At 61.1% G+C, this 57671-nt stretch carries 43 protein-coding genes and 2 riboswitches (1 of these 45 cut by a window edge); of the genes, 27 read left to right on the top strand and 16 right to left on the bottom strand.

From position 1 onward, the window contains the following. From cobM to QK296_RS16625, 4 genes are all read right to left on the bottom strand, one after another. Positions 1–453, bottom strand: the 5' portion of a protein-coding gene (cobM, locus tag QK296_RS16640) for a precorrin-4 C(11)-methyltransferase (protein ID WP_034135404.1). The gene continues 294 nt to the left of window position 1, outside the view; the window shows 453 of its 747 coding nt (coding positions 1–453); the start codon lies at positions 451–453; its stop codon lies beyond the left edge, outside the window. Positions 454–523: 70 nt separating this feature from the next. Then, entirely contained in the window at positions 524–916 is a 393-nt protein-coding gene (locus QK296_RS16635) for a cobalamin biosynthesis protein (protein ID WP_003190731.1), read from the bottom strand. Beyond that, positions 913–1617 carry a CbtA family protein gene (locus QK296_RS16630; protein WP_034135405.1) on the bottom strand — a complete coding sequence of 235 codons (705 nt, stop codon included), beginning with the start codon at positions 1615–1617 and terminating at the stop codon, positions 913–915. The genes QK296_RS16635 and QK296_RS16630 overlap by 4 nt, the downstream gene beginning before the upstream one ends. A gap of 11 nt (positions 1618–1628) precedes the next feature. Next, positions 1629–1817 carry a CbtB-domain containing protein gene (locus QK296_RS16625; RefSeq protein WP_003190735.1) on the bottom strand — a complete coding sequence of 63 codons (189 nt, stop codon included), beginning with the start codon at positions 1815–1817 and terminating at the stop codon, positions 1629–1631. Between the two features lie 95 nt (positions 1818–1912). After that, positions 1913–2125: riboswitch (cobalamin riboswitch) on the bottom strand. Between the two features lie 191 nt (positions 2126–2316). Here QK296_RS16625 and QK296_RS16620 point away from each other — a divergent pair. From QK296_RS16620 to QK296_RS16600, 5 genes are all read left to right on the top strand, one after another. After that, on the top strand, positions 2317–3684 hold the full coding sequence (locus QK296_RS16620) for a M10 family metallopeptidase C-terminal domain-containing protein (RefSeq protein WP_282391113.1): 1368 nt from the start codon (positions 2317–2319) through the stop codon (positions 3682–3684). A gap of 64 nt (positions 3685–3748) precedes the next feature. After that, positions 3749–3949: riboswitch (cobalamin riboswitch) on the top strand. Positions 3950–4041: 92 nt separating this feature from the next. Then, the gene (gene cobW, locus QK296_RS16615; RefSeq protein ID WP_003190738.1) at positions 4042–5103 is read left to right on the top strand and encodes a cobalamin biosynthesis protein CobW; all 1062 of its coding nucleotides are present in this window, start codon (positions 4042–4044) and stop codon (positions 5101–5103) included. A gap of 2 nt (positions 5104–5105) precedes the next feature. Then, positions 5106–8867, top strand: coding sequence for a cobaltochelatase subunit CobN (gene cobN / locus QK296_RS16610; protein WP_282391112.1), 3762 nt, complete (start codon positions 5106–5108; stop codon positions 8865–8867). 125 nt (positions 8868–8992) lie between these two features. Further along, the gene (locus QK296_RS16605) at positions 8993–9997 is read left to right on the top strand and encodes an AAA family ATPase (protein ID WP_282391111.1); all 1005 of its coding nucleotides are present in this window, start codon (positions 8993–8995) and stop codon (positions 9995–9997) included. A 53-nt stretch (positions 9998–10050) separates the two neighbouring features. After that, positions 10051–10653 carry a VWA domain-containing protein gene (locus QK296_RS16600; protein ID WP_282391110.1) on the top strand — a complete coding sequence of 201 codons (603 nt, stop codon included), beginning with the start codon at positions 10051–10053 and terminating at the stop codon, positions 10651–10653. A 114-nt stretch (positions 10654–10767) separates the two neighbouring features. On the opposite strand, the gene QK296_RS16595 is transcribed toward QK296_RS16600, so the two are convergent. Then, the gene (locus tag QK296_RS16595; protein ID WP_169912066.1) at positions 10768–11715 is read right to left on the bottom strand and encodes a DUF1853 family protein; all 948 of its coding nucleotides are present in this window, start codon (positions 11713–11715) and stop codon (positions 10768–10770) included. 145 nt (positions 11716–11860) lie between these two features. On the opposite strand from QK296_RS16595, the gene QK296_RS16590 reads away from it, so the two are divergent. Genes QK296_RS16590 through pepN form a run of 6 tightly spaced genes read left to right on the top strand, consistent with a single transcriptional unit; the run spans position 11861 to position 18361 of the window. Next, positions 11861–12751 carry an NAD(+) kinase gene (locus QK296_RS16590; protein WP_003190745.1) on the top strand — a complete coding sequence of 297 codons (891 nt, stop codon included), beginning with the start codon at positions 11861–11863 and terminating at the stop codon, positions 12749–12751. Beyond that, entirely contained in the window at positions 12751–13722 is a 972-nt protein-coding gene (locus QK296_RS16585) for a metallophosphoesterase (protein WP_078467408.1), read from the top strand. Before QK296_RS16590 ends, QK296_RS16585 begins: the two co-directional genes overlap by 1 nt. Beyond that, the gene (locus QK296_RS16580; RefSeq protein ID WP_003190748.1) at positions 13719–14588 is read left to right on the top strand and encodes a rhomboid family intramembrane serine protease; all 870 of its coding nucleotides are present in this window, start codon (positions 13719–13721) and stop codon (positions 14586–14588) included. Before QK296_RS16585 ends, QK296_RS16580 begins: the two co-directional genes overlap by 4 nt. Positions 14589–14602: 14 nt before the next feature. Next, positions 14603–14863: a DUF1315 family protein gene (locus QK296_RS16575; RefSeq protein ID WP_003190750.1), complete on the top strand. Its 261-nt coding sequence runs from the start codon at positions 14603–14605 to the stop codon at positions 14861–14863. Beyond that, positions 14860–15690 (top strand): DUF2797 domain-containing protein, encoded by an 831-nt coding sequence (locus tag QK296_RS16570; protein ID WP_003190752.1) that lies wholly within the window; start codon positions 14860–14862, stop codon positions 15688–15690. The genes QK296_RS16575 and QK296_RS16570 overlap by 4 nt, the downstream gene beginning before the upstream one ends. A 13-nt stretch (positions 15691–15703) precedes the next feature. Continuing rightward, positions 15704–18361 carry an aminopeptidase N gene (gene pepN, locus QK296_RS16565; RefSeq protein ID WP_034135410.1) on the top strand — a complete coding sequence of 886 codons (2658 nt, stop codon included), beginning with the start codon at positions 15704–15706 and terminating at the stop codon, positions 18359–18361. 137 nt (positions 18362–18498) lie between these two features. Here pepN and QK296_RS16560 read toward each other — a convergent pair whose 3' ends face one another. The 3 genes from QK296_RS16560 to QK296_RS16550 are packed head-to-tail and all read right to left on the bottom strand — an operon-like array spanning position 18499 to position 21782. Beyond that, on the bottom strand, positions 18499–19341 hold the full coding sequence (locus QK296_RS16560) for a metal-dependent hydrolase (RefSeq protein WP_034126050.1): 843 nt from the start codon (positions 19339–19341) through the stop codon (positions 18499–18501). A 15-nt stretch (positions 19342–19356) separates the two neighbouring features. Beyond that, positions 19357–20247, bottom strand: a complete 891-nt coding sequence (locus QK296_RS16555; protein ID WP_034135412.1) for an SDR family NAD(P)-dependent oxidoreductase — start codon at positions 20245–20247, stop codon at positions 19357–19359. Continuing rightward, positions 20244–21782 (bottom strand): NAD(P)/FAD-dependent oxidoreductase, encoded by a 1539-nt coding sequence (locus QK296_RS16550; RefSeq protein ID WP_212614398.1) that lies wholly within the window; start codon positions 21780–21782, stop codon positions 20244–20246. Before QK296_RS16550 ends, QK296_RS16555 begins: the two co-directional genes overlap by 4 nt. Before the next feature lie 287 nt (positions 21783–22069). Here QK296_RS16550 and QK296_RS16545 point away from each other — a divergent pair, with 287 nt between their 5' ends. The 10 genes from QK296_RS16545 (at position 22070) to QK296_RS16500 (ending at position 35676) form a co-directional block, all read left to right on the top strand. Beyond that, positions 22070–23068, top strand: a complete 999-nt coding sequence (locus tag QK296_RS16545; RefSeq protein WP_057709859.1) for an alpha/beta hydrolase — start codon at positions 22070–22072, stop codon at positions 23066–23068. A 294-nt stretch (positions 23069–23362) separates the two neighbouring features. Next, complete coding sequence (locus tag QK296_RS16540) at positions 23363–24643, top strand: alkane 1-monooxygenase (protein ID WP_034135415.1); 1281 nt, start codon at positions 23363–23365, stop codon at positions 24641–24643. A 125-nt stretch (positions 24644–24768) separates the two neighbouring features. After that, a complete protein-coding gene (praA, locus tag QK296_RS16535; protein ID WP_003190762.1) occupies positions 24769–25263 on the top strand; it encodes an alkane oxidation protein activator PraA in 495 nt (164 codons plus the stop codon). A gap of 134 nt (positions 25264–25397) precedes the next feature. After that, complete coding sequence (praB, locus tag QK296_RS16530; RefSeq protein ID WP_003190764.1) at positions 25398–25892, top strand: alkane oxidation protein activator PraB; 495 nt, start codon at positions 25398–25400, stop codon at positions 25890–25892. Positions 25893–26024: 132 nt separating this feature from the next. Next, positions 26025–27482, top strand: coding sequence for an outer membrane protein transport protein (locus tag QK296_RS16525; RefSeq protein WP_003190765.1), 1458 nt, complete (start codon positions 26025–26027; stop codon positions 27480–27482). A gap of 262 nt (positions 27483–27744) precedes the next feature. Further along, positions 27745–30255, top strand: coding sequence for an acyl-CoA dehydrogenase (locus tag QK296_RS16520; protein ID WP_282391109.1), 2511 nt, complete (start codon positions 27745–27747; stop codon positions 30253–30255). 153 nt (positions 30256–30408) lie between these two features. After that, on the top strand, positions 30409–31752 hold the full coding sequence (locus QK296_RS16515; RefSeq protein ID WP_003190767.1) for a 3-oxoacyl-ACP reductase: 1344 nt from the start codon (positions 30409–30411) through the stop codon (positions 31750–31752). Between the two features lie 3 nt (positions 31753–31755). Further along, complete coding sequence (locus QK296_RS16510) at positions 31756–32646, top strand: MaoC/PaaZ C-terminal domain-containing protein (RefSeq protein ID WP_003190768.1); 891 nt, start codon at positions 31756–31758, stop codon at positions 32644–32646. Continuing rightward, on the top strand, positions 32643–33941 hold the full coding sequence (locus QK296_RS16505) for an acetyl-CoA C-acetyltransferase (RefSeq protein ID WP_057709863.1): 1299 nt from the start codon (positions 32643–32645) through the stop codon (positions 33939–33941). The genes QK296_RS16510 and QK296_RS16505 overlap by 4 nt, the downstream gene beginning before the upstream one ends. Before the next feature lie 31 nt (positions 33942–33972). Then, positions 33973–35676 (top strand): AMP-binding protein, encoded by a 1704-nt coding sequence (locus QK296_RS16500; RefSeq protein ID WP_003190771.1) that lies wholly within the window; start codon positions 33973–33975, stop codon positions 35674–35676. Positions 35677–35699: 23 nt separating this feature from the next. On the opposite strand, the gene QK296_RS16495 is transcribed toward QK296_RS16500, so the two are convergent. Both QK296_RS16495 and QK296_RS16490 read right to left on the bottom strand, forming a co-directional pair. Then, positions 35700–37766 (bottom strand): M10 family metallopeptidase C-terminal domain-containing protein, encoded by a 2067-nt coding sequence (locus QK296_RS16495; protein WP_282391108.1) that lies wholly within the window; start codon positions 37764–37766, stop codon positions 35700–35702. A gap of 378 nt (positions 37767–38144) precedes the next feature. Beyond that, a complete protein-coding gene (locus QK296_RS16490) occupies positions 38145–39260 on the bottom strand; it encodes a Gfo/Idh/MocA family oxidoreductase (protein WP_034135422.1) in 1116 nt (371 codons plus the stop codon). A 430-nt stretch (positions 39261–39690) separates the two neighbouring features. Here QK296_RS16490 and QK296_RS16485 point away from each other — a divergent pair, with 430 nt between their 5' ends. Beyond that, positions 39691–40728: a YCF48-related protein gene (locus QK296_RS16485; protein WP_094774618.1), complete on the top strand. Its 1038-nt coding sequence runs from the start codon at positions 39691–39693 to the stop codon at positions 40726–40728. An 18-nt stretch (positions 40729–40746) separates the two neighbouring features. Further along, complete coding sequence (locus QK296_RS16480) at positions 40747–43122, top strand: RND family transporter (RefSeq protein ID WP_282391107.1); 2376 nt, start codon at positions 40747–40749, stop codon at positions 43120–43122. A gap of 128 nt (positions 43123–43250) precedes the next feature. Here QK296_RS16480 and QK296_RS16475 read toward each other — a convergent pair whose 3' ends face one another. Next, positions 43251–48242: a DUF6543 domain-containing protein gene (locus tag QK296_RS16475; RefSeq protein ID WP_282391106.1), complete on the bottom strand. Its 4992-nt coding sequence runs from the start codon at positions 48240–48242 to the stop codon at positions 43251–43253. A 288-nt stretch (positions 48243–48530) separates the two neighbouring features. Between QK296_RS16475 and QK296_RS16470 the strand changes: the two genes are divergently transcribed. The 3 genes from QK296_RS16470 (at position 48531) to QK296_RS16460 (ending at position 50325) form a co-directional block, all read left to right on the top strand. Continuing rightward, positions 48531–48827 carry a DUF5629 family protein gene (locus QK296_RS16470; RefSeq protein ID WP_003190781.1) on the top strand — a complete coding sequence of 99 codons (297 nt, stop codon included), beginning with the start codon at positions 48531–48533 and terminating at the stop codon, positions 48825–48827. Then, positions 48814–49989 carry a lactonase family protein gene (locus QK296_RS16465; RefSeq protein WP_282391105.1) on the top strand — a complete coding sequence of 392 codons (1176 nt, stop codon included), beginning with the start codon at positions 48814–48816 and terminating at the stop codon, positions 49987–49989. The genes QK296_RS16470 and QK296_RS16465 overlap by 14 nt, the downstream gene beginning before the upstream one ends. 156 nt (positions 49990–50145) lie before the next feature. Beyond that, positions 50146–50325 (top strand): hypothetical protein, encoded by a 180-nt coding sequence (locus tag QK296_RS16460; protein WP_003190784.1) that lies wholly within the window; start codon positions 50146–50148, stop codon positions 50323–50325. 110 nt (positions 50326–50435) lie between these two features. Here the strand turns inward: QK296_RS16460 and QK296_RS16455 are convergent, their stop codons facing one another. The 4 genes from QK296_RS16455 to QK296_RS16435 all read right to left on the bottom strand — a co-directional run bounded on the left by QK296_RS16455 (position 50436) and on the right by QK296_RS16435 (position 56343). Further along, on the bottom strand, positions 50436–51029 hold the full coding sequence (locus tag QK296_RS16455) for a glutathione S-transferase (RefSeq protein WP_057709868.1): 594 nt from the start codon (positions 51027–51029) through the stop codon (positions 50436–50438). Next, complete coding sequence (locus QK296_RS16450) at positions 51026–54664, bottom strand: AAA family ATPase (RefSeq protein WP_282391104.1); 3639 nt, start codon at positions 54662–54664, stop codon at positions 51026–51028. The genes QK296_RS16455 and QK296_RS16450 overlap by 4 nt, the downstream gene beginning before the upstream one ends. After that, the gene (locus QK296_RS16445; RefSeq protein ID WP_034135427.1) at positions 54661–55902 is read right to left on the bottom strand and encodes an exonuclease SbcCD subunit D C-terminal domain-containing protein; all 1242 of its coding nucleotides are present in this window, start codon (positions 55900–55902) and stop codon (positions 54661–54663) included. Before QK296_RS16445 ends, QK296_RS16450 begins: the two co-directional genes overlap by 4 nt. Positions 55903–56091: 189 nt before the next feature. Then, entirely contained in the window at positions 56092–56343 is a 252-nt protein-coding gene (locus tag QK296_RS16435; protein WP_003190791.1) for a hypothetical protein, read from the bottom strand. A 562-nt stretch (positions 56344–56905) separates the two neighbouring features. On the opposite strand from QK296_RS16435, the gene QK296_RS16430 reads away from it, so the two are divergent. Then, the gene (locus QK296_RS16430) at positions 56906–57223 is read left to right on the top strand and encodes a hypothetical protein (RefSeq protein ID WP_236202761.1); all 318 of its coding nucleotides are present in this window, start codon (positions 56906–56908) and stop codon (positions 57221–57223) included. A gap of 94 nt (positions 57224–57317) precedes the next feature. Here QK296_RS16430 and QK296_RS16425 read toward each other — a convergent pair whose 3' ends face one another. Next, positions 57318–57440: a hypothetical protein gene (locus QK296_RS16425; RefSeq protein ID WP_020301528.1), complete on the bottom strand. Its 123-nt coding sequence runs from the start codon at positions 57438–57440 to the stop codon at positions 57318–57320. Positions 57441–57671 lie beyond the last annotated feature (231 nt).

Below are 57671 nucleotides of genomic sequence, written 5' to 3'. Positions count from 1 at the left end.
GCTGTCGAAGTCTTCACCGGGGGGCATGCTGGTTTTATCGGCGTAACGGGTCAGGATCACGCTTTGGGCGATGTCCGGAAGGGTCAGTTCGGTTTCAAGCAAGGCCGCGCACGCCGCGACCGCCGTGACCCCTGGAATGATCTGGAACGGGATGCCCAGCTCGCGCAAATGGCGGATTTGTTCGCCAATCGCCCCATACAGGCTTGGGTCGCCGGAGTGCACCCGCGCCACATCCTGGCCTTGGGCATGGGCCGTCTTGATCAGCTCGATGATCTGCTCCAGGTGCAGTTCGGCGCTGTTGACCACCTGGAGCGCCTGATGACCTTCCAGTACGGCGGCGGGCACCAGCGAGCCGGCGTAGATGATCACTGGGCAACTGCGGATCAGCCGCTGGCCCTTGACGGTGATCAATTCCGGGTCGCCGGGGCCGGCGCCGATAAAGTAGACGGTCATGGAGAAGTCCTGTTGAAAAACGGGCGAGCATGAAGATTGCTCATGATCGAAAGCGGCAATTATCGGGATTTTAACCTGCGCAGGCCAATGCAAGGGTGGCCTGTGCGCTTTTCTGGCGGGTGATCAGCAGGCGCGCGGGGCCATTGGACAGGTGCTCGGCCAGGGCCAGGGCGGCGCTTTCGGCTACGCCGTAACAGCCAGTGTGGGCAAAGGCCAGCGCTGAGCGATGGCTCAGCCGATGCTCATAGCCCACCAGTTGTTCGGCACTCAAGCACTGCAAGGGCAGGTTCAAGCGCTGGGCCAGCGCCAGCAGCCCAGGCTCATCGCGTTTGCGGTCAATGCTTGCCAATGCGGTCACGCGTGAGCGCTCAATGCCGGCCTCGGCCAGGGCGCTGTCCAGCAATGCCAGCAGGCTGTGAACCTCACAGCCGCGCTGGCAGCCAAGCCCGACAACCAGAATCATGCCGAGTAGTGGTCGTCGCGGTTGCGGCGAAACAACCAGGCGCTGATCAGGCCCAGGGCCAGCCAGAAGGCCACGTTGGTCAATTGCGAGGCGATCTTGAACTGCGCTTCGAGCGCCTCGGGGGCCAACATCGAGTGCACTTGCGGCTGCGGCGCGCCGATGACGTGGGGAACGGCAAGAATCGCCAGCCCAAGCGCTTTCAGCAGCCAGTTGCGACCGAACACGATCAGCGCCAGGCCGGCGGCGGTGGACGCTGCGGTGCCGATCCACCAGGTCTGGCGTAACGTCAGGTCAGCCGCCGCGGTGCCAGGCAGCTCCGGGGGCAGGCCCAGGGTGGGCGCCAGTACAAAGGTCGCGTAGCCGGCCAGGCCCCAGAGCAGGCCTTGGGCGGTGCGGGTTGGCGCGCGCAGCGTGTAGAGGCCGGCGAGCATAAGCGCGAATCCCACCGCCACTACCAGGTTGCCGCCGGTGGTGGACAGCACTCGCTGCCAGCCATCTTCAGGCTCCCAGGCTTGGGCGTCGTGGGTGTGAGCTGCGGCGCCAGCGGCGTGCTCATGCACCACTTCGGCGGTTGGCGGGGTTTTTTCAAAGCTTTCCGCCTGCAGAATCAGCGGTGCCACCCAAAAGCTTTGCAGCAGGGTCAGCAGCAAGGCAGCCAGAAGTCCGGTGAACCCTGCGGTTTGCGCAATACGCTTGATCATGTCGGCAGCTCTCAATGGCACGGGAACGCGGCGCTGTGGCGGGTATCGTGGGCGGCGTTGTGCACCGCCTCGATATGCGAGAACCCGGCGAAATACACCAGGCAAGCGCCAAGGATCGATGCACCGATGGCGGCGGTCAGGCGTTGGCTGAGGGTGGCGGTGCTAGTGGCGGTGTGCGAAGTGCTGCTGATGATCGACATGGCGCGTCCCTTTCAGGTGTCAGGGTGAAACGAGCGCATGAAAACCCCACGCGCCAGGCACGCAGGGTTCGAACAGCGCCCGCCCACCGCGGGTTTGTTATCTGAATTTTTCGGGCCGGTCTCCGGGCTTGCGAGGGGCGGCTCATCAAAGAGTCCTCCTGAAAGCATCGCCTTCCCATGCAAAAGCACAGTGGCCATGACGCTTCGCTCGCTTACCGTTGCGGGGGCAGCACCGGACTTGTCATTGGATTTGACGCACCGGTTTCCCGTTTCACCCTGTGAAGGGCACCCGAAACAAGGTGTGTAGGAGAGCATGGTGTGCAGGTCAGCGTCAATTGGATGAGGACACCTACGAAGTACACGGCGATGAAGTATTTGCAGACGCAATAGGCAGACACGCGATGTATGAAGTGTTTGGGAACGCCTGCGCTTTTTTCGATAACTCAGAAGGAAACCCGGTTTATCTCCCCGCGCAACATTGAAATTAACGGTGGGCTTTATGCGACTTTCCAATACGCTGCAAAGTTTTCATGCGCCGCTTGCTGGCGATCAGCAATCAGCGGTGGCCGATGCGACCCTCAGGCCCAACGACCCCTCTGAATCGAACGTTGATAAACCCTCTTTCACGGTTGATCAGGCCGCGCGTCAAATCACTCGAACCGGCCATCGTTGGTTTGACGCCAATCGCGACGGCATCACGCAGATCTCCTATTCATTCAACAAGCACGCAAGAGGGCACACGGCGTTCAATGCGACCCAGAAAGAGCAGGCCCGGCGCTCGATGCAATCGTGGGAGGATGTCGCGAATGTTTCATTCCAGGAAGGCAGTCGTCGCCCCGAGGGGCTTCTAGCGTTCTCCAATAGCACGGACTACGAGGTCGCCTTCGGCCAGTATCCGGGCCAGGAAGGTAAAGTGCTGATCAATCCCCGATTTGGCACCAATACTAATCCAGCCTTGCACAACCATGGGCGAATGACCCTGACCCATGAAATTGGGCACAACCTGGGCCTGTTACACCCAGGCACCTATAATTTTGGTAATCCCAATTACCGCGACCACGCCTTATATGCTCAGGATACGCGGGCTTACAGCGTGATGAGCTACTTCGATGCACCTGAAGCGGGTAAACACTTCAATGGAAAGTTACCGTCGGCGCCGATGATGGATGATATCGCCGCTGCGCAGCGGGTTTATGGTGCCAATAACACGACGCGCAATTCAGATACCACCTATGGCTTCAACTCCAATGCGGGACGAGACTATCTGGAGTTGAACTCGCGTCACGATACGGCCTTGTTTTGTGTATGGGACGGTGGTGGTGTCGATACGTTGGACTTTTCCAAGTATCACCAAAACCAGACTATCAATTTGCGGGCGGAGTCCTTTTCGGATGTTGGCGGCCTGGTGGGGAATGTTTCCATTGCCAAGGGGGTTACGCTGGAGAATGCAATCGGCGGCTCCGGGCATGACTCGATCATTGGTAACCAAGCAAACAACGTGCTTAAAGGTGGGGCGGGTGCGGATCGACTCCGAGGTGCGGGGGGCGCTGACACCTTCGCTTACGACAATCCCAGCGACTCCACGCCGGAATATCCCGATCAGATTATGGATTTTGTCACGGGTGTGGACAGAATCGATCTGTCGAACCTGCTGGGCAACGCGGGGGTTGATGCCCTGAGGTTCGTCAGGCGGCTGACGGGCAAACCAGGTGAAGCGATTCTGGATTACAACCGTACGACTAACCTGTCTAGGCTGGCCATCGACCTCACAGGGAATGGCCGATTTGATTTTTTCCTCAAGGCTTACGGCCCGATCAATGTGCCCGACATCATCACCGCCAATCCTGGCAGGCAGCGCTACGCCTAGTTGGCCGCTGCCTGGACCGACTTGCCGGTAGGTGCTTGAGCATTGACCGCCTGCCGTGCACTGCGTAGCCTTGCACCCTCGAGGTTCTTCGGCCCAGGCCGAAGCTAAGAAGGGAACGCGGTTCAAGCCGCGGCTGCCCCCGCAACTGTGAAGGGTTCAGTTGACTGCCACGCCACTGCCGATAGGGCGGGAAGGCGCAGTCAGCGTTGGTCGCAAGACCTGCACACCCCAAGCCAGGAGACCTGCCTCGCCACTGATTTTCCAATTCAACCGGGCGGGGTGATCCGGTGACGAAATCCGCTGCTGCGCGCCGCCGCAGGGCCTGTCGTCCCGTATGCCCGCCCCAAAGGGCATCCGATGAAAACACTGGCCAAACTTCCCGTCACCATCGTTACCGGCTTCCTTGGCTCGGGCAAAACCACGTTGCTGCGCCATATGCTCGACAACGCCCAGGGCCGTCGCATTGCGGTGATCGTCAACGAGTTCGGCGAGCTGGGCATCGACGGTGAAATCCTCAAGCAGTGTTCTATCGGTTGCACCGAAGAAGAAGCCAATGGCCGCGTCTACGAGCTGGCCAACGGTTGCCTGTGCTGCACCGTGCAGGAAGAGTTCTTCCCGGTGATGCGCGAACTGGTCGCCCGTCGCGGTGACCTGGACCATATCCTCATCGAAACCTCGGGCCTGGCCCTGCCCAAGCCGTTGGTGCAAGCCTTCCAGTGGCCGGAAATCCGCAGCGCTTGCACGGTGGACGCGGTGATCACCGTGGTCGACAGCCCAGCCGTGGCCGCCGGTACCTTTGCCGCTTTCCCGGATCAGGTCGACGCGCAGCGCAAGCTTGACCCGAACCTGGACCACGAATCGCCGTTGCACGAGCTGTTCGCCGACCAACTGGCCAGCGCCGACCTGGTGATCCTCAACAAAAGCGACCTGATCAGCGCCGAAGACCTGGCCCGTGTGCGCCTGGAAGTCGCCGAAGAACTGCCGCCCGCGGTGAAGATCATCGAAGCCAGCAGCGGTCGCCTGCCCCTGGACGTGCTGATCGGCCTGGGCGCCGGTTCCGAGGAGCATATCGACGGGCGCCATAGCCATCACGACCATCACCACGAAGGTGAAGATGACCACGACCACGATGCCTTCGACTCCATCTCCATCGACTTGCCCCAAGCCGATGAGGCGCTGCTGCTCGACGCGCTGACCCAATTGGTGGTGCAGCACGGCATCCTGCGCGTCAAAGGTTTCGCCGCGATCCCGAACAAGCCGATGCGCCTGTTGATCCAGGGCGTGGGCACGCGCTTTGACAAGCACTTCGACCGCGCCTGGGGTGCTGACGAAGCACGCACTACGCGCCTGGTGCTGATCGGCCAGGAACTGGACGCCGTGGGCCTTGAAGCGCAATTGCGCGCCGCCCTCAGCGTTTAACTATGCACCTGCTCAGGACCCAGCCCGGTGGTTTCGTCGCGGACGACAATATTGCCGACCTTGGCCAAACCCCTGCTGAGCTGGTGATCCTGTGCAGCGGTGATTCCAGCCTGGCGCTGCTCGCCGAAGCCGCCCAGCAATTGCCGGAGGATTACCCCAGCCTGCGCCTGGCCAACCCGATGCAGGTGCAGAACCATGCCTCGGTCGACCTGTACGTCGACGAGGTATTGCGCCACGCCAAGGTCATCCTGCTGTCATTGCACGGCGGCATCGGCTATTGGCGCTACGGTATCGAGCGCCTGGTGGAGTTGGCCGAACGCGGCGTCACCCTGATCCTGGTGCCGGGTGACGACCGCCCAGACCCGGAACTCAGCGGCCTGAGCACCGTTGCGGCCGAACACCGCGAGCGCCTGTGGCACTTCCTGCGCCAAGGTGGCCTGGGCAATGCCCTGGATTTTTATCACTGCCTGGCCAGTGCCCACCTGGGCCGCGACTATGCCTGGGCCGAGCCGCAAACCCTGCCGCGCACGGCGATCTATCACCCGCGCAACGCCAATGCCCGCCTCAATGACTGGCAGGCCGATTGGCACGCTGATTGGCCCGTGGCTGCGGTGCTGTTCTACCGCTCGCATTTGCAGGCGGCCAATACCGGCTTTATTGATGTGTTCTGTCAGCGCTTGCAAGCGGCGGGCCTCAACCCGTTGCCGATTGCGGTGGCCAGTCTGAAAGAGCCCGGCTGCCTCACGGTGGTTGAGGACCTGCTGGACGATGTGCAAGCCTCGGTGATCCTGAACACCACCGGCTTTGCCCAGTCCAGCCCGGAAGCGCCGCACCTGCGCCCGTTTCGCCGCAATATCCCGGTAATCCAGGCGATCTGCGCCCAGGACAACCAACCCGGCTGGCAGGCCAGCGAACAAGGCCTGGGGCCCCGTGACCTGGCGATGCATATCGCTTTGCCGGAGCTGGACGGGCGCATCATCAGCCGGCCCATCAGTTTCAAGGACCTGGCCTGGCGCAGCGAGCGCAGCCAGTCGGATGTGGTGTGCTACCGCGCAGCGCCCGAGCGCATGGATTTTGTCGCTGAGCTCGCACGCCGTTGGGTCGAGTTGGCGCGGGTGCCCAATGCCCAGAAACGGATTGCGCTGATCCTCGCCAACTACCCGACCCGCGACGGTCGCATCGGTAACGGCGTGGGCCTGGACACCCCGGCGGCAGCCCTGAATATCCTGCGCGCCTTGCAAGCCGAAGGCTACCCGGTGGCGGATGTGTTGCCCGACAGTGGCACCGCGCTGATCCAGGAACTGCTCGGCGGCGTCACCAACGACCTCGACAGCCTCGACCTGCGGCCCTGCCATCAAAGCCTGGGCCTTGTGGAATACCAGGCGATGTTTGATCGTTTGCCAGCGTCCAATCGCCAGGCCGTACAGGCGCGTTGGGGCGCGCCGCAAAACGATCCGATGTGCCGCGATGGCCGCATGATGATCGCCGGCCTGCGCCTGGGCCTGACCTTCGTCGGCATCCAGCCGGCGCGGGGTTACCAGGTGGATGCCAGCGCCGTGTACCACGACCCGGACCTGGTGCCGCCCCATGGCTACCTGGCGTTCTATTTCTGGCTACGCCATACCTACGGCGCCCACGGCGTGATCCATGTGGGCAAGCACGGCAACCTGGAGTGGCTGCCCGGCAAAGGCGTGGGCCTGTCGGAGCACTGCTGGCCGGATGCACTGCTGGGGCCGCTGCCGAATATCTACCCGTTTATCGTCAACGACCCGGGTGAGGGCGCCCAGGCCAAGCGGCGCACCCAGGCGGTGATCATCGACCACCTGATGCCGCCGCTGACCCGCGCCGAAACCTACGGCCCGCTGCGTGACCTTGAGTTATTGGCCGACGAATATTACGAGGCGCAATTGCTCGACCCGCGCCGTGCGCTGGAGCTGCAAAAAGACATCCTCAAGCTGGTGCGCGAAACCCGTATCGACCAGGAGCTTGAACTGGGCAGTGAGGCGGACGCGGCGGTGTGGCTGCCGCGCCTGGATACCTACCTGTGCGACTTGAAGGAATCGCAGATCCGCGATGGCCTGCATATCTTTGGCGAGTCGCCCGAGGGCCGTTTGCGTATCGACACCTTGCTGGCGCTGTTGCGCATTCCCCGTGGCGATGGCCGGGGCCCGCAGTCGAGTCTGCTGCGTGTGTTGGCCAAGGCATTCGACCTGGGGTTTGATCCGCTCGATTGTGCACTGGCCGAGCCCTGGACGGGGCGGCGCCCGTTGGTGTTGCAGAAGATTGACGATCAGCTGTGGCGTACGGCCGGGGATACCCGCGAACGTCTGGAGTTGTACGCGGCGCGCTTGATCGAGCAGGCGTTGGAAGGCCCCATCGAACAGTTGGAAGAGCCCGGCTGGCAGGAGGTGAAGTCGGTGATCGAAAGCCTGCGCATTGTCGTCGCGCCACGCCTGGATGCCTGTGGGCCGGCGGAGATGCGCGGCTTGCTCGATGCCTTGAGTGGGCGCTTTGTCCCGGCAGGGCCCAGCGGTGCGCCGAGTCGCGGTCGGCTGGATGTGCTGCCCACGGGGCGTAACTTCTTTACCGTGGACGTACGCAACCTGCCAACCACCACGGCGTGGCGTCTCGGTTTCCAGTCGGCCAACCTGATTCTTGAGCGGCACCTGCAAGACCACGGCGACCACCTGCGTCAGCTCGGCCTGTCGGTGTGGGGCACTGCCACCATGCGCACCGGCGGTGACGATATCGCCCAGGCCATGGCGCTGATGGGCGTGCGCCCGGTGTGGGCCACCGGCAGCCAGCGGGTGGACGATTTTGAAATATTGCCGATCAGCCTGCTGGACCGCCCGCGCGTGGACGTGACCCTGCGCGTGTCCGGGTTCTTCCGCGATGCGTTTGCCAACCTGATCCGCCTGTTCGATGCGGCGGTACAGGCGGTGGCGGCCCTGGATGAACCCGACGACATGAACCCGCTGGCCGCCAAAGTACGCAGTGAACGCCAAGCATTGCTTGAGGCGGGCCTGGATGAAGGTGCCGCGGCCAAGCAGGCCGGCTGGCGCATTTTCGGCGCCAAACCGGGTGCCTATGGCGCGGGCGTGCAGGGCGCGATTGACGGGCGCTTGTGGCAGAGCCGCGAGGACTTGGCCGAGGTCTACCTGAACTGGGGTGGTTATGCCTACGGTGGCGCTGACGAAGGCACTGCGGCCCGCGAGCAATTTGCCCAGCGGTTGAGCCAGGTGCAGGCGGTGTTGCAGAACCAGGACAATCGCGAGCACGACTTGCTCGACTCCAACGACTACTACCAATTCCAGGGCGGTATGCTGGCCGCCGTGGAAACCCTGAGCGGCGAAAAGGCCGCCAGCTACCATGGTGACCACAGCCAGCCGGACGTGCCGAAAATCCGCACCTTGAAGGAAGAGCTCAACCGGGTGATCCGTTCCCGTGCGGCCAACCCCAAGTGGATCGAAGGCGTGAAGCGCCATGGCTATAAAGGCGCGTTTGAAATGGCCGCGACCGTGGACAACCTGTTCGCCTTCGACGCCACCACCGCGCTGATTGACGATCATCAATATGCCTTGCTCGCCGATGCCTACCTGCTGGACCCCGACACCCGTGCCTTCGTGCAACAGCACAACCCCGATGCCCTGCGCGACATGACCGAGCGCATGCTCGAAGCCCAGCAACGTGGCTTGTGGCAGGCACCGGGGGCGTACCGCGAAGCCTTGGAAAACCTGTTGCTGGACATAGAAGAAGACAGCTGAGTGATCGTTCCCACGCTCCGCGTGGGAATGCAGCCCGTGACGCTCTGCGTCACAAGAACGGACGCCGAGCGTCCAGCGAAGCGTTCCCACGCGGGAGCGTTGGAACGAGCTATTAAGAGTTGACTATGACTGATACTCCCCATTTCCCGCTGTCCGCCGTGGTCGGCGCTGATGACTTGAAGCTCGCGCTGTGCCTGGCCGCCATCGACCCGAAGATCGGCGGCGTGCTGATCGAAGGGCCACGGGGCATGGCCAAGTCCACCCTGGCCCGTGGACTGGCGGACCTGCTGGCCAGCGGGCAGTTTGTGACCTTGCCCCTGGGCGCGACAGAAGAGCGCCTGGTCGGCACCCTGGATCTGGATGCCGCGCTGGGCGAAGGTCGCGCGCAATTCTCTCCCGGCGTGTTGGCCAAGGCCGACGGCGGCGTGTTGTACGTGGATGAAGTCAACCTGCTGGCCGACCACTTGGTGGACCTGCTGCTGGACGTAGCCGCCAGCGGCACCAACCTGATCGAACGCGACGGGATTTCCCATCGCCATGCGGCGCGCTTTGTACTGATTGGCACCATGAACCCGGAGGAGGGCGAGTTGCGCCCGCAGTTGCTCGACCGCTTCGGCTTCAACGTGGCGTTGAGCGGGCAGACTCTGCCCGCCGAGCGCGGGCAGATCATCCGGCGTCGCCTGGATTTCGACACTGACCCAACTGCGTTCTGCGCGCAGTGGGCGCCAGCCCAAGCCGCCTTGCGCGAACGTTGCACCCAGGCGCGGGCACGGCTCGACAGCATCGCCCTGGATGACCAGGCGTTGGCGCGCATCACCGAGCGCTGCTTTGCCGCTGGGGTCGACGGCTTGCGTGCCGACCTGGTCTGGTTGCGTGGCGCCCGTGCCCATGCGGCGTGGCGTGGTGCGGCCGCTATCGAGCAGGAAGATATCGATGCGGTGGCAGAATTTGCCTTGCGCCATCGTCGTCAGCAACAGACTCCGCCAGGCTCGCCGCCCCAGCCGAATGACGGGCCGTCGTCGTCACCCTCTGACACCTCGCCCGGCCAAGGCCAGTGGGGCGATATGCCCGCACCCGCCTTGCCTACGGGCGTACGCCGCGATGTACCCACCTGGCCAAAAAAGCCCTAGGCATCCGCCCCCGTCCTGACGCGGGGGCGGATGCCCGGCCCCAGGCGGGGCGATTGAACACCGGCCGGCAGGGCAAGGCCCGCAGCGCCCAGCGCGGGGCGATCAATTGGCCGGGCACGTTGCTCGGCGGTCGGCCGCAATGTCGTGCGGACCTGCTGTTCCATTTGCGTTGCCGGTCAGCCCCTGAGCTGTGGCTGGTGATTGTCGATGCCTCGGCGTCCACGCGGCGCCATCGGGCGTTGACCGACGCCAAGGGGCTGCTGGCCCAGCTGTTTGACGATGCTTATCGGCAACGGGCGCGCATGGCGTTGTTGACGGCCAGCGGGCAATCGCCGAAGTGGCAGGTGCAAGGTTTGAAGGCGGCGAAAGGCTTGTCCGATTGGTTGGCGCAGTTGGGCGCGGGCGGCGGGACGCCATTGCTGGCTGCGCTGACCGAAGCGGGGCATTGGTTGGCGGCACGGCGCAAGCGCTATCCCGCCGAGCAGCAGAAGTTGCTGGTAGTGACCGATGGGCGGCTCAAGGCGATGGGCGCGCTGCCGCGATTGGAGTGCCCAGGCATGTTGATTGATATCGAGCGCGGGCCGATCAGGTTGGGGCGGGCTGAGGAATTGGCGGTGGGGTTGCAGTTGGGTTATCAGCATATCGATAAGCTGTAGCGTCTGGGCTATCGCTTTCGCAGGCAAGCCAGCTCCCACATTTTGACCTCGCCGCCTATCCCATGTGGGAGCTGGCTTGCCTGCGATGAGGCCCTCAAACACACCACACCAGTATCAGCCTGTCCCCGGCACATTCGGCCAAAGATCGGCCACCAGAAACAACCGCTCGGCTTCCTCCCACTCCTCACCGTTCGGCACCATGCGCACCAGCAACTGCGCCGGCGCCATTGGGTCCAGCTCTGCCAGCCAGTCTTGCATCTGCACCTCACTCCACACTTGATCAGCCGGGTAATGCGCGGGCGCCAGCCAGGCATGGCGGGGCAGGGGTTGCCAGCGACCCGCCGGGCGAGTGCTGACAAAGTCTGTCCAGTCGCGCTGATGCAACCAGCGCCCACGCAGGTGCTGCGGGTGAGCGCCGAGGGGGGATTGCGCCGCGCCGGGCCAGGGGTAGAGCAGATAGCCGCCGAGCCACAAATGCGCATCGAACGCTTGGATATCCAGCGCCGCCAAGGCTTCGCGGCTCTCTGCCCGCGCGGAGATCGGCAGTTGATGCTGGGCCAGGTGCGCCAGCTTGCGGTCCAACCGGTCATGACAGCCAGGCCCCAGCCATTGCGCAGTGTCCTGGCCATTGCCGTCCTGCGGGCCCAGGTAGAGTTTGATCGCCAGCTCAAGGTGGTGCACGCCATCACGGTCGCGCACCAGCATGTCCAGCTCGCCCAGGGTATGCCCGGCTCGGCGGATCGGCAGGTTGGCGGCCAGCAACTCCACGCCCGGCGCATGCTGCACCGCAAATTGCCACAAACGTTCGTAGTACAGGCCCAGGCGCCGGGTACGTGACAGGCTCAGCCACTGCTGCAACGCGCTGCTGTCCTGGTCCAGCTGGCGCAGCCAGGCTTCGAGCTGGTGAGGGGCCTGCACCCAGTCACTGCCGGCCAGCGGGTGGCGCTGCGGCCACGGCGTTTGCGCCAGCATCGGCGGCGCGAGCATCACCCACGCCAGGTCGCGCACCTCGGGGTGGCGCAGTTGGCGGGGCAGGGTGTGCAAGTCGGGGAATGGCGTCATGGTCCGAGCATAGCCTTTTCAGCGCGCAGAAGGTGCCTGAGAACCATTGTCATCAAGGCGTGGCGGCGACAAAGGATTTTGCCTGAGGCGGCCTTTCGCCCATAATCGCTCTTTTTGCCTCACCCCCAGATCCCGCAGGAGCCCCATGGAGCACTTTCGCAATATCGGCATTATCGGTCGCCTGGGCAGTACCCAGGTGTTGGACACCGTCCGCCGGCTGAAGAAGTTTCTGCTCGAGCGCCACCTGCATGTGATCCTCGAAGACACCATCGCTGAAATCCTCCCCGGCCACGGCCTGCAAACCTCGTCGCGCAAGATGCTCGGCGAAGTGTGCGACATGGTCATCGTGGTCGGTGGCGATGGCAGCCTGCTCGGCGCTGCCCGGGCGCTGGCGCGGCATAACGTGCCGGTGCTGGGGATCAACCGCGGCAGCCTGGGGTTCCTCACCGATATCCGCCCCGATGAGCTGGAAGTCGAAGTGGCCAAGGTGCTCGATGGCCATTACCTGGTGGAGAACCGCTTCCTGTTGCAAGCCGAAGTGCGCCGCCACGGCGAGGCGATCGGCCAGGGCGATGCCCTCAACGATGTAGTGCTGCACCCTGGCAAGTCCACGCGCATGATCGAGTTCGAGCTGTACATCGACGGCCAGTTCGTCTGCAGCCAGAAGGCCGACGGCCTGATCGTCGCCACGCCCACCGGTTCTACCGCCTACGCGCTGTCGGCCGGTGGCCCGATCATGCACCCCAAGCTCGATGCCATTGTGATCGTGCCTATGTACCCCCATATGTTGTCCAGTCGGCCAATTGTGGTCGATGGCAACAGTGAGCTGAAAATCGTGGTGTCCAAAGACATGCAAATCTACCCGCAAGTCTCCTGCGACGGGCAGAACCATTTCACCTGCGCCCCCGGTGACACCATCACCGTGAGCAAGAAGGCACAGAAGTTGCGCTTGATCCACCCGCTGGATCACAACTACTACGAAGTGTGCCGCACCAAGTTGGGCTGGGGCAGCCGCTTGGGAGGTGGAGGCGACTGATGCTCGATCCCGCGCGTAGCTACGACCTGATTGGTGACGTGCACGGTTGCGCTCATACCCTTGAGCACTTGCTCGACCAATTGGGTTACCACAAGCAGGGCGGCACCTGGCGCCATCCGTCACGCATGGCCGTGTTCCTGGGCGATATCATCGACCGTGGCCCACGCATCCGCGAGGCGCTGCATATCGTCCACGACATGACCGAGGCCGGCCAGGCGCTGTGCATCATGGGCAACCACGAGTTCAATGCGCTGGGCTGGACCACGCCGGCCCCTCCGGGCAGCGGCAAGCAGTTTGTGCGTGAGCACAACCCGCGCCACGCCCGCTTGATCCACGAGACCCTGACCCAGTTCGAACACCACCCGGCCGATTGGCACGACTTCCTCGGCTGGTTCTACGACATGCCGCTGTTTGTCGACGCCGGGCGCTTTCGCGTGGTGCACGCGTGCTGGGACGACAGTTTTATTCAGCCGCTGCGCGCGACGTTCCCGGATGGCTGCATCGACCCGCACTTCCTGCAAGCCGCTGCCGTACCGGGCAGTTTCGCCTGCAACGCGTTCGATCGCTTGTTGCGCGGTACCGATATGCGCCTGCCCGACGGCCTGACGTTGACCGGTGGCGATGGCCTGACACGTTCGTTCTTTCGCACCAAGTTCTGGGAAGACGACCCCAAGACCTACGGCGACATCGTGTTCCAGCCCGATGCTTTGCCGGAGCCGGTGGCACGCACGCCGCTATCGTCCACTGAAAAGAATTCCCTGCTGCGCTATGGCGTCGATGAACCGCTGTTGTTCGTCGGCCACTACTGGCGCAGCGGCAAACCCGCGCCGATCCGCCCAAACCTGGCCTGCCTGGACTACAGTGCCGTGCTCTACGGCAAGCTGGTGGCGTATCGACTGGACCAGGAAACCCAACTGGATCCGCGTAAATTCGTATGGGTCGACGTTGAGCGACCAGAGGCCATTCCATGAGTACCGTAGCTGTATTGCGCCTGCCCCTGAGCGTCGACCTGGGGGGCTTCGTCAAGTTGCTGCACCGCATGCAGGTGCCGCACCGCGTCAGCGAAGAGGCGGGTGAACAGGTGCTGTGGGTACCCGAAGCCATCAGCGACGATGTGCGCGTGTTGTATCAACGCTTCCCCGCGGGCGACCCGGACCAGCAACTGGACATTCCCGAACAGGCGCCCGTTGCGCGGCCAGGTTTTGTTCAGCAGGTGCGCCACAGCCCGGTCACCGCTCTGGTGTTGTTGGCCAGTCTCATCGTCGCTGCCGTAACTCTGCTGGGTGAAAACCTGCAAGCCATGGCCTGGCTGACCTTCCTGCCGTTTCGGGTGCTGGGCGAGTACATCCAGTTCACGCCGCTGGCCGACACCCTGGCCTCGGGGCAGTGGTGGCGCCTGGTGACGCCGATGCTGATCCACTTCGGCATCCTGCATCTGGCCATGAACGGCATGTGGTACTGGGAGCTGGGCCGGCGCATTGAAGCGCGCCAGGGCAGCATCAACCTGCTGGGCCTGACCCTGTTGTTCAGCCTGGTCTCCAACTACGCGCAATACGCCTACGGCGGCCCCGGCTTGTTTGGCGGCTTGTCCGGCGTGTTGTATGGCCTGCTCGGGCATTGCTGGATCTTTCAATTATTGTCGCCCAACCCGGCCTATCGCCTGCCCCGTGGGGTGCTGGTGATGATGCTGGTGTGGTTGCTGCTCTGCCTGTCGGGGCTGGTCTCGATGATCGGTTTCGGCGAAATCGCCAACGCGGCCCATGTGGGCGGCTTGGTCATCGGTTGCTTGACGGGTTTGCTCGGCGGTTTGTACAACCGTCGCAAAGCGTCTCTTTGATAAGGAAGAGCCTTATGTCCTCTTTTGCTGAAATGATCGAAAACATCACCCCGGACATCTACGAGAGCCTCAAGCTCGCGGTAGAGATCGGCAAATGGTCCGATGGCCGCAAGCTCACCGCCGAGCAGCGCGAACTGTCGCTGCAAGCGATGATCGCCTGGGAGATTCAGAACCTGCCCGAAGAACAGCGCACCGGTTATATGGGCCCGCAGGAGTGCGCGTCCAAGTCCGCGCCAGTACCGAATATCCTGTTCAAATCGGATGCGATCCATTGATTGAAATTGGTCGCGGTGCAGTCAGCAAAATGTCGGCGCAACTCGGTGAGCCGACTGTTCAATACGCCTTTCGCCTGGGCGACACCGAGGTGCCGGTCAATCCGTTGATCGGTACCCATGTACGTTTGGAATACCTGGGCGCGATCCATTGCAGCCATTGCGGGCGCAAGACCAAGACCAGCTTCAGCCAGGGCTATTGCTACCCGTGCATGACCAAGCTGGCCCAGTGTGACTTGTGCATCATGAGCCCCGAGCGTTGCCATTACGACGCCGGCACCTGCCGCGATCCGGGCTGGGGCGAGACATTCTGCATGACCGACCACGTGGTGTACCTGGCCAATTCGTCGGGGATCAAGGTCGGCATTACGCGGGCTACGCAGTTGCCCACCCGTTGGCTGGACCAGGGCGCCAGCCAGGCGCTGCCGATCATGCGCGTGGCGACGCGCCAGCAATCGGGCTTCGTCGAAGACCTGTTTCGCAGCCAGGTGGCCGACAAGACCAACTGGCGCGCTTTGCTCAAGGGCGATGCGCAATCGGTGGACCTCAAGCAGGTGCGTGACGAGCTGTTCGCCTCTTGCGCCGAGGGCTTGCTGGGTTTGCAGGAACGCTTTGGCCTGCAAGCCATCCAAACCATTGCCGACATCGAGCCGATTGAAATCCGCTACCCGGTCGAGCAGTATCCGACCAAGATCGTCAGCTTCAACCTGGACAAGAACCCGATTGCCGAAGGCACGCTGCTGGGGATCAAGGGCCAATACCTGATCTTCGACACCGGCGTCATCAACATTCGTAAATACACGGCCTACCAGCTCGCCGTGCATCAGTAGAAGGATCCCCAGCATGCGCACCGAACAACCGAAGATGATTTACCTGAAGGACTATCAGGCGCCGGACTACCTGATCGACGAGACGCACCTGACCTTCGAGTTGTTCGAGGACCACAGCCTGGTCCACGCGCAGCTGGTGATGCGCCGCAACCCCGAGCGTGGTACCGGCCTGCCACCGCTGGTGCTCGATGGCCAGCAGCTTGAGTTGCTGAGCGTCACCCTCGCGGATCAGGAACTGACCGCCGCCGATTACCAGCTGACTGACAGCCACCTGACCCTGCAGCCCCCGAGTGAAACCTTCACCCTGGACACCACGGTCAAGATCCACCCGGAAACCAACACCGCGCTGGAAGGCTTGTACAAATCCAGCGGTATGTTCTGCACCCAGTGCGAGGCCGAAGGTTTCCGCAAGATCACCTATTACCTCGACCGCCCGGATGTGATGAGCGTGTTCACCACCACGGTGATCGCCGAGCAGCACAGCTATCCGGTGCTGTTGTCCAACGGCAACCCGATCGCCAGCGGCCCTGGTGAAGACGGCCGGCACTGGGCGACCTGGGAAGACCCGTTCAAAAAGCCGGCCTACCTGTTTGCGCTGGTGGCCGGTGACCTGTGGTGCGTCGAAGACAGCTTTACCACCATGACCAACCGCGAAGTCGCGCTGCGCATCTACGTCGAGCCGGAAAATATCGACAAGTGCCAGCACGCCATGACCAGCCTGAAAAAATCCATGCGCTGGGACGAAGAGACCTACGGCCGCGAGTACGACCTCGACATCTTCATGATCGTTGCGGTCAACGACTTCAACATGGGCGCCATGGAGAACAAGGGCCTCAACATCTTCAACTCCAGCGCCGTGCTGGCCCGCGCCGAAACCGCTACAGACGCCGCTCACCAGCGCGTCGAAGCCATCGTCGCCCACGAATACTTCCACAACTGGTCGGGTAACCGCGTGACCTGCCGCGACTGGTTCCAGCTGTCGCTCAAGGAAGGCTTCACCGTGTTCCGTGACTCGGGCTTCTCTGCCGACATGAACTCGGCCACGGTCAAGCGCATCCAGGACGTGGCGTACTTGCGTACCCATCAGTTCGCTGAAGATGCCGGCCCCATGGCCCATGCCGTGCGCCCCGACAGCTTTATCGAGATCTCCAACTTCTACACCCTGACCGTGTATGAAAAGGGCTCGGAAGTAGTCGGCATGATCCACACCTTGCTCGGCGCCGAGGGCTTTCGCAAAGGCAGCGACCTGTATTTCGAACGCCATGACGGCCAGGCCGTGACCTGCGACGACTTCATCAAGGCCATGGAAGACGCCAATGGCGCCGACCTCAGCCAGTTCAAGCGCTGGTACAGCCAGGCCGGCACCCCGCGCCTGGCGGTCAGCGAGGCCTACGACGCAGCGGCCAAGACCTACAGCCTGACCTTCCGCCAGAGTTGCCCGCCCACTCCGGACAAGGTCGAGAAACTGCCCTTTGTGATCCCGGTGGAGCTGGGCTTGCTGGACGGGCAGGGCGCCGGCATTGCCTTGCGCCTGGCCGGTGAAGCGACGGCGGGCGACACTTCGCGGGTAATCTCGGTGACCGAAGCGGAGCAGACGTTTACCTTCGTCGACATCGCTGAAAAACCCTTGCCTTCGTTGCTGCGTGGTTTCTCGGCGCCGGTGAAGCTCAGCTTCCCCTACAGCCGTGATCAACTGATGTTCCTGATGCAGCACGACAGCGACGGTTTCAACCGCTGGGATGCCGGCCAGCAATTGGCCGTGCAGGTGCTGCAGGAGCTGATCGGCCAGCATCAGGCGGGCCAGCCGCTGAAGCTCGATCAACGCTTGATCGACGCGCTGCGCACGGTGTTGAGCGATGAAAGCCTGGACCAGGCCATGGTCGCCGAAATGCTCTCGCTGCCGAGCGAAGCCTACCTCACGGAAATCAGCGAAGTGGCGGATGTGGACGCCATCCACGCTGCCCGCGAGTTTGCCCGCAAGCAACTGGCCGACAACCTGTTCGAAGGGTTGTGGCTGCGCTACCAGGCCAACCGCGAGCTGTCCAAGCAAACGCCATATGTGGCAGAGGCCGAGCACTTCGCCCGGCGTGCGCTGCAGAACATCGCGCTGTCGTACTTGATGCTCAGCGGCAAGCCAGAAGTATTGGCGGCCACCCTGGATCAGTTCGACACCAGCGATAACATGACCGAACGCCTGACGGCGTTGGCGGTGCTGGTGAACTCGCCGTTTGAAGCAGAGAAAGCCCAGGCCTTGGCGGTGTTTGCCGAAAACTTCAAGGACAACCCGCTGGTCATGGACCAATGGTTCAGCGTACAGGCCGGCAGCACCTTGCCGGGCGGGCTGGCGCGGGTCAAGGCGTTGATGCAGCACCCGGCGTTCACCATCAAGAACCCCAACAAGGTACGCGCGCTGGTGGGCGCATTTGCCGGGCAGAACCTGATCAACTTCCATGCGGCGGATGGCTCGGGTTACCGGTTCCTGGCGGATCTGGTGATCCAGCTCAATACCTTGAACCCGCAGATTGCCTCGCGCCAACTGGCGCCGCTGACCCGCTGGCGTAAATACGACAGCGCACGGCAGGCGCTGATGAAAGCGGAGCTGGAGCGCATCCTGGGCGCGGGTGAGCTGTCCAGCGATGTGTTTGAGGTGGTCAGCAAGAGCCTGGCGTAACCCGCATTGCTTTATGTAGGAGCGAGCTTGCTCGCGAGAAGCTCACAGGCGCCGCGTTCATTCAGGAAGCACGCGTTACCGTTGATGTTTTTCGCGAGCAAGCTCGCTCCTACAGACGGCAGGATTAATCCCTGACACTAGGCCGATTCGTAACTGCGGCGCGTGCGCTCTATCTCTTCGACCAACCGGTCAATGCCCGCCAACCGCGCCCGGTTGTCATGATCCCAGGGATGAAAGCCCGGCTTGAAGTAATGCAGCCACGGCCGGAACATCCGTGGAAACACGCCTTTGGGCCCATACAAGAATTTAACCATGCGCCACAGCCCCTTCAGCGTGCCACCCGAAGTGCGGTCGGCAATCAACAGGCGCACGTGAAAATCCAGCACCACCACCCAGAACAGCACGCTGGTGGTCAGCATGGTGCCGGTGCGCAGCAGGTAACGTGCCGGCCCTGGTTTGATCACCCTGTTCCACACATCGAACGCCACGGCTTTATGTTCGGTTTCTTCCAGGGCGTGCCAGTACCACATCTGCTGGTAACCCTTGAGTGAGTCGCCAAAGCGCGACGGGTCGCTCAGCAGGATCTCCGCGAGCATCGCGGTGTAGTGTTCCAGGGCGATGGTCACCGCCAGGTTGAACGAGGGCGGCAGGTGTTTTTTCTGCAGGTCGAGGAAGAACTTCAAGCGTCGGTCAAGGGTGTGCGCCGGCAGGCCGGCCGCTTGCAGCAAGTCGTTATAGGCCACGTGTTCACGGCTGTGCATGGCCTCCTGGCCGATAAACCCCTGGATCTCTTTTTTCAGTTCGGCATCGTCGATCTGCCCACGGTAGTGGCGCACGCTGTCCATGAAGAACAGCTCGCCCTGGGGAAACAGCAACGACAGGGCATTGAAGAAATGGCTGACCACCGGCCCTTGTTCGTGCCAGTTCTTGATGCGCTCGGCAGGCAAGGCAAAACGGATATCGCGACGGATCGGCAACATGGTGCGTCCTCCTGTTCAGAGTCGAGGCTCGTCGTTGGTTTCAAACACTGGCGTGCGCGGCTTGGGCGCCATGCGCTTGCTGGCAAACACCACCAGGGCCTGATAGGCCGCCGGCAGGCAACGGGCGAGCAGGTCGAGAAAATACGCATCGCGGCCAATCAGCACGCGGCGCTTGTTTTTGCGTACGCCTTGCAGGATCACTTTGGCGGCCTGGTCGGCGTCGGTGATGAAGAGTTTTTCGAAATCGGCGCGGGCTTGCTGCTCGCTGTGGATGAGAAAACCGGTCATGTTCGCGTCGATGCGGCTGCTGCGGCAGATGTCGGTACGAATGCCACCGGGGTGTACACAGGTGGCCGACACGCCGCAGCGTTGCAGGTCGAGTTCCTGGCGCAAGGCTTCGGTGAAACCGCGCACCGCGAACTTGGTGGCGTTGTAGCCGCTCATGCCGGGTTGGGCGAACAGGCCGAACACGCTGGACGTATTGATGATATGCCCGGCACCGCTGGCCTTGAGGTACGGCAGGAACGCCTTGGTGCCATGCACCACTCCCCAGAAGTTGATGCCGACAATCCATTCCAGGTCGGCGTAATCCACCCCTTCGACGGTGCTCGACAGCGCCACCCCGGCATTGTTGAACACCAGGTTGACCTGGCCGTGCTCGGCCGCGCAGCGTGCTGCCCACGCCTGCATGGCCTGGCGGTCGGAGACGTCCAGCACCTGGGTGGTGACGGTGACGGGCGCCAAGGTCGAGGTGCGGATCAGTGCCAGGGTCTGCTCCAGGCCCTGGCTGTTTTTGTCTGCCAGCGCCAGGTGACACCCTTCCCGCGCCAGCGCCAGGGCCAGTGCGCGGCCCATGCCGGAAGCCGCGCCGGTGATCGCCGCAACGCGGCCGTTGAATGATTTCATGACAGGCTGCCTTCTGTGGTGGAGTGGGGCGTTGCAACCGCACGCGGCAGGGCGGGCGCCGGCGCCTGGCTGACGCTGTAGTCTTTGAGGGCAAAATGCCGGGTGACCTGCTTGAAGCGCCAGGTCGAGCCGGGCCACAGCGTGGTGTTCTTGCCGGTGCGTGGGTCGAGGTACCAGCTCTGGCAGCCGCCGGTGTTCCAGATGGTGCGCTTGAGCTTGTCCTGCAACTGCTGGTTGTAGGCGTGCTCCACGGCGGGCTTGACCTCTACCGTGGTAAGGCGCTGGCGCTGCATGTGTTTCAGGGCGTCGAGGATGTACGCGACCTGGGCCTCGATCATCAGGATCATCGAGTTATGCCCCAGGCCGGTGTTGGGGCCGACGATCAGAAACAGGTTCGGGTAGCCCGGCACGGTGGTGCCTTTATAGGCATGGGCGCCATCGCGCCAGGCGTCCATCAGGTCGATGCCGTCCCGGCCGATGATGCAGCCACGGGGCAACGGGTCGCTGGCCTGGAAACCTGTGCCGAAGATCAGGCAATCGGCGGGGTGCTTGATACCGTCGGCGGTGATCACGCCGTCGGCTTCGATGCGCAGCACGCTGTCGGTGACCACCTCGACATTGCTGCGCGAGAGCGCCGGGTAGTAATCGTTGGAGATCAACACGCGCTTGCAGCCGATGGTGTAGTCCGGCGTCAGGGTTTTGCGCAGGGAAGGGCGGGCCACCTGTTTGCGCAGGTGACGCAGTGCGATTTTCTGCACCATTTTCATCAGGCGTGGGTGCAGGGCAAAGCCCACCACGCGGCCTTCCAGTGCCCAGTAAAGCGCACCACGAACCAGCTTTTGGGTAAGCGGTACATGCTTGAACAACCAGCGTTCGGCAGCGGAAATCGGCCGATCAGGTTTGGGCATGATCCACGGCGGTGTGCGCTGGAACAGGTCCAGGTGCGCCACCTGCGGGGCGATCTGCGGCACGAACTGGATGGCGCTGGCGCCGGTGCCAATCACCGCCACGCGCTTGCCCTTCAAGGAATACTCATGGTCCCACTGCTGGGAGTGGAAGCGCTTGCCCTTGAAGCTGTCCAGCCCTGGGATGTCCGGCATTGCCGGGCGCGACAAGCCCCCCATGCCTGACACCAGCACCCGTGCGCTGACCTGGCGACCGTCGCTGAAGGTCAGCTGCCAGCGCTGCTGCTGTTCATCAAACAGCGCACGTTGCAGGCCCATGCCAAAGCGCAGGTAGGGCGCCAGCTCAAAGCGCCTGGCGCAGTCTTCCAGATAGGCACGAATCTCGGGTTGCGCCGCGAACTGTCGCGTCCAGTTCGGGTTGGGCGCAAAGGAAAACGAGTACACATGGGACTGCACGTCGCAGGCGCACCCTGGGTAGTGGTTGTCGCGCCACGTACCGCCGAGGGTCTCGGCCTGTTCGGCGATAAAGAAGTCGGTGAGCCCGGCCTCCTTGAGTTTGATCGCCATGCACAGGCCCGCGAACCCGGAGCCAATGATGGCGATGTCGATTGAGTCACTGGGGGCATTCATAGGGCTGCCTCGTCAATAAAGCGCTTGGGCATCGGATGTGCTCCTGTTTTTGTTTTGTCTTTTAGATAGAACACCATTGCAAAGGAAAATTGAATTAATTATTTTAAAAAAGATTTTAAATAATCTACCTGAAAAATTCGCCTACGCTAGGGCCTTGTTGCGCATGAACGATTTGTCCGACGGACGAACGTGGTATGCATGAAGTTTAGGTCCAGGGTGTGGACGATGGCTGAGGCCAGGCCAATTCCGGTCGGGTCGCCAGCAGCAGGGAAGCAGAGGACCGAGCTATGGCTTTGGAGTGGGTTGTCGCTGCGGGTGTGCTGGTGGGCGCCAGCGCGGTGTTATGGGGCTTGAGTGCCTGGATGACGCGGCGCATTGAAGCGACCGTGCCGATCAACGGGCGCTTCGTCGAGGTGGATGGCGAGCGCTTTCATTATGTCGAAGAGGGCAAGGGCCCGCCGCTGGTGATGATCCACGGGCTGATGGGCAGCAGTCGCAACCTGACCTATGCCTTGTCCGGTCAGTTGCGTGAGCACTTTCGGGTCATCAGCCTCGACCGGCCGGGCTCAGGCTATTCCACCCGGCATAGCGGCACGCCGGCAGACTTGCCTGCCCAGGCGCGACAAATCGCGGCTTTCATCAAGACGCTGGATCTGGACAAACCGCTGGTGCTGGGGCACTCCCTGGGCGGCGCGATTGCCCTGGCGCTGGCCCTCGACCATCCGCATGCGGTGTCCGGGTTGGTGCTGGTTGCGCCCTTGACTCACCCCCAACGCATGCTGCCGCTGGTGTTCCTTTCTCTGGCCGTGCGCCCGGCCTGGCTGCGGCGCTGGGTGGCCCACACCTTGACCCTGCCCATCGGCCTGCTGACCAAAGACTCGGTGGTGAAGGGCGTGTTCGCCCCGGACCCTGCGCCGCCAGACTTCGCCAGCCGTGGCGGCGGTTTGCTGGGCATGCGCCCCGACAACTTCTACGCCGCGTCCACCGAGATCAACCGGGTCAACGACCACCTGCCAGAGATGGTCAAGCGCTACTCCCAACTGACGCTGCCAATCGGCCTGATCTACGGCGGGCAAGACAAGGTGCTCGACTTCCAGAAACACGGCCAGGCCCTGGCCAGCAAGGTGCCAGGGCTGAAAATGCAGGTGATCGAAGGCCGCGGGCATATGTTGCCGATCACCGCCACCGAGCGCGTGGCGGCGCTGGTGGAGCAGGTGGCCAAGCGGGTTCGACCCGGTGAAAACGTTAGGCAGTTACAGCCATCTGTAGCCTTGGCGAGCAAATAACGGTGCCACTCGACTGCGGTTCATTAGCGTTGATGCCTGCCCTGAGTACCTGACCCAATGGCTGAAAAGAGACTGCTCGGTCACGGAAAAAAGGGCTGGAGAAACTAGTTGACGACCTAACGATTCCGCGCTATTTATTTAAAAAAATATTTCAATGTGTAATTTGAAATTATTTTTGAAATGCCTAAGAGCGAATAAAATAATGAAAAAAACGCCTTTTATCGCATGCATGATTTCTCGCAGCAGTCAGCGCACCGCTGCCGCATCGCCTACCGACTGTGTTCGGAGGCTGCCATGAACCAGACGCTGGCAGCTGCGACCGTGTGGGCCGACGGCAAACGCCACCTGTGGTGGCTCGGCATTATGCCGCTGGCGACTCCCTTACTCTCCGGCGCCCTTGCCATCACCACAGGCGTGCAACAACTGTGGTGGGTGGGCGTGCTGGTGATCTTCGGCTTGATCCCGCTGATTGACGGCCTGCTTGGCGAAGACGTCAGCAACCCGCCCGAATCTGCGGTCAGCCACCTTGAATCCCAACGCTACTACCGCTGGATCGTCTACACCGGCGTGCTGTTTGTGATTGCCTCGGTGGTCATCACCGGTTGGCTCGCTGCGGGCGGTATCGACTGGATCATCAACGGCGGCCTGTTGCAGGCCACGGCCACCCTGGAACCGTCGAACTGGCTGGCCAGGACCGCCGCGTTCATCACCGCACGCACTGAACTTCACGGTGAAATCAGCTGGTTGACCTATGTGGGCATGGCCATGTCCACCGGTGCCGCCACCGGCATTGCCATCAACACCGCCCATGAGCTGGGGCACAAACCCAAGCCCCTGGAAGTGTTCCTGGCCAAGGTCACCTTGGCTCCGACCTTCTATGGGCACTTCTATACCGAACATAACCGTGGCCATCACGTACGGGTCGCCACTCCGGAAGATCCGGCCAGCTCGCGCCTGGGTGAAAGTTTCTGGGCTTTCCTGCCGCGTTCGGTGTGGTTCAGCGCCGTGTCGGCCTGGAACCTGGAGCGCGAACGCCTGCGCAAACTCGGCCTGCCGGCCCTGCACTGGAAGAACGCGGTGCTCAGCGCCTGGATGTACAGCGTGGTGTTGTGGGGCGCAATGATTGCCTGGCTGGGGGCGGCGGTAATTCCGTTCCTGATTATCCAGGGCATCTACGGGTTCTCGTTGCTGGAAGTGGTGAACTATGTCGAGCATTACGGCCTCAAGCGTCAGAAGTTGCCCAATGGCCGTTATGAACGATGCTCGCCGCGTCACTCGTGGAACAGTAATCGGATTGTCACCAATATCTTTCTGTTCCAGTTGCAACGGCACTCCGATCACCATGCCAACCCCACGCGTAGTTATCAGTCGCTGCGTCACTTTGATGAATCACCGCAACTTCCATATGGCTATGCCAGCATGATTGTCTGGGCTTATGTGCCGTATTTGTGGCGGCGTCGCATGGACCATCGCGTACTGAATCACTATGGCGGTGATATCAACCTGACCAATCTTCAACCGTCAAAACGCTTGAAGTACCTGGAAAAGTACAGCGGTAGTGCCAAGCCGTTTTGAGATGAAGTAAGCCTTCAGGGTGTACTCGGGATCTGTGTATCGCGCAGGTTCTGATCGCCCGGAGTATTGAGTGCAAGCACCTGGTTTGACCCTACAACAATAATTTCAAGGGAAGGACGTACACCATGCAAAGTTCTGCCAAGTTCACCGCCCACATCTTCTTGGCGGCCATGGGCCTGATTGTGTATCACCAGGCCCAGGCTGCGCGTATCGAACCCGCGGGCAGTGCCTTCACTGCCCAGGGGCCTATCAGCTTTTCCAAAGGCAAGCTCATCAGTGCCGACTGCACCATCAAGGTGGCCGGCAAGGTTGCAGCCGATGGTTCATCGGTGAATGTCGACAAAGTCGAGTTCGACGGTGGCCTCAAGTGCAGCCGTGTCGAAGCCATCAACTTGCCTTGGGTGTTAATCGCCAAAGATACAAAAAGCGGCTCCATGTCGAAGATCAGCGTGGACGTGCATGCCTTTGGCCTGGGTGGCAAGTGTGGGCCGTCGACGGCCGACGGTACTTGGGATAACGCCACCGGAAAGTTGGAAGCCGCCGATGTTGCGATTGGCGAAGACTGCAAGATCAAGACGGTGTCGATCAAGATGCCGCCCAACTTCAAAGTTGTCGAATAACGCGTTCCAACGGTTGTAGCGGTAAATGCATTGAAATTTGGCTGGAAAGGGAAGTTCTGCAGTTTCACCGTGACCTCTCGATCATGGCCATTACCCCTGGCGAAATGAATCGCCATAACATGTGAGGAAAAACAATGAAAAGCTTGAAAACTCTCGTGTCGCTCTCTGCCTTGGCTGTTTGCATGGGGGCTGCTTCCATGGCCAATGCCTACAGCATCACGCCGGTTAATTCGAACTTTACGGCGCCTGGCACTATTTCGGTGAAATCACCGTCGTCCTATCAGGCCACCGTTAACTGCACTGCCAACTTTACCGGCAACGTCGACGCCACTGGCGTGGCCAAGATCACCGGGGTGACGGTGAGCGGTAGCGGCCTTTGCGCATTGCCAAAAATCACCGGGTTGCCATGGACATTGACCGCCACCGGCCCAGCGGCAGGTTCGGTCGCCAATGTCGGCTATACCATCGCCTCTTCTGTCCTGTACCCAGCCTCTAACTGTGGCCCATCGACCATCACCGTGGGCTACAGCGGTGGGGTGCTGACGGCGGCCAACCAAGGGCTCAGCGGCAGCTGCACCGTGGTGAGCTTGAGCGTGACCCCAAGCCCAACCTTCACCATCGTGCCTTGATGGCCGGTCGGAACACTGGGTTGATCACCTGCTGAAAGACTGGCGCCTTTTCCAGGCGCCAGTTCAGGCAGTGCCGGGCAGCAAGACGAACGGGCGAGGCCGGTTCACAGGGATAACAAAAAGGAGTGCCGCATGAATAATAAGAAACAACACGTGCAGGTTTTGCTGGGGCTGGCGTTGATGGGAGGGGTAACCGCCTTCATCGCGCCTGCACAGGCTGGCGGTTTTTCTACCCCGACCTACGGCGCACCTGGTTGGGGCAGGGCATTTGCCGGCGGCTCGTTGTTCAAGAACGACCCGAGCTCGGCTTATAACAACCCGGCCGCCATGGCGTTTGTCGAACACAATGTTGCGCAATTCACGGTCGACTATGCGCGCATCAAGATCAAGTACAAGGGCAGTGCCTCGGATTACGCCGGCAACCCGATTTCCAGTACGCCGTTGGACGAGAATGGTTTTCCCGATGGCGCAGCAACCGCTGTCAATAACAACGACGGTGGCCAGGGCGGCTTCACGGCCTGGCTGCCCACCGGCTTCATGGTGATGCCCTTGGGCGACCGGTTTGCCTTCGGCTTGAGCCAAGTGGTGCCACAGGGCATGCGCTCCACCTGGAATGAAGACTCCAAACTGCGCGACTTTGCCGTGGATACCAAAATCGAAACCGTCGGGTTGACGGGCTCGCTGTCGTTTAAAGTCAACGACCAGTTCTCCGTGGGCGGCGGCATGATCGTGCAGCACAGCAAGGGCTTCGTCAGCCAGAACGTCGACCTGTTGTCCGCTGCGGCAGTGTCTGACTCCGAGCTTGGCGGGATCAACTTCCCCTCAGACGTGGGCCATGCGCTGATGCGGGTCAAGGTCGACAATATTTCCACTGGCTGGTTTGCCGGCGTGGTGTGGAAACCCACCGAGCGCGACACCCTGGGCCTGAATTACCACGCCAAGATCAAAAACAAGATGACGGGTAAATACAACCTGTACGCCGATCAGTTTTCCTACAACCTCATGACTCAGCCCAGCCCATTCGGGGGCACCGGTACGTTGGTCAACACCGCCTATCCTGGCCTGGAATTGGCCCCCAACGGTGCGCATGCCAAGGTTCAACTGGATATTCCTGCCACTGCGGGCCTGGATTGGGTGCATCAGTTCAACGATCGCCTGACCCTGGGTGCCAGCGTCACGTGGACCGAATGGTCGTCGTTCAAGGACTTGACCCTCGACTCCGGCGATATGCGCATTGTCTCCATTCCCTACAACTACAAAAACACCTGGATGTACTCCCTCGGCGGTGACTACCGTGCGACCGATGAACTGACCTTGCGTGCCGGCGTGGCTATCGACCAGACGCCTACACGTAACTCCACCCGCGATCCACGCATCCCCGATGGCGATCGTACGTTCCTTTCGCTGGGGGCTGGCTACGATGTGAAGGCGGTCAAGGGCTTGAGCCTGGATGTGGCCTATTCCCATCAGTTCGTGCAGAAGGTCAATCTCAAGACCAAAAACATCGACCGACTGGGCGGCGCAAGCCTGGATGGCAAGGCCGAGTCTTCGGGTGATGTGGTCAGTTTGTCAGCGACCTATGCGTTCTGACGGGGCCTGAGGACGATGACGGAGGGCGGCAAGCGCATCTTGCAGCCTTCCTCCGAGGTGCGTCCTTCTACATAGCTGTGATGTGTGTCGGTGATAACAGGCTGAGGCATTCAGCCGTGTTTTTTTGGCTTAATGATTAAATAAAAATTTCAAAACAAAATTTGAATTTGATCTTTGAAGTTTGTAGTGTGGTTTTCAGCCGCAGCTCATGTCGAGCTGCCCACGCGTTTGCCACACCCTGAATCAAGTAGAGGTCTCCCCCATGCTTATCTGGTTATTGGTGGGTATCGCAGCAGCGATTGCCCTGGCTTACCGACAAGCCGCCGCCGCCCTGTGGCTAAGCGCCGGCATCGTCTGGCTGGCGGTTGGTTACCTGTTCAACGCGGTGGCCGGCCTGGGCCTTACTGTCGCGGCTTTGCTGGTGGTGCTGCCCGCCTTGGTGCTGGCAATCAAACCCCTGCGCCGCAAGCTGCTGACCACCAGGGCCTTGGGCCTGTTTCGTACAATCATGCCGGCGATGTCCGATACCGAGCGTGCGGCCATCGAGTCCGGCACGGTGTGGTGGGATGCCGAGCTGTTCAGCGGCAAACCCAACTGGCAGCGCCTGCTGCAAGCCGCGCCGGCCAGCCTGAGCGCCGAGGAGCAAGCCTTCCTCGACAACGAAGTCGAAACCCTGTGCGACATCGCCAACGACTGGGAAACCACGCAAGTCTGGCAGGACATGTCCCCCGAGGGCTGGCAGTACACCAAGGATGCCGGGTTCCTCGGCATGATCATTCCCAAGCAGTACGGCGGCAAAGGCTTCTCCCACTACGCCCATTCCCAAGTGGTGATGAAGCTGTCGACACGCTGCTCGGCGGCAGCGATTTCGGTGATGGTGCCCAACTCCCTGGGCCCGGCCGAGCTGTTGCTGCATTACGGCACCGACGCCCAGCGCAACTACTACCTGCCGCGCCTGGCACGCGGTGACGACATCCCCTGTTTCGCCTTGACCAGCCCGTATGCCGGCTCCGATGCCGGCGCGATCCCCGACCTGGGCATCGTCTGCAAAGGCATGCATGAGGGCGAGGAAGTACTGGGTTTCAAAGTGACCTGGGACAAGCGCTATATCACCCTCGGCCCGATTGCCACGGTGCTGGGCCTGGCGTTCCGCGCCGAAGACCCGCAGGGCTTGCTTGGCGCGCCAGGTTCCCTGGGCATTACCTGTGCGTTGATCCCCACTTCCCACCCGGGCGTGAACAGCGGCCGGCGTCACTGGCCGTTGAATGCGGTATTCCAGAACGGCCCAACCACCGGCAAGGATGTGTTCATTCCCTTGGAGTGGGTGATCGGTGGCCGCGACCAAATCGGCAACGGCTGGCGCATGTTGATGGAATGTCTGGCGGCAGGTCGGGCAATTTCCCTGCCTTCGGCCAACGTCGGCCTGGGCAAAGTGGCGGTGCGCGGTACGAGCGCCTATGCGGCGATGCGCAAGCAATTCGGCCTGCCCATCGGCAAGTTCGAAGGTGTACAGGCGCCGCTGGCGCGCATGGCCGGGCATCTGTATGCCTGTGATGCGGTGCGCAAGGTGTCGGTGGCATCCCTGGACGCCGGCGAGAAACCGTCGGTGATCTCGGCCATTGCCAAGTACCACGTCACCGAGCGGGCGCGCATCATCGTCAACGACGGCATGGACATCGTCGCCGGCAAAGGCATCTGCATGGGCCCCAATAACTTCCTCGCCCGTGCCTACCAGCAAAGCCCCATCGCCATTACGGTGGAGGGTGCGAACATCATGACCCGCTGCCTGATCATCTTTGGCCAGGGCTTGATTCGTTGCCATCCCTACGTGTTCCGCGAGATGGAAGCGGCGCACAACCCCGACCGGCGCAAGGCCCTGGAAGACTTCGACAGCGCAATGTTTGGCCATGTGAGTTTTGTCGTGGCCAACACTGTACGCGCAGCGGTGCATGCCCTGACCGGCGGACGCCTGATTTCGGCCCCGGCCAAGACCGACTCGGCGCTGGCTGCCTACTACCGCCAGGCCAATCGGCTGTCGGTGGTGCTGGCGCTGATCTCGGATATTTCCATGGGCGTGCTGGGCGGTGCCCTCAAGCGCAAGGAAAGTATTACCGGGCGCCTGGGGGATATTTTGTCGCAGTTGTACATCCTGTCTTGCGTGCTCAAGCGCTTCGAGGATGACGGCAGACCCCAGGCGGACTTGCCGCTGGTGCACTGGGCGGCCCAGGACGCCTTGTTGCGCGCCCACGAAGCCTTGGCCGAAGTGCTCGACAACTACCCTTCAAAGCCCGCAGCAGCAATGGTGCGTGCGTTGAGTTTTCCGTTTGGCATCCCGCAGCGCAAACCGTCGGATCGCCTGTTGGCGCAGGTGGCGGAGGTGGTGCAGACCCCTGGCGAGACCCGCGACCGGTTGCTGGCCAATTCCTACATCCCGCGTCCGGAAATCGACAAGCTGGCGTATGGCGAACTGGGGTTCCGTTTGTTGCCCCAAGTGGAGTTGATCGAGGCGCGGCTCAAACCCGCCATCAAGCAAGGTTTGCTCGGCCCGCTGCCGATTTCTGCCACGGCCTTCACCGACTGGCGCGTCAAGGCGCGGGCGCTGGACTTGATCAGCGACGACGAAGACGCCTTGCTGGCGCGCTATGTGGAATACGCCGACCACGGTATCCAGGTGGATGACTTTCCCCAGGACTTTGGTTTGCTGGAGGCTCTGCAGCAGCGTAAGCAGGCACTCGAGCCGGTGGCCAAACGGCGCAGCGTCCCGGTCAATTAAGAGAAAACCCGGTCCACCTGTGGGAGCTGGCTTGCCTGCGATGGCATCACCTCGGTTTGACTGACACACCGAGTCGTCTGCATCGCAGGCAAGCCAGCTCCCACATTCGATCGGGTTTACAAGGCACGTATGTGTTGTGAGTGAGTGCTTACCATGAGTGACAGCTACCTTTCGTTCGTCAATTCCCCCTGGGGCCGGCGCCTGGCCCAGGCCGTTGGCTTGCCGCAACCCTTGGCGCTGCAACGGCATCGCAGCGGCCAGGCCGGCCTGGCTAACCCTGTGATCATCGCCGGGGCAGGGCGCCTGCTGGCTTCGGTGCAGCGCATCTTCAGCGCCACCGACACCGTCGCCGCGACCCCGGCGACGCTCAAGGCACCGTCCACGGTCAAGGTGCAAGGCGCGGTGTTCGACGCCAGCGGCGTGACCGACCTGCAACAGTTGGACGAGCTCTACCTGTTCTTTCACAGCAATGCCAAGCGCCTCGGCCAGCATGGCCGGGTGGTGGTGCTCGGCACCGCGCCCGAACATTGCCACGACTTGCCCCAGGCCATCGCCCAACGCGCTCTTGAAGGCTTGGTGCGTTCGCTGGCCAAGGAGCTGCGCCGCGCGATCACCGTGCAATTGCTGTACGTGGCGCCGGGTGCGGAAGACGCGCTGGACAGCAGCCTGGGGTTTTTCCTGTCGCGCCGTTCCGCCTATGTCTCGGGGCAGGTGGTGCGCCTGGAAAAACCGGTCGATGGCCATGCCGCCATCAACTGGGACAAACCCTTTGCCGGCAAACGTGCCCTGGTCACCGGCGCCTCCCGTGGCATAGGCCTGGCGATTGCCCAGGTGCTGGCGCGCGACGGTGCCCATGTGGTGTGCGTGGACGTGCCCCAGGCGCAGCAAGCCCTGCAGCAGGCGGCGACCAGCGTGGGCGGTTCGGCGCTGCCCCTGGATATCACCGCCGCTGACACCGCCGCGCTGTTGCAAACCCATGTCAGCCAATATGGCGCTTTTGATGTGGTGGTGCACAACGCCGGGATCACCCGCGACAAGACCATCGCCAAAATGACCGAGGTCGCCTGGCGCAGTGTCCTGGCGGTCAATCTCGAAGCCCCGTTGCAGCTCAGTGAGGCCCTCCTCGACAGCCAGGGCTTGAACCCCGGCGGGCGCATTGTGTGCGTGTCGTCGATTTCCGGCATAGCCGGCAACCTGGGGCAGAGCAACTACGCCACGTCCAAGGCCGGGGTGATCGGCCTGGTACAGGGCCTGGCACCGCGTGCGGCAGCCCGGCAGGTCACGGTGAACGCGGTGGCCCCCGGCTTTATCGAGACCCAGATGACCGCGAAGATCCCGCTGATGATCCGCGAAGCGGGGCGGCGCATGAATTCGTTGTCCCAGGGCGGGCAACCCATCGACGTGGCCGAGACCATTGCCTGGCTGGCCCATCCGGCGTCGGGCGGGGTTAATGGCCAGGTGGTGCGGGTGTGCGGCCAAAGCCTGTTGGGAGCCTGACCGATGGACTACGTGACACAGATTATCGACCCACCGCCGTCGCGCACGCAGTTGTTGTTCGACGGCCTGCGCGCCTTGCGCAAACCCAAGCCCGACGGTGCGCCGCCATTGCCCACAGCGCGCCTGGTGCGCAGCGCGGTGGAACTTTCGCCGCCCGGTATCGCCGCATACGCACGGGCGTGTGGCTTTCGTCGCGAACAGGGCGTGCCATTGTCCTATCCCCATGTGCTGGCGTTCCCCCTGCACCTCATGCTGCTGACCCGGCCGAGCTTCCCTTACCCGGCCAGTGGCATGGTGCACCTGGCCAATCGCATTCGTCAGCACCAGCGCCTGCACGAGGGCCAGGCGCTGCGCCTGGAGGTGTATTGCGAGCGCTGGGTGGCCCATCCGAAGGGGCAGGCGCTGAGCATCGCCACCCGCGCCTACAGCAGGGAAACCCTGGTGTGGGAAAGCGACAGCCTGTATTTGCGCCGTGATGTCAGCAACCCGGTGGGTGAACCCTGGAGCGACCCGCTGCCGTTGCAGGAACACGACCTGTTACGCACCCAACGCTGGGTGCTGCCCGCCGACCTGGGGCGACGCTTTGCCAAGGTCTCGGGGGATTTCAACCCCATTCACACCTCAATCATCGGTGCCAAACTCTTCGGCTTTCGTCGCGCCATCGCTCATGGCATGTGGACCCTGGGCCGCGCATTGGCAGCGCAACAGCCACCCGGCGGGCTGGACCAGGCCGAGGCCCATTGCGACTTCAAATTGCCGATCTTCCTGCCCGGCCAGGTTGCCCTATGGGGCCACCCCGTGAGCGGCCCACGGCGCGAGTTCGAAGTGCGCAATTTCGCCGGGGACAAGCCCCATATGCGCGGGCTATTCATTTGCAAAGAGAGCCAGCAATGAGTGACTACAGTTTTACCCCAGCCCCGACCCGCCGCGTGGCGATTATCGGCGGTAACCGTATTCCATTTGCGCGCTCCAACACGGTGTATGCCCACGACAGTAACCAGGATCTGTTGGTCGCCGCCCTGCAAGGGTTGGTGGAGCGCTACAACCTGCACGGCCAACGCCTGGGCGAGTTTGCCGCCGGGGCGGTGATCAAGCACTCGCGGGATTTCAACCTGGCTCGCGAGGCGCTGTTGTCCACCACGTTGTCCCCGCAAACCCCTGCCTATGATGTGCAACAAGCCTGTGGCACCGGGCTTGAAGCTGCGTTGCTGGTGGCGAATAAAATTGCCCTAGGCCAGATTGAAGTGGGCATCGCCGGTGGCGCCGACACCACGTCCGACGCGCCCATTGGCATCAACGAATCCTTGCGCCATACCTTGCTTGCGGCCAATCGCGCCAAAAGCATGGGTGACAAGCTCAAGGCGTTGCTGAAAGTACGCCCATCGATGCTGTTCAAGCCACTGCTGCCGCGCAATGGCGAGCCGCGCACCGGGCTGTCCATGGGCGAGCACTGCGAAGAAATGGCCAAGCGCTGGCAGATCAAACGCCTGGCCCAGGACGAACTGACCCTCACCAGCCACCAGCGCCTGGATGCGGCTTATCAACGCGGCTTCTTCGACGACCTGATCAGCCCCTATCGCGGCTTGGCTCGGGACAACAACCTGCGCGCCGATATCAGTCTGGAAAAGCTCGCAGGCTTGTCGCCGGCCTTCGACCGCCAGAACGGCACGCTCACCGCTGGCAACTCAACCCCGCTGACCGATGGCGCCTCGGTAGTGCTGCTCGCCAGTGAAGAATGGGCCGCCGCCAATGGCTGGCCGGTGTTGGCCTACTTGCGCACCGGCGAAACGGCTGCGGTGAGTTTTGTCGACGGCACCGAGGGCCTGCTGATGGCGCCGGCTTACGCCGTGCCGCGCATGCTTGCGCGTGAAGGCTTGAGTTTTGCCGACTTCGATTTCTTCGAGATCCACGAAGCGTTTGCCGCCCAGGTGCTGTGCACGCTCAAGGCGTGGGAAGACCCGCAATATTGCCGCGAACGACTCGGCCTTGATGTCCCTCTGGGCAGCATCGACCGCGCCAAGATGAACGTCAACGGCGGCTCACTGGGCTGCGGCCATCCCTTTGCGGCCACCGGTGGCCGGCAATTGGCGGCGCTGGCCAAGGCCATCCACGAACGCGGTGGCGGTCGTGGTCTGATCTCGATCTGTGCGGCAGGTGGGTTGGGCATCACCGCCATCGTCGAAAAGTAGCGCTATCAAAAACAACAATAAGGACACTGCCATGAACGCTATCAGCCTGGAACACACCGAACGCATCTGGTTGAACACTTACTTGCCAGGCGTGCCAGCGGATATTGATGCTGGGATCGAGGACTACCCGTCGCTGCGGGAAGTGTTCCTGGAGCACCTGGAAAAATTTCGTGAGCGGGTGGCCTATGTCAGCATCGGCACCGAAATGACCTACGCCGATTGGCGCACTCAGGGCATTGCCTTTGCCGCCTGGCTGCAGGGCCAGGGCGTGAAGAAGGGTGATCGCGTGGCCCTGATGATGCCCAACTGCTTGCAGTACCCGATCTGCCTGCTGGGCACAATCCTGGCCGGGGCGGTGGTGGTCAATGTCAACCCGTTGTACACCGCCCATGAACTCAAGCACCTGCTCAAGGACAGTGGCGCCGAAACCGTGGTGATCTTCGAAAATTTCGCGCATACCCTGGAAAAAGCCATGGTCGGCAGCAGCGTCAAGCGTGTGGTGGTCGCGGCCATTGGCGACTTGCTGGGCACCTTCAAGGGCGCGGCAATGAACTTCATCCTGCGCAGCGTGCAGAAGCAGGTACCGGCCTTCAGGCTGCCCGGCGCGCTGCGCTTCAACCAGGTGCTCAAACAGGGCAGGGCCATGCACCATTTACCGGTCAGCCTGCACCGCGATGAACTGGCCTTCCTGCAATACACCGGCGGCACCACCGGTGATGCCAAGGGCGTGATGCTCAGCCACCGTAATATCATCGCCAACCTGCTGCAAGCCAAGGCCTGGGTCGGTGATCAGTTAAACCTGCACAAGCAGGAAACCAATGTGACCTTGCTGCCGCTGTACCACATCTTTTCCCTGACGGTGAACTGCCTGATGTTCATGTGCCTGGGCGGACGCAATATCCTCATCGCCAACCCCCGGGACGTGAAGCGCGTGCAGATGATCCTGCGCAAGGAGCGCTTCAATGGCATTGCCGGGGTGAACACGTTGTTCAACGGCTTGCTGGAAAACAAGGAGTTCTGTGCACGGGACTTTTCCGACCTGCGCCTGGTGATTGCTGGCGGCATGGCCACCCACACCGCGGTGGCCAAGCGCTGGAAGGAAGTCACCGGGCTGCCGATCATCGAAGGCTACGGGCTGACCGAGTGCTCGCCCGTGGTGAGCATCAGCCCCATTGATATTTCACGCATGCGTGAGATGGAATTCACCGGCAGCATTGGCGTGCCGTTGCCCTCGACCTGGGTGCGCTTCGTACGCGAAGACGGCGTACTGGCGGACATTGGCGAGCAGGGCGAGTTGCAAGTTCGCGGCCCGCAAGTGATGCAGGGCTACTGGCAACGGCCAAAAGAAACCGCCGAGGTGCTGGACGCCGAGGGCTGGCTGTCGACCGGGGATATCGGCGTGATGGACGCACGTGGGTATATCCGCCTGGTGGATCGAAAGAAGGACATGATTCTGGTCTCGGGTTTCAATGTGTACCCCAATGAAATCGAGGACGTGGTGGCCATGCACCCTGGGATTGCCGAAGTGGCGGCCATTGGGGTGGAAGATGCGGTGACTGGGGAGAAGGTCAAGATCATCGTCGTGCGCAAGGACCCGCACCTGACTCAGGAGCAGATTCTTGCGCACTGCCGGGAGTACCTGACGGGGTACAAGCTGCCTAAATATGTTGAGTTTCGCACCACGGAATTGCCCAAGACCACCGTCGGTAAAGTGCTACGCAGGGCGTTGCGTTGAGGCTGTTTAGCCTGTGAGCACCCTTACAGGTAACCGTCATCCTGGATGTTCAGTCCGATCACGTCTTCGTTGCTGATGGGGCGGGTACTCTTGATCAGAAAATCGGTCTTGCCATCGCCCGTCAGGTCAACGCCCAGGAAGTACCTGCCGGTGAACGGGTTGTGCACGATGATCGTGTCGCCGGGCTGGTTGCGGTACTGGTTGACATAGTTGAGTTTGACTTGGGCATTTTCGCTCATTTTTCTCAAATCAATCTTGTCTTTGCCCGTGGTGAAGTCCAAGAGGGTGTCCGCGTTGTTGCGTGGAGAATCGCAGGCAAAATGGTAGCTGAAGGTATTAAAGCCTCCATTGCCGGTCAGATGGTCCGCGCCTGCACCACCGATCAGGATGTTATCGGCGCTATTTCCGCTGATACGGTCGTTACCCTTGCCACCTATGGCGTTTTCGATGACGGTTGTTTGCGTAATAAACACATTGGCGCGTAGCCCACCTACGCTGGAGCGAGTACCGGGTGTCAGATCAATCTGTTGGTCTTGATAGAAACCAGAGAAGTCCACGGTGTCGTTGCCTTTTCTGTCGTCCACGCTGAAATAAGGTTTGTCGCAGGCAGAGGTGAGGGTTGTACTGGGGCGTCCGGTATTTGCATTGAAACCATAGACCGTGTCGCGCGTGTCGGGTCGGGGGCATGATACTGGGGTGGGCCTGGGCTCTGGTTCTGGCTTGGGCTTGGGTTCACGCTTGGGCCTGGGCTTCGGTTCTGGTTCAGGCCTGGGTTTGGGGGCTGGCTCAGGTTCTGGCTCGGGCACAGGCTCGGGCTTTGAATCCGCGTGGGTCAGGATGTCGTCCGGCGCTATAGGTCCTTTGCTCAGAATCAGTAGTGCAGAGTCAGGTTTGCCGCTCACATTCAGAACCAGTTTGTGCATCTTGGCATTTTCATCGTAGCTGAGCGTCAGCTCGCCTTTGCGACCGGTGAGTACGCTAACCAGCTCCGGCTTTTCAATGCCGGCGTCGTTGAGCACCCTGGACAGGTCGATCTTGTCGACGCCGCTGGTAAAGTCTTCAAGTATGTCCGGATTGCCAGGGGTGGAGTCGCTGGCTTTGTTATAAACAAAGGTATCAGCACCACCGCCGCCTATCAGTGTGTCGCGACCGGCTCCGCCGGTTAGTCTGTTATTGACGTGATTGCCGATCAGTACGTCATGCCCTGAGCCACCGATGGCGTTCTCCATCACAACGCCCTTGGCGATGGACACGTTGCCCACGCGGCCGCCCACATCCGAGAGTGTCTCGGCGGCCAGGTTTATCTTTTGGTTCTGCTTGAAGCCGGAAAAGTCCAACGTGTCTTCGCCGCCGTTGTCCCAGACACAAAAGTTGGTCAGGTCGTCGGCGGAGGTCAACGTATAATGATCGCGCTCAGTGTTGGAGTTAAAGCCGTAGGTTGTATTATCTTTTCGGGTTTCATAATTGGGTTCGTATAAGCGATGAATGCCTGCGATGTCGTGCATTGCTGGAGTCAAGTTATAGTCCGAAATACGAAGCCTAGGATTGTCTGTGGGTAGCCACCATTTGTTACTGTAACTCATGGCAGTATGAGTATGGTTGTTTTCTGGGTAATCTCCGGTTGGATGGTCTAATCCCAAACTATGACCAAGCTCATGGATCATGGCAGAATGCAGGGGCGAGTTCTTATCGCCGACGCCGATGCCAATGCTTGCAGTTCCTTGGTCATTTGGCATGACGGCATATCCACCAACGCCCGGATTGGCATGAAGTACAAAAAACGCATCAGCCTCCTTGGCGTTTTCGGTGAACTTGACTTTGACCACGTCTTCCCAAGCCTTGATGGCGCTCTTGAACGCTTTCTTTCTGGCCTGGCTGAACTCACCTGCGCCCTGGTCTAAAAATTTATATGAAACTGTTAGTTTGCCGTCGCCATTTTTATCTTTTAATTTCAAATTGTCGCGAGTAAGGTCTCGTGCAACCTTGTCCGATAACGAAGGTGCAAGTGGATCGGCTGTTGGGGCGTCGGCCGAGAGCGGGTAAGTTTGAGGTTTTACGTACGAGGGATGATAATTTGTAATGGCTGACATGAATATGTCTCGGATTGTTTGCGTTGGGTTGGGTTTTAAGAAGTGCTTGAATTCTTGTGGTGAAGTAAGGTGGCTTATTTATTTATATAAGGCCAGAGGGTATTTATTTCGATGTGTGATGGTAAGTAATAGGCGTATTTGAGGTGAGAGTTGTTTGTACGGTGCTGTATGAGGTTTTGTTTGTTTCAGGTGGGGGATGGCTGATTAAAGTTGGGAAAGTTTACTGGTTGAAGTGCGAATGCGTCGATTTGCTCCAGCCTTGAGGGAAGGCTGTCAAGCCTTCCTCGCGAGCGTCCTTATGAGTGGCAAGGACAGTGCATGCCCACACTGGAGGCGAGGGCGGCGTTTATCCGGCTGACCGGGACGGACCGGCTTGCGTTAAAGTTTGCCGACCCTGACCCAGCGTTCTTCCTGAGCCGCAACTCGAATCGCCGTCGCCAACCGCTCCACCTCCCACGCCGCCTCAAAGTCTGTGCCCTGCGCCCCTTGGCCGGCCAGCGCCATGATCAACTCGTGCACTTCCAACGTCTTCAATTCGTTGTAACCCAGCTGATGCCCCGCCGCCGGGCTGAACGCCGCATAACCGGGCAGGGCAGGGCCTGCCAGCAGACGCTGGAAACCGTCCTGGCCGATGCGGCACAGACGCAGTTCATTCAAGCGTTCCTGGTCAAACGCCAGGGTGCCTTGGGTGCCGCTGATCTCAAAGCTCAGATGGTTCTTGTAGCCGTGCTTGAGCCAACTGCTGCTCACCGTGCCACGGGCGCCGTTGGCGAAACGCAACAGGGCGTGCACTTGGTCATCCACGGCAATGGTTTTTGAGGTCGGGCTGCCGGCGGTGGCGGGGCGCTGGTTGTGCACGGTCTGGGTATCGGCACAGACATGAGTCACATCGCCCACCAGATAGCGGGCCATCGACAGCAAATGGCTGCCCAGATCAGCCAGGGCGCCGCCGGCGTGCTCCACTTCGCAGCGCCACGACCAAGGGGAGGCCGGGTCGGCCATGAAGTCTTCGCTGAACTCACCCTGGAAGCTGATGAGTTGGCCCAGTTCGCCTTGGGCGATCATCTGCCGCGCCAACACGATCATCGGGTTGTGCTGGTAGTTGTAACCCACCCGCGTTACCACTCCGGCGGTATGGGCGGCGCGGCGCATGGCGTCGGCTTGTTCAAGGCTGACGGCCAGGGGTTTCTCGCAATACACCGCTTTACCCGCCGCAATCGCGGCCATGGCCATGGGGTAATGCAAGTGGTTGGGGGTGGTGATAGCCACGACATCGACCTTGGGGTCATTGATCAACGCTTGCCAGTCGCCATGGGCCTGGGCAAACCCCCAGGCGCTGGCGCAACGCTGGGCGCGTTCGGTGTCGGCATCGGCCAGGGCGGCCAGCTTGAGCTGCACGGGCAGTTCAAATACCGCCCGAGCGTTGTTGAACGCCAGCGCGTGGGCGCGGCCCATGAAGCCTGTGCCGATCAAGCCGATTCCGAGTTCACGCATCGTCGTGGTCCTTTGGATTATTGTTTTCAGGAACGCCATTAATGGAATAAAAATTCACTAAATTCAATAGATGGAATAAAAATTCATTCTCCCTGATCGTTCCCACGCTCCGCGTGGGAATGCCGCCCGGGGCGCTCTGCGCCACGCTGTTTGCGCGGTGAGGACGCAGAGCGTCAGGGGTGCATTCCCACGCGGAGCATGGGAACGATCACGTGGGGCCATCATTTCAGCTGATGCAGCTATATTCAGCACATGGCCAAAAGCCGCCAGTTAACAAAAGATAACGTAGCGCCGATTGTCAGACGATTCCAAAGCCCGATAGGATGGCTCCTGCTTCCTCCAGGCGCTCTAGATTGCAGGTTTCAAGGCCCTGAAAGAGAAGACGACCTAACAATAATAAATGGGAGAAAGGTCTATGAGTGAGCCTGTCATGGGTTGGGTTGTTTGCCGCCCACGCGCCGCACGCAGGGTTGCGCTGCTGGCCACAGCGCTCTCGCTGCTTGCTGGCAGCGTATTGTCGACGCCGGTACTGGCCGCCAGCGATAGCCCCGCCGCCGCAGTCTTTGCGATTGAGTCCCCCAAGGCCGCCAAAGGCTTGATGATCGACGTGGTTCACGCGGGCAAGCGCCTGGTGGCCGTCGGTGATCGTGGGCATATCCTCTATTCCGATGATCAGGGCGCCACTTGGGCCCAAGCCAAAGTGCCCACCCGGCAACTGCTCACGGCGGTATTTTTCGTCGATGACCAGCACGGCTGGGCCGTCGGCCATGATGCGCAGATTCTTGCCAGTACCGATGGCGGCGCCACGTGGACCCAGCAATATCAAGACCTCAAACGTGAAGCGCCATTGCTCGATGTGTGGTTCAACGACGCCAACCACGGCCTGGCCGTGGGGGCCTACGGTGCGTTGATCGAGACCACCGACGCCGGCAAAACCTGGAACGATGTCAGCGATCGCCTGGACAACGAAGACCAGTACCACCTCAACGCCATCGCCCAGATCAAGGACGCCGGCCTGTTTATCGTCGGTGAGCAAGGCAGCATGTTTCGCTCCAGCGATGACGGCCAGACCTGGGAAAAACTCGAAGGCCCCTACGAGGGTTCACTGTTTGGCGTGATCAGCACCGCACAGCCACAGACCCTGCTGGCGTATGGTTTGCGCGGCAACCTCTACCGCTCAACCGATTTCGGCAGCACTTGGGAACAGGTCCAATTGAACGCGGCACGTGGTGCGTTGGAGTTTGGCCTGTCGGGTGCGACCTTGCTGGAGGACGGCTCCATCGTTGTGGTCGGCAACGGCGGCAGCGTCGTGGTCAGCCATGACGATGGCCAGACCTTCAGTGTGTTCAATCGCCCGGACCGTATTTCACTCTCGGCGGTCACGGCGGCAGGCAATGGTAATTTGATCCTCGCGGGGCAGGGTGGCGTGCGGGTTGCCACATCGGCCGGCGCAGAGCTCTCAAAATAATAAGAAGGCGGGGATTCAATGAGCAGTCATCACAACGATAAAGCGACCTTTCTTGAGCGTCTGATTTTCAACAATCGCCCGGCGGTGATCGTCATCTGCCTGCTGGTGAGCCTCTTCCTGTTCTGGCAGGCGACCTTGATTCGCCCGTCCACCAGCTTTGAAAAGATGATCCCCCTCAAGCACCCTTTCATCGAAAAAATGATGGAGCACCGCAACGATTTGGCCAACCTGGGCAACACCGTGCGTATTTCGGTGGAGGCCAAGGACGGAGATATCTTCACCCAGGACTACATGGAGACCCTGCGCCAGATCCACGACGAGGTGTTCTACATCTCCGGTGTGGACCGCTCGGGCCTCAAGTCGCTGTGGAGCCCCAGCGTACGCTGGACCGAAGTGACCGAAGAAGGGTTTGCCGGCGGGGAGGTCATCCCGCAGAGCTACAACGGTTCGCCCCAGAGCCTCGACCAGTTGCGCAATAACGTGCTCAAGTCCGGCCAGGTCGGGCGGCTGGTGGCCAATGACTTCAAGTCGAGCATCGTTGATATCCCGCTGTTGGAGTCCTACCCGGACCCGCAAGACCAGGGCAAGTTGCTGGCCCTGGACTACCGCAAGTTCTCCCATGAACTCGAAGACAAGATCCGCGACAAGTTCGAAACCCAGAACCCCAACGTCAAGATTCATATTGTCGGCTTTGCCAAAAAGGTCGGCGACCTGATCGACGGCCTGGTGATGGTGGTGCTGTTCTTCGGCGTTGCGTTTGTCATCACCCTGATTCTGCTGCTGTGGTTCACCAACTGCCTGCGCAGCACTATTGCGGTATTGAGTACGACATTGGTGGCGGTGGTCTGGCAACTCGGGTTGATGCACTTCTTCGGTTTCGGGCTGGACCCGTATTCAATGCTGGTGCCGTTCCTGATCTTCGCCATCGGCATTTCCCATGGCGTGCAGAAGATCAACGGCATTGCCCTGCAATCCAGCGGGGCAGACAACGCCCTGACCGCCGCACGGCGCACCTTCCGGCAACTGTTCCTGCCGGGGATGATCGCCATTCTGGCCGACGCGGTGGGCTTTATTACGCTGCTGATCATCGACATTGGCGTGATCCGCGAACTGGCTATCGGCGCGTCCATCGGTGTGGCAGTGATCGTGTTCACCAACCTGATCCTGCTGCCGGTCGCGATTTCCTATGTAGGCATCAGCAAGCGCGCCATCGCCAAGAGCAAGAAAGACGCGAACCGCGAACATAGCTTCTGGCGCCTGCTGTCCAAATTCGCAAGCCCGAAAGTCGCGCCGGTTTCTGTGTTCCTGGCCTTGATCGCCTTTGGTGGCGGCCTCTGGTACAGCCAGAACCTGAAGATCGGTGACCTGGACCAAGGCGCACCGGAACTGCGCCCGGATTCGCGTTACAACAAAGACAACAATTTCATCATCAGCAATTACTCCACCAGCTCCGACGTGTTGGTGGTGATGGTCAAGACCAAGGCCGAAGGCTGCTCGCGCTATGAAGCCATGGCGCCCATCGACCAGTTGATGTGGAAGATGCAGAACACCGAGGGCGTGCAGTCGGCGATCTCGTTGGTGACCGTGTCCAAGCAAATGATCAAGGGCATGAACGAGGGCAACCTGAAATGGGAAACCCTGTCGCGCAACCCGGATGTGCTGAACAACTCCATCGCCCGTGCCGATGGCTTGTACAACAACAATTGCTCCCTGGCGCCAGTGCTGGTGTTCCTCAACGACCACAAGGCCGAAACCCTCGACCGCGCTGTGCATGCGGTGCAGGACTTTGCCAAGGAAAACAACAAGGAGGGCCTGGAGTTCATCCTCGCCGCTGGTAATGCCGGGATCGAAGCGGCCACCAACGAGGTGATCAAGGAATCGGAACTGATCATCTTGATCCTGGTGTACCTGTGTGTGGCGACCATGTGCATGATCACCTTCCGCTCCTGGGCGGCGACCCTGTGCATCGTGCTGCCGCTGGTGCTGACCTCGGTACTGGGTAACGCGCTGATGGCGTTCATGGGCATTGGCGTCAAGGTTGCGACCTTGCCGGTGGTGGCCCTGGGCGTGGGGATTGGCGTGGACTACGGCATCTACATCTACAGCCGCCTGGAAAGCTTCCTGCGCGCCGGCCTGCCGTTGCAAGAGGCGTATTACCAGACGTTGAAATCCACCGGTAAAGCTGTGCTGTTCACTGGCCTGTGCCTGGCCATCGGCGTGTGCACCTGGATCTTCTCGGCCATCAAGTTCCAGGCCGACATGGGCCTGATGCTGACCTTCATGCTGCTGTGGAACATGTTTGGCGCGCTGTGGCTGTTACCGGCCCTGGCACGGTTCCTGATCAAACCCGAGAAGTTGGCGGGGCAGAAGGGCAACTCATTGTTCGCGCATTAAAACCGGGTAAAAAAGCCGCACATCATGCTAATGCTGTTCAGTTAAGGCTTTTTGTAGGAGCGATATACGCTTAACTGAACGGCATTAGCCCACTGTGCGGCTTTTTGTTGATCCTCAGGCGCCGGGTTTCACAATTTCAAGAACAGTCTTTCATCCAGCGGCTTGGTGATACCGGCCTTGATGATGCGCTCCACGACCCCGTTGTTCCCGGCCTCGGCAATCAGGTCCTTCTGGGTCTTGGTGCGCTGGGCCGGTGTCTTCAGATGCGCCGCTGTGTAGTCATCACGCGCCCAGCCCTTTTGTGGATAGTGGAAGTGGGCGTACCACAGCGCGTCGATTTTGTTTTTCTTGCGAACCACGTATTCGGTGAAGACATCGCCAGTTTTAGTCGGGATGTCGCGTCGTACCAGGTTGATATCAACAAAACCGTGGCGCCAGAGGTAATCGACATTTTCCGCCGTCGGCGTCTGTACCAGATAGCCATCGGCGGTATGGCGGCGGGCCTTTTGCAGGATGTCCTCGGCCGTCGCTCGCCAGCGTGCCACCCATTCGGCGGTTTCCGGTTTGCTGCCATGGGCGGCTTGCGCCTGTTGCGCTTTTTCGATGAGCAGGTTGGCCTGGGCTTCGAGCATGTCGTTCCAGTCGCGGGGGCTGACGGTGTCTCGTCGCACGGGGTCGTCGAGCTTCTTTTTCTGAAAAAGAATGCTCTGCTCTATCTTCGTCACGCCGTCGATCAAGCTTTGCGCTTCGCTTTTGTAGCTGGACCAGGATTTGGGTAATGAAACAGGGCGTGGCGCCGTAGGTTGGCCCTGGACGATCTTCACCCAGCCACGCTCCCCAGGGTGTTCGCTGTAGCTGGCGATCGGTTGCCCGCTCTGTGGGTCGACCACGTCGATAATGTTCACGGCTTGGCCGGGTACGGGAGGGCGCAGCGTGCCGATCAAGCTTTCTTTATGCTCGGTCTTGAACACACGCTTGTTCTGCGGTTTGGCCTGCCGGTCCTTGCGTGCAGGGGTGGGTGCAATCAGTTGTTGTTCTTCCTTGACGATCTGGACTAGCTCGGCTTCTGCATCGTCGATGAAGTGCTTGAGTGTCTCGGTAAACTGCTGGTGATAATCGCGGCGAAAGTGTTCCGGATGCTCTTCCTGTAGCGTGACGCTGTCACTCAATACCTGTTTGTATTTGTCGATGATGGTGGTCAGCGTGGCTTTGCGCTCGCTCAGGCTGTAGCCCTCGTACTGGCGCAGGTCATTGAACGCCAGGTATTCGGCTTTCAGGTCGACGTTCAAGAACCGCTTCATCTGAAATTGCTCGGCGATGTCGGGGGACAGCGCAGTCCATTCGGTGGCCAGGCGTTTGAGCAGCACCAACTGGTTCATCTTGGCCATGAACACCCCTGTGGCGGGGGACCGGTTGTAGCGCGTCTTCAGGTACTCCTCGGCACGTTTACTGGCGAAGGGCGAATCGTTTTTCCATTGGTCGAACACCGATCTGATCGCCTCGCTGGACGTCAGCAACTTGTCGGTGGCGTGGTACGCCATTTCAAACACGCTGGTCAGTTCGTCGTAGGCCTCCCGAGAGCCTGAATGCGCAGTATTTTCCAGCTCTGCCATCGAGGCGCCACTGATGCCGTACTGGAGGGCGTCGGTGACCAGCTTGACGTAAAAGTCCTCTATCCCAATCAGCGTATGCAATGTGTATTGGTATTCCAAAGAGCGGTTCTCTTTGAACGTCGACAGGTCGTCGACCCCCCCTATTTTCTTTGGGGCTATGGTTTCAATCGTTTTTTCGCTGGCTGCCCTGAGTGCCTGGGTTAGCGGCTTGAGGTCTTGAAGTTGTTGATCCAGGCGGCTCTTGAGCATCAGTGTGGCCTGGCGATGTTGCGCGTACGCAGCAGCGAAGCGATTGGCGGACGTGTCATCGGTAACCAGATTGCGCAGGGTCTTGAGCTTTTTCCGGGCGTTCTGATATTCGATGAAGCTGTCCTTGATCGTTTCGATTGCCGTGTCATGTTTTGCTGAAACCTTCATGCGCTCCAACATACTGCGTTGGTAGCTCTTTTCTGCTTGCTCCTTGGCGCGCCGGCTTTTCCCGAGTGTTTCCTGCAGGCTTGCGCTCTTGGGCATTCCGCCCCTGAGTCTGGGCGCCACGTCAAAATGCCAGTTGCCCTGGGCATCGCGTGCTATCGGCGGCGCCGTACGAGCCTTGTTGTGTTCGTCGATTACGTAGGGACCGTCCAGGTCGGTTGCGACGCGAAACCAATGGTTGTCGATGCAGGCGTACCAGCGGTTATCCACTTGATACAGGCCCTTCCTGATGCCTTCGCCGATTGGAGTGTCGGGGGCTGTTGGAGCGGGCACTGTGAACGAGTCGATGTGTGCACGCAGCTCGGGGGTTAATCCGCGTGGGCTCGACAGCCTGATATCAATGGCCGTGCCGTCACCACCGAAGCCTTGGGTGACCGGTGCGCTCGGGTCTTGGTGGATGGCAGGCGCAGGGCGAATGGGGTCGTTGCTCTGGCGGGGGCGGGGTGCAGGGTCGCTGGCATCGGCTCCTGGCTTAAATGGCTCAAAGGTGCGCGCTGGCTTGGATTCGGCGACGGGTACATGGGTCAAGGTCATGCCCAGGTTGACCAGCAGATCGACCATTGCCCCGGCCGGGTCCGGATCGTTGGCGGTGGACAAGCGCTTGATGTCGTTTTCGGCATTGACCAGTTGCAGCAACCAGCCCGCCATGGCACCCGGCCCGCGCATCAACGGCAGCAGGGTGTTGAACAACAGCCAGCCGAGCTCCTTGTAGGACGCCCAACGACTTTCAGCATCGGAGGTCGATTGGCCTTCAGCCAGGGTGACCAGGCTGTTGGCATTGGAGTGGAACCAGTGCTTGGCCAGGTCGCCGTTGAGCAGGTCCTGGCGTAGCGTGGTGGCAGCGGCATAGCCGTCGACAGCCAGGGTGGTCGGCTTGGGCGTAGCAGGCGGGTCAAACTCATTGAATACGCTAAAACGCGCAATATTGGGCGTGTGAAAACCGCCATTACCGTACACCGCCCGTGCTTTGTCATCCGGCAACCAGGCCAGCACGCTGTCTTGCAGCGCACCGGGTTCGCGGATGGCCTCCAGCAGCGCGTCGCGGCTGGCGAATTCCAGCAGTGCCGGTTTCAATTGAGGACGATAGAGGATATGTGGGCCGCTACCGCTGGACAAAGGTTCGATGATAAACATATTGGCGACCACATCCGGCGTCGCTCCTGGTTTGCGTACAAATGCCAGGGGGCGCACGGTAATCTCTTGGCCTGCCGCACTTTTGCCGCCCGCGCCGGGCTGGGTGATTGCTTCGATAAACGCATGGCCCTGGGCGGTGATGCCGGCTTCGCCCTTGAGCTTGAGTTCCAAGGCCTGCATCGCGAGCTGCAGGGGTACCTGCTCGATGAAACGTGCCAGCCGATCACGGGCTGCCGGGCTGTCGTCCAGCAGTTCACGCTTGAGCAACTCGGGGTAGTGGCCGCCAATGTCCACAGTGTTGATCAGGTCCTTGAGCATTTTTGGCAGGCTGGCATCGCTGACCCGCTGCCCATGCAGGTGGACTTCCATCTCACCCTTGGGCAGGCCCGACAGATTTTCCAGGGCCATGTCCACCAGGCTCATTCTCACCCGTTCCAGGTAGTTGCTGCCCATATCGCCCACCGGGACCTTGAACACCACCTCCACATTCTTGGCCGTGTAACCCTTGCCGGCTAAATGCTGGTCGAGCTGTTGCTCGGCGTAGGTGCGGATATCGGGGATGCCGTCGAGGAAGGTGCGGCCATTGTTGCGGCGCACGCTGCTGGCCAGGGCCAGTGCGTGCTGTCGATAGGTGTCGCGTTCTGCGGCGCTTGCCGAGCCGAACCAGGTGGGCAACTGTTCATGCAGACGTTCAAGCTCGCGCGCGTCGGGTGCATAGGCCCCGAGAAACCAGGGGCTCGGGTCGCTGGCCTGGGTGAACGCCTGCTCCAGCGCCTCAAGCGAGCCGGTGGTGGGCACCTCGATGGACGCAACGTTCTCCACCATGGCATTGAGGATGACCGCCGCCTGGGTATCGAAAATATTCCCCGCAGGCTCCTGGCGCTTCCAGTTCAGGGTGTCGAAAACGAAGGCATCGCCCATTTTTTTGCCCCAGGCTTTGCCGAACGCCTGCAGGGAGTCATACGGCGTCACCACGCCGGCGGCAGTGGCGTGCAGTACCTGCGTGCGGCCATCGACCTGACGAGTGATCAGCAGGTCTGGGGTGAGTTGCGAGGCGCTGCCACCGGCGTGGCTCACCGCAGAATCAAGGATGAAAACCTGTGCCGCACCATCGCCTTTGGCCGCTTGGCGCTGCGCACGATCCGGGTACGTCACGACCTGGTCGAGGGTCTCGCGTTGTTGAGCGCTGAGCCCAGGTTGCTTCAGGGCTCCGGTGGTCAAGGTGTCCCGCAGTGTGTCGCTCAGCCAGCGCCAACGGTTGGCACCGGGAGCGTGAGCGTCAGCGCTGCCGACGAAGTGCTTGAGCATGGCCTGTTCGAACGCTTTTTTGAGGGGCGCGCGCAGGCTGCGGATAGCCAGTTCAATGGCCTGCATATCAATGCCCGGCATCAAGGCATTGGAGGAGGGCGCAGGCTTGAGGCTATGCCCGGTGGCGTGATCGACCAGGGTGCAGGGCAGTGAATGTTTGTCGGTAAAGTCGAGGTCGCCGTCGGTGGTCAGGTGCTTCAGGGCGATGTCCAGCAAAGGGGTCAGGCGGTACTGGGGTGGGTCGGTTGAAATGGGTTCGGCCACTGCCGTTTCGGCGAGATTGAAGGCTAAAGTGGGGTACAGGCTTTTGATCGCCTCCTCTAGCATGCCCGACACCACTGAACGCAACGTAGGGCGAGTGTCGAACTGCTGGGCGACCGCCGTTGCGGTGATCTGCGGCGAGTTGTCGGTGGGAGCGGTGGTCACTGCGGTGCGCAACGGTGCGGATGCACGCCGGGGGCGGTTCAGCGGTTGGTCTTGTGCGGCATTCGATAAGGCTTCGTGATGGGTATCGATCGCCTGGCCGGCAGCCGGCAGTGAAACGGGCAGGTGGTGGTCAAAAAAACGCTGGGGGTAGTTTCCCTGAATCATCGTGCAGCTTCCTTGTGGTTGCAGTCATGCTCGTCATGGAGGTGACCCTGTTCGCGTCATGCGAGCAGGCGAGTGGAAACTACCGAGCCAGGTTTTTGAGTGAAATCAACAATAGGTAAACAGCCATTTCCATTGGCATGCCCTTACCGCTAGCGCTTGATTTTGCGTGGGGTGGAGTAGGGCGAGGGATATATGGCGGCATGTAAACGCGGCGCAGGTCACGTCAGGATTTACGCCGTAGCAACCATTTGACCTATCATGAGGTCTTTCCTCTGAACGATTGATGTTATGACTGCCGAATCCGCCCCCCTGCGCACCCTGCTTGAAACCAGCGACATGCTTGAAATCGACGGCCTGCATGCCTTTGATTTCGAGTTGACTGAACTAAAGCTCGTGATTACCGCCATGGATGGCCGGGCCGAAAAACGCTGGAGCTTCAGCTCGGCGCAGGTGGGCGCTGCCACATTTGACGAGACGCTGCAAAGCTGGACCCTTACCGGTGAGTCGGGCGAGCACCGCTTGATCTGCATGAGCGCCTTCACCGGCAACAATAACGATGAGGACGAAGCGGATGATGATGCGTAAATTCTGGCCCCTGCTGATGGCAGGCAGTGTCGGTGCGATGTCGGTACAGGCCGCGCCCAGCGATCTGCATGAACTGCTGGTGGGCAGCTACACCGCCGGTAGCAGCGAGGGTATTTACCGCCTGCAGTTCGACAGCCGCACCGGGCAGTTCAGCGGCAAGCCAGTGCTGGCGGCGAAAACCGCCAACCCGTCCTGGTTGACGATTTCCAAAGACCAGAAGCAGTTGTTCGTGGTCAATGAAAACGGCCCGGGCCAGGAAGACCCGGTGGGGCGTGTCAGCAGCTACAGCATCGACCCGCATAACCACCAGTTGACCCTGATCAATCAGGTGCAGAGCCTGGGCAATGAGCCCACCCATTCCAGCGTGGCCGCCGATGGGCGCTACCTGTTCGTGGCCAACTATTCGGTGGTGGAAGACCCGGGTGGCAGCCTGGCGATCCTGCCGGTGGACGCCAGTGGCAAGCTGTCGGCGCCGGTGCAGTTGAGCGGGCACCCGGCCAGCCGTGTGAACCCGGAGCGCCAGGCGTCCAACCATGTGCATTCGGTGGTGTCGTCGCCGGACGGCAAGTACGTATTCGTGCAGGACCTGGGTGCGGACAAGGTGTTTGCTTACCGCTACGACCCCAAGGCCAATCACGAACTGCCATTGACAGCGGCCAACCCGGCGTCGGTGCAGTTGCCCCCGGGCAGCGGCCCGCGTCACTTGCTGTTCAGTGCGGACGGCAAGCACGCCTGGCTGACCACTGAGATGAGCGCCCAGGTGGCCGTGTTCGATTACAACGAGGGCAAGCTGACGCAAACCCAGTTGCTCGACTATGCCGCCGGCCAACCGGTGTCCGACAAGGCCGGCGCGGCGTTGCATGCTTCCAGCGATGGCAAGTTCCTTTATGTGAGTAACCGTGGCACAGCCAATCAGATGCTGGTATTCAGCATCGACCCGGCCACCGCGCACCTCAAGGAAATCCAGCGCCGCTCTGTTGAAGGCGACCACCCGCGTGAGTTCAGCCTCGACCCGAGCGGCAAGTTCCTGCTGATCGCCAACCAGAAAAGCAATGAAATCGTGGTGGTTGAACGCGACCCCAAGACCGGCCTGCTGGGTAAAACCGTGCAGAAATTGCCGATCGATGCCCCCAGCGACCTCAAGTTCCTGGTGCGTCAATAAGCCACAGGCCCCGCAATGCGGGGCCTGAGCCTTTGTATTAATCGCAGTGATAACGGCTACTGTTTCAAAGCATTTCTAAGGTTCAACCCTCGGGCGTAAGTTGGGTTCCAAGGCCTTCCCAGGCCACCCAACCAAACGCACACAAGGGTTACCGCCATGAATTTCAATCTCTTCTCGATCATTGCTGCTTCTGCTGTTTCCGCCACCGTGGCATTGCCTGCCGCCGCCAGCGTGGAAGTCACCGGCAAAAAATCCAATGTCACGGCCTATACCCAGAAATACCTGCAACAGAGCGCCAATTTCTATGCGGCGCTGGATCACAAGACCCAGCACTGAGCCACGGTCCAATGTGGGAGCTGGCTTGCCTGCGATGCGGACCACTCGGTATAGCTGATGTACCGAGTCGATGCCATCGCAGGCAAGCCAGCTCCCACATTGGATTGGCCTCAGGGTTTTGCCATCACTGCTCTAAACAACGGTGAATCCAGAAACCGCTGTAACCAGGCCTGCAAACGCCGATAGGGCGTGCCCGCAAACCACTCCCGATTCACATGGGCAAACTGGCGCACAAACGGCGCCAGCGCTGCATCTGCCAAGCTCAGGTGATCGGCGAGTAGATACTCACGGTGTGCCAGCAAATCTTCCAGCTTGCGCAAGAACACCTCGCCCTCGGCCCGATAGTGTTCCATCGGTTGCTCCGGGTAGCGCTCGGCGTACTTGTATCGATTCAAATGATGTTTGAACACCTGGTCATTTTCTTCAATCAGCGCATACACCGCTGGATCGCCCTGTAGCCGCCAGTTTTCGGGGTCGTGCTGGGCCAGCGCCCACTGCATGATCTCCAGGCTTTCCTCGATCACTCGCCCTTCGACGCTCAACACCGGCACCGTGCCCTTGGGCGACAGCGCGAGCATCTCGGCCGGCTTGGCTTTCAGGCTGACTTCGACAATGCGCACCGCCACGCCGGAGTAGCGCAGCGCCAGCCGCGCTCGCATTGCATAGGGGCAGCGCCGGAACGAATACAGCAGCGCTTCGCTCACTTGACCTCCAACGTGCTCAGGCCATTGCCCTGGCGTTGCACCTGGATCTGCACCGGGATGCGTTCATGCATTTCCTGTACGTGGGAGATCACCGCCACCTTGCGGCCCTGGGCCTGCAAACCATCCAGAGCGTCCATCGCCAATTGCAACGACTCCGGATCAAGGCTGCCAAAGCCTTCGTCGATAAACAGCGACTCGATCTTCAAGGTGCTCGACGCCATCGACGCCAGCCCCAACGCCAGTGCCAACGACACCAGGAAGGTTTCGCCACCGGACAGGGAATGCACCGAGCGCAGTTCATCGCCCATCTCGGTGTCCATGACCAACAGCCCGAGCATGCTGCCGCCGCGTTTAAGCCGGTAGCGGCGCACCAGTTGGCGCAGTTGCACGTTGGCGTGGTGCACCAGCAAATCGAGGTTGTAGGCCTGAGCGATCTTGCGGAAGGTATCGCCGGTGGCCGAGCCGATCAGCGCATTCAGGCGGGCCCAGCGCTGCCACTGCTCGTAAGCTTTGGCGATCTGTTCGGCCAGGGCCTGGTTGGCGTTCTGGCGACGCTGGTCTTCGGACTGGCGTGCGCGCAGTTCGGCGCAGTGTTTCTCACCCTCGATCAGTTGCTGGTTAATCGTTGCCAGGGTGGCGTCCAGTTGCTCGGCCTCCAGGTTGCCGTTGTGCAGGGCCCGGTGTTCGGCCAGGCGTTGTTCGCGCTCGTGCAGCAGGACCTTGGCTTGCTCCACGGCCTTTTCGCTGCTGTGCAGGTGCTGACGCAACTGCGCGACCTGGGCCTCATTAAAGGCCAACAGGCGCGCCAGGCCCTGGTCATCCAGTTCGGGGTGCAGGGCGCGCCATTCGCTGATGCGTGTCGCGAGGGCTTGCTGTTCCGCCTCCAATGCCTGCTGGCGTTGCTGCTGGGCGTTGAGGTCGGCGGCCAGCTGTACCAGGGCCGTGTGCACAGCGTGCAGTTCCTCGTTGGCGTCGGTCTCGCTCTGGCGGGACTGCGTGACAGCTTGCTCCAGTTGCTGTTGCCAGTGTTCGGCGCTGGGGTGCTCTCCTAGCAAGGTACGGAGTTTTTCCTGGACGGCGTGTTGCTGGTCAGCCAGCTCTGCGACTTGCAGATTCAAGGCGTCGAGTTGCTGCTGACGATGCTGCTGGTGGGTATGTTGTTTCTCGATGGCCTGTTGGCGCTCCTGCTGCTCGGCCTGCTCATCGCGTTGATGGCCCAATTGCTCAAGGCGCTGGCTGACCTGCTGGTCGAGCTGCATGAAAGTCGCCGCAGGCGCGCTGCGCAAGCCCTCCAGCGTCTCGGCGGGCAACAGGCTGGCGAAGGCGCTGAGTTCCGCCTCTAGGCGTTCGCGGTCGCCGGCCAGCTGCCGCTGCTGGTCCACCAGCAATTGCCGGGCTTGCTGGCTGGCGTCCTGGGCCGCTTGCAATTGTTGCTGCAAGCGCCCGGCGTTCTGTTGCAGGTTGAGCAGGGCGCTTTGGCGTTGTTCGTCCTGGCTGATGCTTTGGGTCAATTGGACCAATTGCTGGGCCAGCCAAGGGCTGCGCTTGTCGACGTCCTGGTTGAACAGCGAGGCGCACAGTGGATGGGCTTGCAGGCTCGGTGCCAAACCCTGCTGCTGGGTAGCCAACTGTTCCTGCTGTTGCAGGAATTCTTTTTGCTGAGCGATCAGGCCGCCCACTTCACCGCGCAATTCAGTGAGTTTTTCCTTGAGGCTGTCGACGGCTTTCTGCGCCGCCGCCTCTTCACTTTCATCATGGCGGCCCAGGCTTTGCAGCAGGGCCTCGGGCTGGTGATAGGGGTGTTCGTGGCTGCCGCACACCGGGCAGGGCTGGTCATCCTGCAACTGCTCGCGTAACTCCTCGACGCTGGCACTGCGGGCCAGGCGTTGGCGCTCCAGCAGTTGCTTGGTCACCGCCAGGGTTTGTTCGGCAACGGTAAGTTCGGCCTTGGTTTGCAGGCCGGTCTGGTTCAGTTGTTCGCGTTTTTGCGCGGCCTCGGCGAGCCTTTGCGTGAGCGCACCTGCCTGTTGATCCAACTGTTGCTGGCTGTCCCACAAGCGGGCCAGGTCTTCGAAGGCGCGCTGTTGCTTGCGATTGTCTTGCAGCAGGCTGGCCAGCAATTGGATTTGTTCGGCCACCGCGTGCGGTTCGGCACCGGCCTCGTGGTAGAGCAAATCCAGGGCTTCGCGCTGTTGGGTGAACTGTTCGGCGGCGGCGCTGGCGCGCTGTTCGAGTTGCCCCAGCTCGGCCTGGCCTTGGTTGAGGCGATTGCCGATCAGCACCAGTTGTTGCAGGCGGTCACGGTAGGCGTTCCAGGCATCACTCAGCGGGGCGAGGGCGGCGCTATGCTCAAGTTCGGTGGCCAGGCGCTGCAGGCGCTCGGTGACTTGGGCCTGCGTGTGTTGCAAGCCGTCGAGCAGGGCCTGGCCTTCGGTACAGGCGCTTTCGTGCTGGTGTTTTTCCTCGTTGCGCTTGGCCAGTTCGCGGCTCACGTGGGCGAGGGTGTTTTGCTCCTCGATGGCCTGGCGCAGCAGGGGGGCGGCGTCGGCCTGGTGTTTCAGGGCCTCGGCCAGTGCTGCCTGGGCGGCCACTTGCTGGTGTTGCGCCTGTTCCTGGCGGGAGTGCAGGGCGGTTTGTTGCTCCAGGTGCTGGGCAATTTGTGCCGCCAGCGGCGTCAGCAAGGTGCCAAGTTCTGCCTGGCGCAGGAAGTGATGGCGTTGCGGTGCCAACTGCTCCAGCAGGCTCAGGTCCTGGCGTTGCTGGCCTTGGCTGGCCCAGGTCTGTTCGTCGCGTTGCAGTTGCTCCACTGCGTGTTGATGGCGCTCCTGCCATTCACGCAGCTCCTTGAGCCAGGTGTGCTGCAACTCCAGCTGCTTGAGCTGGGCTTGTTGGGTCTTGAGCTGCTGCTGGGCTTGGGCCAACTCTTGGTCCAGCTCGGCGCGGGCTTCGGGGGCCAGGGGTACCACGCCGGTGGCTTGGTCTTGCAACTGTTTGTGGGCGTCCTTGGCCTCTTTGGCCTTGTCGAACGCACGGCGGCCGAGCTGGGTGTACAGCGCGGTGTCGGTGAGCTTTTCCAGCAGTTCGCTGCGCTCATTGTCATTGGCCTTGAGGAAGGCGCTGAACTCGCTTTGCGCCAGCAGCACCGCACGGGTGAACTGCTCGAAGTTCAGGCCAAGGGCCAATTCCAGTTGGGTCTTGTACTCGGTTTTCTGGCTGGCCAGCAGTTGGTCGCTGTCCAGGTCGATCAGGCTTTGCCGGCTGTTCTGCAGCTTGCCGCTGGCTTTGTCGCGGGCACGGTTGGCTTCCCAGCGCGCACGGTAGCGACGGCCACTGACACCGACAAAATCCACCTCGGCATAGCCACCACCGGTGCCGCGTCGAATCAGGGTGCGCGGGTCGCCGATGGAAATATCCGTGTCGGCATCCGGCATCTTGGCCTGGCCGGTGTCACCCAGGCGCGGCACCGCGCCAAACAGCGCCAGGCACAACGCATCGAGCAGGGTGCTTTTACCCGCGCCAGTTGGCCCGGTGATGGCGAACAGGCCCGCACTGGCCAGCGGCTCGGCGGTAAAGTCGATTTCGAACGGGCCCGCCAGGGAGGCGAGGTTTTTCAAGCGGATGGCGAGAATCTTCATGGCTGTTCGCCCTCCTGTTGCACTTCCTGGAGCAGCACGGCGAAGTCCTTCAAGGTCTGTTCATCCACTTCACTGCCGTAGCTGTCCTGCCAGGCGCGGCTGAACAGTTCCTGGGGCGTGAGCTGGTCGAGTTCGATCAGTTGCGCATCGTCTGCCTCTGCGCTGCCGCGTGTGCCGGCATATTCGGCGGCGATACGCACCAGGCGCACGGCCTTGCCTTGCAACGCGGTTTCGATCTGTTGACGCAGGTCTGGTTGCGGCTCGTCGAGGCGCACGCGCACTTCCAGCCAAGGGTGGCGCTGGGTTTCGGCGAGCAGGTCGATGTCGGGCAGTTCACCGAGTTGCTTGAGGATATCGGCCAGGGGCGCGGCTTCCAGGCGTTGCAAGTTGACGGAGCGGGGAATCAGGATCGGTTCGCAGCCCACCAACCTTTCGCCCTGGAACGTCACGTCGAGAATCTGGTGCTTGTAGCCGATTTCGGAGAACGACAGGGGGATTGGCGAGCCGCTGTAGCGAATACGCTCCTCGCCATTGACCTTTTGCGGCTTGTGCAAATGGCCGAGGGCCACATATGCCACGCTTCGGTCGAACAGTGTGGCGGGCAGCGCCTCGGCATTGCCGATGATCAGGCTGCGTTCGGAGTCTTCGGATACCGACCCACCGGCCATGTGCGCATGGCTGATGGCTATTAACGCCTGGCCTTTGTTGCGCTTGGCATTGGCGGCCGCGATCAGCCATTCATGCACTTGGCCGATGCCGCGCAGGTAATCATCGCCCAGCTGTGCGCCGGTGACTTCCGCCGGGCGCAGGAAGGGCAGTGCCAGGCACCAGGCGGCGATCTTGCCTTTGGCATTGGGCAGCGGGATCAGCAGGCGGTCGGCATCTAGTTGCCCGTCGTCCAGCCATAACACCCGGCCCAGTGCATGGGTGCGCAGGCGGCGCATCAGCGGGGCCGGCAGTTCGATGCGCGAGCCGGAGTCATGGTTGCCGGCAATCATCACGATGGTCAGTGTCGGTTGCTGTTCGTGGGCGCTGATGATGAAGTCATACAGGCGCTCCTGGGCCTTGAGCGGCGGGTTGACCGTGTCGAAGATATCGCCGGCGATCAACAGCACATCCGGGCGCTGGGCCTTGAGTTGGCCCAGCAGCCATTCAAGGAAACAGGCGTGTTCGAAGTCGCGTTCCTGGCCGTGGAGGTTTTGGCCCAAGTGCCAGTCGGAGGTATGAAACAGACGCAAGGCGAACTCCGTGGAGAAGATGAAAAGGAGGGGAGTTTACCTGTAAAAGTGCGCGTGGACTCATGGCCGACGCGATGGTTATTTGTAGGAGCGAGCTTGCTCGCGAAAAACGTCAACGATAACGCGGGCTTCCTGGATAAACGCGGCGCCCGTGAGTTTTTCGCGAGCAAGCTCGCTCCTACACAGGGGTTATGGGGCGTTAGTGGGGTTGGGTTGCAGGCAATCCAGCGCGCGGTCGGCGAGGGTGCGGGCCATGTCGATCAGGTGAGCGGTGGAACAGGCCATGTCGCGCCGGGTGCCTTTGAGGCCCTCGGCGGTTTCGGTGGCGGTGGTGGCGGCGCAGCGCAGTAGCGAGGAGATGCTGGCGATAGCGTCTTCGAAACTCAGGTCTTCGTGGGCGACGAAAATGGGGAAGGGTGGGTCGGGGACGATTTTGCTCATGGGTATAGCTCCTACTCAATTGGGGCGCCAACCTGTGCCGTTTCCACACGACAAATTAGGTGGCAGCCATACGCGGGGTGGAAACCGGGGAGTAGGACCCAGTCAGACCGAAGTCTGCCCGCGCACAGCCGCCATTGAGCGTTTGCATACGATCATGACGCCTACTCATTCCCAGGTTTCCACACCCGATCGCTGATTTGCAGCGACGAAGCGAAGGCTAGCCAGCGAAATGAGCAGGCGCAAGGCCAAAGGATTGTCTAGGAAACGTCCTGCAAATTAAAGGGATATGGATTGCTGGCCTTTAACAATGCATGTCGAGCGGGCGGTGATGGATGGAACGGCAGGTTGAGGGACGACCACCCATAAGGTGGATTTTTCAATCAATCCCTGAATGAATCAGAGGCCCACCATGTCATTTTCAGTAAACCCACCTTCGACTAGCGCTTTCACCGCTCTACCAGATCAGCTGGACGCTGACAGTCGCTCAAACCAAGCTAGCCATCGTCAGGCACGAAGCGCTCAAACCCAGGCCAGCGCCGCGGACCTGCGCCCGTACGCAAGCGTGAGTGACCGGCAACTAATAGGGTTGATTCGCGATCACTTCCGCGAATTCGCCGCAGGGGCGACAGACAGCTATGTGAACTTCAATGAGTTGAAAGAAGCCGCCGGCCTGATCGCCACCGACAGGACGTTCTCACCCGAGGCCCACCACGCGGCCAAGGAGTTGCTCTCACGGCCTAAATTGCTGCGCAAGCTGGATATCGGCATCAGCTTCTTCGGTGGGCCCGGTAAAGAAGATCGTCGGTTCGATATGGATAACCTGAACTATCTGTACAAATTCCCCCATCGGGAATGGAAGGTGCCGCGTCGTAATCACTGAGTGCAAGCAGGCGTCCGAGCAGGCGATGCAGATCAACTGTGGGAGCAGGCAAGCTAGCTCCCACAGGGGTTTTGTGGTGTTGGTTGAGGCTGGGTTACTTGGGGTAGAGCGGCAGCAAGCTGGTGGTGTCGGTGGCCAGGTCTTGCTCGCGTTCGGCCACGGGGATGGCCTTGATCGCTCGCCATTGATCGTTCCCACGCTCTGCGTGGTAATGCATCCCGTGACGCTCTGCGTCACCGTTGCACAGGGCGTAAAACCAGGACGCGGAGCGTCCGGGGCGGCATTCCCACGCAGAGCGTGGGAACGAGCAGGCTCGGGGGTTACTTGGGGTAGAGCGGCGGCAAACTGGTGGTATCAGTGGTCGGGTCTTGTTCGCGTTCGGCAACGGGGATTGCCTTGATCGCTCGCCATTGATCGTTCCCACGCTCTGCGTGGTAATGCATCCCGT

It is taken from the genome of Pseudomonas sp. AL10, assembly GCF_029960685.1.
GTDB lineage: Bacteria > Pseudomonadota > Gammaproteobacteria > Pseudomonadales > Pseudomonadaceae > Aquipseudomonas > Aquipseudomonas lactis.
The sequence above is the reverse complement of the archived record's forward strand: the minus strand, read 5'-3'. Positions and strand labels throughout refer to the sequence as shown.

Bases quoted from the DNA above. Each gene is read 5' to 3' on its own strand.
- QK296_RS16635 (WP_003190731.1), bottom strand. From the start codon at position 916: ATGATTCTGGTTGTCGGGCTTGGCTGCCAGCGCGGCTGTGAGGTTCAC.
- QK296_RS16630 (WP_034135405.1), bottom strand. From the start codon at position 1,617: ATGATCAAGCGTATTGCGCAAACCGCAGGGTTCACCGGACTTCTGGCT.
- QK296_RS16625 (WP_003190735.1), bottom strand. From the start codon at position 1,817: ATGTCGATCATCAGCAGCACTTCGCACACCGCCACTAGCACCGCCACC.
- QK296_RS16620 (WP_282391113.1), top strand. From the start codon at position 2,317: ATGCGACTTTCCAATACGCTGCAAAGTTTTCATGCGCCGCTTGCTGGC.
- cobW (WP_003190738.1), top strand. From the start codon at position 4,042: ATGAAAACACTGGCCAAACTTCCCGTCACCATCGTTACCGGCTTCCTT.
- cobN (WP_282391112.1), top strand. From the start codon at position 5,106: ATGCACCTGCTCAGGACCCAGCCCGGTGGTTTCGTCGCGGACGACAAT.
- QK296_RS16605 (WP_282391111.1), top strand. From the start codon at position 8,993: ATGACTGATACTCCCCATTTCCCGCTGTCCGCCGTGGTCGGCGCTGAT.
- QK296_RS16595 (WP_169912066.1), bottom strand. From the start codon at position 11,715: ATGACGCCATTCCCCGACTTGCACACCCTGCCCCGCCAACTGCGCCAC.
- QK296_RS16590 (WP_003190745.1), top strand. From the start codon at position 11,861: ATGGAGCACTTTCGCAATATCGGCATTATCGGTCGCCTGGGCAGTACC.
- QK296_RS16585 (WP_078467408.1), top strand. From the start codon at position 12,751: ATGCTCGATCCCGCGCGTAGCTACGACCTGATTGGTGACGTGCACGGT.
- QK296_RS16580 (WP_003190748.1), top strand. From the start codon at position 13,719: ATGAGTACCGTAGCTGTATTGCGCCTGCCCCTGAGCGTCGACCTGGGG.
- QK296_RS16575 (WP_003190750.1), top strand. From the start codon at position 14,603: ATGTCCTCTTTTGCTGAAATGATCGAAAACATCACCCCGGACATCTAC.
- pepN (WP_034135410.1), top strand. From the start codon at position 15,704: ATGCGCACCGAACAACCGAAGATGATTTACCTGAAGGACTATCAGGCG.
- QK296_RS16560 (WP_034126050.1), bottom strand. From the start codon at position 19,341: ATGTTGCCGATCCGTCGCGATATCCGTTTTGCCTTGCCTGCCGAGCGC.
- QK296_RS16555 (WP_034135412.1), bottom strand. From the start codon at position 20,247: ATGAAATCATTCAACGGCCGCGTTGCGGCGATCACCGGCGCGGCTTCC.
- QK296_RS16550 (WP_212614398.1), bottom strand. From the start codon at position 21,782: ATGAATGCCCCCAGTGACTCAATCGACATCGCCATCATTGGCTCCGGG.
- QK296_RS16545 (WP_057709859.1), top strand. From the start codon at position 22,070: ATGGCTTTGGAGTGGGTTGTCGCTGCGGGTGTGCTGGTGGGCGCCAGC.
- QK296_RS16540 (WP_034135415.1), top strand. From the start codon at position 23,363: ATGAACCAGACGCTGGCAGCTGCGACCGTGTGGGCCGACGGCAAACGC.
- praA (WP_003190762.1), top strand. From the start codon at position 24,769: ATGCAAAGTTCTGCCAAGTTCACCGCCCACATCTTCTTGGCGGCCATG.
- praB (WP_003190764.1), top strand. From the start codon at position 25,398: ATGAAAAGCTTGAAAACTCTCGTGTCGCTCTCTGCCTTGGCTGTTTGC.
- QK296_RS16525 (WP_003190765.1), top strand. From the start codon at position 26,025: ATGAATAATAAGAAACAACACGTGCAGGTTTTGCTGGGGCTGGCGTTG.
- QK296_RS16520 (WP_282391109.1), top strand. From the start codon at position 27,745: ATGCTTATCTGGTTATTGGTGGGTATCGCAGCAGCGATTGCCCTGGCT.
- QK296_RS16515 (WP_003190767.1), top strand. From the start codon at position 30,409: ATGAGTGACAGCTACCTTTCGTTCGTCAATTCCCCCTGGGGCCGGCGC.
- QK296_RS16510 (WP_003190768.1), top strand. From the start codon at position 31,756: ATGGACTACGTGACACAGATTATCGACCCACCGCCGTCGCGCACGCAG.
- QK296_RS16505 (WP_057709863.1), top strand. From the start codon at position 32,643: ATGAGTGACTACAGTTTTACCCCAGCCCCGACCCGCCGCGTGGCGATT.
- QK296_RS16500 (WP_003190771.1), top strand. From the start codon at position 33,973: ATGAACGCTATCAGCCTGGAACACACCGAACGCATCTGGTTGAACACT.
- QK296_RS16495 (WP_282391108.1), bottom strand. From the start codon at position 37,766: ATGTCAGCCATTACAAATTATCATCCCTCGTACGTAAAACCTCAAACT.
- QK296_RS16490 (WP_034135422.1), bottom strand. From the start codon at position 39,260: ATGCGTGAACTCGGAATCGGCTTGATCGGCACAGGCTTCATGGGCCGC.
- QK296_RS16485 (WP_094774618.1), top strand. From the start codon at position 39,691: ATGGGTTGGGTTGTTTGCCGCCCACGCGCCGCACGCAGGGTTGCGCTG.
- QK296_RS16480 (WP_282391107.1), top strand. From the start codon at position 40,747: ATGAGCAGTCATCACAACGATAAAGCGACCTTTCTTGAGCGTCTGATT.
- QK296_RS16475 (WP_282391106.1), bottom strand. From the start codon at position 48,242: ATGATTCAGGGAAACTACCCCCAGCGTTTTTTTGACCACCACCTGCCC.
- QK296_RS16470 (WP_003190781.1), top strand. From the start codon at position 48,531: ATGACTGCCGAATCCGCCCCCCTGCGCACCCTGCTTGAAACCAGCGAC.
- QK296_RS16465 (WP_282391105.1), top strand. From the start codon at position 48,814: ATGATGATGCGTAAATTCTGGCCCCTGCTGATGGCAGGCAGTGTCGGT.
- QK296_RS16460 (WP_003190784.1), top strand. From the start codon at position 50,146: ATGAATTTCAATCTCTTCTCGATCATTGCTGCTTCTGCTGTTTCCGCC.
- QK296_RS16450 (WP_282391104.1), bottom strand. From the start codon at position 54,664: ATGAAGATTCTCGCCATCCGCTTGAAAAACCTCGCCTCCCTGGCGGGC.
- QK296_RS16435 (WP_003190791.1), bottom strand. From the start codon at position 56,343: ATGAGCAAAATCGTCCCCGACCCACCCTTCCCCATTTTCGTCGCCCAC.
- QK296_RS16425 (WP_020301528.1), bottom strand. From the start codon at position 57,440: ATGCATTACCACGCAGAGCGTGGGAACGATCAATGGCGAGCGATCAAG.